General features: G+C 64.3%; 56 protein-coding genes (1 of these 56 running past the window's edge). 25 read left to right on the forward strand and 31 right to left on the reverse strand.

What is annotated here, in order from left to right:
• Window positions 1–230: 230 nt before the first annotated feature.
• Window positions 231–878: a methyltransferase family protein gene (locus LB528_RS01620; RefSeq protein WP_224514878.1), complete on the reverse strand. Its 648-nt coding sequence runs from the start codon at window positions 876–878 to the stop codon at window positions 231–233.
• 156 nt (window positions 879–1,034) lie between these two features.
• Entirely contained in the window at window positions 1,035–1,571 is a 537-nt protein-coding gene (infC, locus tag LB528_RS01625) for a translation initiation factor IF-3 (protein ID WP_140757206.1), read from the reverse strand.
• 214 nt (window positions 1,572–1,785) lie between these two features.
• Between infC and LB528_RS01630 the strand changes: the two genes are divergently transcribed.
• The 4 genes from LB528_RS01630 to LB528_RS01645 all read left to right on the forward strand — a co-directional run bounded on the left by LB528_RS01630 (window position 1,786) and on the right by LB528_RS01645 (window position 5,175).
• The gene (locus LB528_RS01630; RefSeq protein WP_224713616.1) at window positions 1,786–2,559 is read left to right on the forward strand and encodes an alpha/beta hydrolase; all 774 of its coding nucleotides are present in this window, start codon (window positions 1,786–1,788) and stop codon (window positions 2,557–2,559) included.
• A complete protein-coding gene (locus LB528_RS01635; protein WP_224514880.1) occupies window positions 2,559–3,701 on the forward strand; it encodes a benzoate/H(+) symporter BenE family transporter in 1,143 nt (380 codons plus the stop codon). Before LB528_RS01630 ends, LB528_RS01635 begins: the two co-directional genes overlap by 1 nt.
• Before the next feature lie 115 nt (window positions 3,702–3,816).
• A complete protein-coding gene (locus LB528_RS01640; protein ID WP_224514881.1) occupies window positions 3,817–4,296 on the forward strand; it encodes a DUF2852 domain-containing protein in 480 nt (159 codons plus the stop codon).
• Window positions 4,297–4,416: 120 nt separating this feature from the next.
• Window positions 4,417–5,175, forward strand: a complete 759-nt coding sequence (locus LB528_RS01645; protein WP_224514882.1) for a M48 family metallopeptidase — start codon at window positions 4,417–4,419, stop codon at window positions 5,173–5,175.
• 102 nt (window positions 5,176–5,277) lie between these two features.
• Here LB528_RS01645 and LB528_RS01650 read toward each other — a convergent pair whose 3' ends face one another.
• A complete protein-coding gene (locus LB528_RS01650; protein WP_224713617.1) occupies window positions 5,278–5,493 on the reverse strand; it encodes a hypothetical protein in 216 nt (71 codons plus the stop codon).
• A gap of 109 nt (window positions 5,494–5,602) precedes the next feature.
• Between LB528_RS01650 and LB528_RS01655 the strand changes: the two genes are divergently transcribed.
• The 6 genes from LB528_RS01655 (at window position 5,603) to LB528_RS01680 (ending at window position 11,453) form a co-directional block, all read left to right on the forward strand.
• Entirely contained in the window at window positions 5,603–6,262 is a 660-nt protein-coding gene (locus LB528_RS01655; protein ID WP_224514883.1) for a phosphoribosylanthranilate isomerase, read from the forward strand.
• 26 nt (window positions 6,263–6,288) lie between these two features.
• Entirely contained in the window at window positions 6,289–7,509 is a 1,221-nt protein-coding gene (gene trpB / locus LB528_RS01660; protein WP_224514884.1) for a tryptophan synthase subunit beta, read from the forward strand.
• 2 nt (window positions 7,510–7,511) lie between these two features.
• Window positions 7,512–8,351 (forward strand): tryptophan synthase subunit alpha, encoded by an 840-nt coding sequence (gene trpA, locus LB528_RS01665; protein WP_224514885.1) that lies wholly within the window; start codon window positions 7,512–7,514, stop codon window positions 8,349–8,351.
• Between the two features lie 96 nt (window positions 8,352–8,447).
• Entirely contained in the window at window positions 8,448–9,374 is a 927-nt protein-coding gene (accD, locus tag LB528_RS01670; protein WP_224514886.1) for an acetyl-CoA carboxylase, carboxyltransferase subunit beta, read from the forward strand.
• Between the two features lie 247 nt (window positions 9,375–9,621).
• A complete protein-coding gene (locus LB528_RS01675) occupies window positions 9,622–10,947 on the forward strand; it encodes a bifunctional folylpolyglutamate synthase/dihydrofolate synthase (RefSeq protein ID WP_224514887.1) in 1,326 nt (441 codons plus the stop codon).
• Window positions 10,948–11,000: 53 nt separating this feature from the next.
• Window positions 11,001–11,453 carry a VOC family protein gene (locus LB528_RS01680; protein ID WP_224713618.1) on the forward strand — a complete coding sequence of 151 codons (453 nt, stop codon included), beginning with the start codon at window positions 11,001–11,003 and terminating at the stop codon, window positions 11,451–11,453.
• Between the two features lie 2 nt (window positions 11,454–11,455).
• On the opposite strand, the gene LB528_RS01685 is transcribed toward LB528_RS01680, so the two are convergent.
• The 14 genes from LB528_RS01685 to LB528_RS01750 all read right to left on the reverse strand — a co-directional run bounded on the left by LB528_RS01685 (window position 11,456) and on the right by LB528_RS01750 (window position 30,262).
• Window positions 11,456–12,220 carry a TSUP family transporter gene (locus LB528_RS01685; protein WP_224713619.1) on the reverse strand — a complete coding sequence of 255 codons (765 nt, stop codon included), beginning with the start codon at window positions 12,218–12,220 and terminating at the stop codon, window positions 11,456–11,458.
• Between the two features lie 54 nt (window positions 12,221–12,274).
• Complete coding sequence (locus LB528_RS01690; protein ID WP_027166948.1) at window positions 12,275–12,556, reverse strand: cupin domain-containing protein; 282 nt, start codon at window positions 12,554–12,556, stop codon at window positions 12,275–12,277.
• 131 nt (window positions 12,557–12,687) lie between these two features.
• Window positions 12,688–13,011, reverse strand: coding sequence for a thioredoxin (trxA, locus tag LB528_RS01695; RefSeq protein WP_224514891.1), 324 nt, complete (start codon window positions 13,009–13,011; stop codon window positions 12,688–12,690).
• Window positions 13,012–13,085: 74 nt separating this feature from the next.
• The gene (addA, locus tag LB528_RS01700) at window positions 13,086–16,598 is read right to left on the reverse strand and encodes a double-strand break repair helicase AddA (RefSeq protein WP_224713620.1); all 3,513 of its coding nucleotides are present in this window, start codon (window positions 16,596–16,598) and stop codon (window positions 13,086–13,088) included.
• Window positions 16,595–19,729: a double-strand break repair protein AddB gene (gene addB, locus LB528_RS01705; protein WP_224713621.1), complete on the reverse strand. Its 3,135-nt coding sequence runs from the start codon at window positions 19,727–19,729 to the stop codon at window positions 16,595–16,597. Before addB ends, addA begins: the two co-directional genes overlap by 4 nt.
• Window positions 19,726–20,448: a nucleotidyltransferase family protein gene (locus tag LB528_RS01710; RefSeq protein WP_224713622.1), complete on the reverse strand. Its 723-nt coding sequence runs from the start codon at window positions 20,446–20,448 to the stop codon at window positions 19,726–19,728. The genes addB and LB528_RS01710 overlap by 4 nt, the downstream gene beginning before the upstream one ends.
• Window positions 20,445–21,956 (reverse strand): tRNA (adenosine(37)-N6)-threonylcarbamoyltransferase complex ATPase subunit type 1 TsaE, encoded by a 1,512-nt coding sequence (gene tsaE, locus LB528_RS01715; protein ID WP_224713623.1) that lies wholly within the window; start codon window positions 21,954–21,956, stop codon window positions 20,445–20,447. Before tsaE ends, LB528_RS01710 begins: the two co-directional genes overlap by 4 nt.
• Window positions 21,957–21,966: 10 nt before the next feature.
• The gene (locus LB528_RS01720; protein ID WP_224713624.1) at window positions 21,967–24,546 is read right to left on the reverse strand and encodes a sensor histidine kinase; all 2,580 of its coding nucleotides are present in this window, start codon (window positions 24,544–24,546) and stop codon (window positions 21,967–21,969) included.
• 189 nt (window positions 24,547–24,735) lie between these two features.
• Window positions 24,736–26,136: an adenosylhomocysteinase gene (gene ahcY / locus LB528_RS01725; protein WP_224713625.1), complete on the reverse strand. Its 1,401-nt coding sequence runs from the start codon at window positions 26,134–26,136 to the stop codon at window positions 24,736–24,738.
• Between the two features lie 167 nt (window positions 26,137–26,303).
• On the reverse strand, window positions 26,304–26,600 hold the full coding sequence (locus LB528_RS01730; protein ID WP_041000039.1) for an HPr family phosphocarrier protein: 297 nt from the start codon (window positions 26,598–26,600) through the stop codon (window positions 26,304–26,306).
• Window positions 26,597–26,998, reverse strand: a complete 402-nt coding sequence (locus LB528_RS01735; protein WP_027166957.1) for a PTS sugar transporter subunit IIA — start codon at window positions 26,996–26,998, stop codon at window positions 26,597–26,599. Before LB528_RS01735 ends, LB528_RS01730 begins: the two co-directional genes overlap by 4 nt.
• 164 nt (window positions 26,999–27,162) lie before the next feature.
• Entirely contained in the window at window positions 27,163–27,624 is a 462-nt protein-coding gene (locus LB528_RS01740) for an HPr kinase/phosphorylase (RefSeq protein WP_224713626.1), read from the reverse strand.
• Window positions 27,625–27,638: 14 nt separating this feature from the next.
• The gene (locus LB528_RS01745; RefSeq protein WP_318012260.1) at window positions 27,639–29,423 is read right to left on the reverse strand and encodes a sensor histidine kinase; all 1,785 of its coding nucleotides are present in this window, start codon (window positions 29,421–29,423) and stop codon (window positions 27,639–27,641) included.
• A gap of 137 nt (window positions 29,424–29,560) precedes the next feature.
• Window positions 29,561–30,262: a response regulator transcription factor gene (locus LB528_RS01750; protein ID WP_126063331.1), complete on the reverse strand. Its 702-nt coding sequence runs from the start codon at window positions 30,260–30,262 to the stop codon at window positions 29,561–29,563.
• A gap of 340 nt (window positions 30,263–30,602) precedes the next feature.
• Between LB528_RS01750 and LB528_RS01755 the strand changes: the two genes are divergently transcribed.
• The 4 genes from LB528_RS01755 (at window position 30,603) to LB528_RS01770 (ending at window position 34,825) form a co-directional block, all read left to right on the forward strand.
• Window positions 30,603–32,213: a phosphoenolpyruvate carboxykinase gene (locus tag LB528_RS01755; protein ID WP_224713627.1), complete on the forward strand. Its 1,611-nt coding sequence runs from the start codon at window positions 30,603–30,605 to the stop codon at window positions 32,211–32,213.
• Window positions 32,214–32,296: 83 nt separating this feature from the next.
• Window positions 32,297–32,734, forward strand: a complete 438-nt coding sequence (gene arfB, locus LB528_RS01760; RefSeq protein ID WP_224514907.1) for an alternative ribosome rescue aminoacyl-tRNA hydrolase ArfB — start codon at window positions 32,297–32,299, stop codon at window positions 32,732–32,734.
• A gap of 186 nt (window positions 32,735–32,920) precedes the next feature.
• Entirely contained in the window at window positions 32,921–33,538 is a 618-nt protein-coding gene (locus LB528_RS01765; RefSeq protein WP_224713628.1) for an alpha-ketoglutarate-dependent dioxygenase AlkB family protein, read from the forward strand.
• A gap of 111 nt (window positions 33,539–33,649) precedes the next feature.
• Window positions 33,650–34,825: a glycosyltransferase family 87 protein gene (locus tag LB528_RS01770; protein ID WP_224713787.1), complete on the forward strand. Its 1,176-nt coding sequence runs from the start codon at window positions 33,650–33,652 to the stop codon at window positions 34,823–34,825.
• Window positions 34,826–34,868: 43 nt separating this feature from the next.
• Here LB528_RS01770 and LB528_RS01775 read toward each other — a convergent pair whose 3' ends face one another.
• The 11 genes from LB528_RS01775 to hisB form a co-directional block, all read right to left on the reverse strand.
• Window positions 34,869–36,815, reverse strand: a complete 1,947-nt coding sequence (locus LB528_RS01775) for a GtrA family protein (protein ID WP_224713629.1) — start codon at window positions 36,813–36,815, stop codon at window positions 34,869–34,871.
• Window positions 36,793–37,029 (reverse strand): hypothetical protein, encoded by a 237-nt coding sequence (locus tag LB528_RS01780; protein ID WP_224713630.1) that lies wholly within the window; start codon window positions 37,027–37,029, stop codon window positions 36,793–36,795. Before LB528_RS01780 ends, LB528_RS01775 begins: the two co-directional genes overlap by 23 nt.
• 73 nt (window positions 37,030–37,102) lie before the next feature.
• Window positions 37,103–38,062 (reverse strand): type I pantothenate kinase, encoded by a 960-nt coding sequence (coaA, locus tag LB528_RS01785; protein ID WP_224713631.1) that lies wholly within the window; start codon window positions 38,060–38,062, stop codon window positions 37,103–37,105.
• Between the two features lie 66 nt (window positions 38,063–38,128).
• The gene (locus tag LB528_RS01790) at window positions 38,129–38,467 is read right to left on the reverse strand and encodes a phosphoribosyl-ATP diphosphatase (RefSeq protein WP_224713632.1); all 339 of its coding nucleotides are present in this window, start codon (window positions 38,465–38,467) and stop codon (window positions 38,129–38,131) included.
• 9 nt (window positions 38,468–38,476) lie between these two features.
• On the reverse strand, window positions 38,477–39,271 hold the full coding sequence (gene hisF, locus LB528_RS01795) for an imidazole glycerol phosphate synthase subunit HisF (protein WP_224713633.1): 795 nt from the start codon (window positions 39,269–39,271) through the stop codon (window positions 38,477–38,479).
• Window positions 39,268–40,107 carry an arginase family protein gene (locus LB528_RS01800; protein WP_224713634.1) on the reverse strand — a complete coding sequence of 280 codons (840 nt, stop codon included), beginning with the start codon at window positions 40,105–40,107 and terminating at the stop codon, window positions 39,268–39,270. Before LB528_RS01800 ends, hisF begins: the two co-directional genes overlap by 4 nt.
• On the reverse strand, window positions 40,107–40,850 hold the full coding sequence (gene hisA / locus LB528_RS01805; RefSeq protein WP_224713635.1) for a 1-(5-phosphoribosyl)-5-[(5-phosphoribosylamino)methylideneamino]imidazole-4-carboxamide isomerase: 744 nt from the start codon (window positions 40,848–40,850) through the stop codon (window positions 40,107–40,109). The genes LB528_RS01800 and hisA overlap by 1 nt, the downstream gene beginning before the upstream one ends.
• Before the next feature lie 3 nt (window positions 40,851–40,853).
• Window positions 40,854–41,144 carry a DUF1330 domain-containing protein gene (locus tag LB528_RS01810; protein WP_224713636.1) on the reverse strand — a complete coding sequence of 97 codons (291 nt, stop codon included), beginning with the start codon at window positions 41,142–41,144 and terminating at the stop codon, window positions 40,854–40,856.
• Between the two features lie 2 nt (window positions 41,145–41,146).
• Window positions 41,147–41,797, reverse strand: a complete 651-nt coding sequence (gene hisH, locus LB528_RS01815) for an imidazole glycerol phosphate synthase subunit HisH (protein ID WP_224713637.1) — start codon at window positions 41,795–41,797, stop codon at window positions 41,147–41,149.
• Between the two features lies 1 nt (window position 41,798).
• Window positions 41,799–42,272, reverse strand: coding sequence for a DUF2628 domain-containing protein (locus tag LB528_RS01820; protein ID WP_224713638.1), 474 nt, complete (start codon window positions 42,270–42,272; stop codon window positions 41,799–41,801).
• Between the two features lie 4 nt (window positions 42,273–42,276).
• Window positions 42,277–42,873 carry an imidazoleglycerol-phosphate dehydratase HisB gene (hisB, locus tag LB528_RS01825; protein ID WP_224514921.1) on the reverse strand — a complete coding sequence of 199 codons (597 nt, stop codon included), beginning with the start codon at window positions 42,871–42,873 and terminating at the stop codon, window positions 42,277–42,279.
• Between the two features lie 218 nt (window positions 42,874–43,091).
• On the opposite strand from hisB, the gene hslV reads away from it, so the two are divergent.
• The 5 genes from hslV (at window position 43,092) to LB528_RS01850 (ending at window position 47,330) form a co-directional block, all read left to right on the forward strand.
• The gene (hslV, locus tag LB528_RS01830) at window positions 43,092–43,643 is read left to right on the forward strand and encodes an ATP-dependent protease subunit HslV (RefSeq protein WP_040986886.1); all 552 of its coding nucleotides are present in this window, start codon (window positions 43,092–43,094) and stop codon (window positions 43,641–43,643) included.
• Window positions 43,644–43,709: 66 nt separating this feature from the next.
• On the forward strand, window positions 43,710–44,234 hold the full coding sequence (locus LB528_RS01835; RefSeq protein ID WP_224713639.1) for a GNAT family N-acetyltransferase: 525 nt from the start codon (window positions 43,710–43,712) through the stop codon (window positions 44,232–44,234).
• 4 nt (window positions 44,235–44,238) lie between these two features.
• Window positions 44,239–44,838: a DUF2585 domain-containing protein gene (locus tag LB528_RS01840; RefSeq protein WP_224514925.1), complete on the forward strand. Its 600-nt coding sequence runs from the start codon at window positions 44,239–44,241 to the stop codon at window positions 44,836–44,838.
• A 5-nt stretch (window positions 44,839–44,843) separates the two neighbouring features.
• Complete coding sequence (gene hslU / locus LB528_RS01845) at window positions 44,844–46,154, forward strand: ATP-dependent protease ATPase subunit HslU (RefSeq protein WP_224514928.1); 1,311 nt, start codon at window positions 44,844–44,846, stop codon at window positions 46,152–46,154.
• A 216-nt stretch (window positions 46,155–46,370) separates the two neighbouring features.
• Complete coding sequence (locus LB528_RS01850; RefSeq protein ID WP_224514930.1) at window positions 46,371–47,330, forward strand: DUF1402 family protein; 960 nt, start codon at window positions 46,371–46,373, stop codon at window positions 47,328–47,330.
• 9 nt (window positions 47,331–47,339) lie between these two features.
• Here the strand turns inward: LB528_RS01850 and LB528_RS01855 are convergent, their stop codons facing one another.
• Genes LB528_RS01855 through LB528_RS01865 form a run of 3 tightly spaced genes read right to left on the reverse strand, consistent with a single transcriptional unit; the run spans window position 47,340 to window position 50,037 of the window.
• A complete protein-coding gene (locus tag LB528_RS01855; RefSeq protein WP_224713640.1) occupies window positions 47,340–48,569 on the reverse strand; it encodes an NAD(P)/FAD-dependent oxidoreductase in 1,230 nt (409 codons plus the stop codon).
• Window positions 48,570–48,573: 4 nt separating this feature from the next.
• Window positions 48,574–48,888, reverse strand: a complete 315-nt coding sequence (locus LB528_RS01860) for a MocE family 2Fe-2S type ferredoxin (protein WP_224514935.1) — start codon at window positions 48,886–48,888, stop codon at window positions 48,574–48,576.
• Between the two features lie 42 nt (window positions 48,889–48,930).
• On the reverse strand, window positions 48,931–50,037 hold the full coding sequence (locus LB528_RS01865; RefSeq protein ID WP_224713641.1) for a fatty acid desaturase family protein: 1,107 nt from the start codon (window positions 50,035–50,037) through the stop codon (window positions 48,931–48,933).
• Window positions 50,038–50,211: 174 nt separating this feature from the next.
• On the opposite strand from LB528_RS01865, the gene LB528_RS01870 reads away from it, so the two are divergent.
• The 6 genes from LB528_RS01870 to LB528_RS01895 all read left to right on the forward strand — a co-directional run.
• The gene (locus LB528_RS01870) at window positions 50,212–51,243 is read left to right on the forward strand and encodes a LacI family DNA-binding transcriptional regulator (protein ID WP_224713642.1); all 1,032 of its coding nucleotides are present in this window, start codon (window positions 50,212–50,214) and stop codon (window positions 51,241–51,243) included.
• A gap of 356 nt (window positions 51,244–51,599) precedes the next feature.
• Entirely contained in the window at window positions 51,600–52,541 is a 942-nt protein-coding gene (locus tag LB528_RS01875) for a sugar ABC transporter substrate-binding protein (protein ID WP_224713643.1), read from the forward strand.
• A 186-nt stretch (window positions 52,542–52,727) separates the two neighbouring features.
• On the forward strand, window positions 52,728–53,804 hold the full coding sequence (locus tag LB528_RS01880; protein WP_224713644.1) for an ABC transporter permease: 1,077 nt from the start codon (window positions 52,728–52,730) through the stop codon (window positions 53,802–53,804).
• A gap of 2 nt (window positions 53,805–53,806) precedes the next feature.
• Window positions 53,807–54,577 (forward strand): ATP-binding cassette domain-containing protein, encoded by a 771-nt coding sequence (locus LB528_RS01885; protein ID WP_095768022.1) that lies wholly within the window; start codon window positions 53,807–53,809, stop codon window positions 54,575–54,577.
• 84 nt (window positions 54,578–54,661) lie between these two features.
• Window positions 54,662–55,654 carry an inositol 2-dehydrogenase gene (iolG, locus tag LB528_RS01890; RefSeq protein WP_224713645.1) on the forward strand — a complete coding sequence of 331 codons (993 nt, stop codon included), beginning with the start codon at window positions 54,662–54,664 and terminating at the stop codon, window positions 55,652–55,654.
• Window positions 55,655–55,683: 29 nt separating this feature from the next.
• Window positions 55,684–56,369, forward strand: the 5' portion of a protein-coding gene (locus LB528_RS01895) for an SDR family oxidoreductase (protein WP_224713646.1). It continues 109 nt past the right edge of the window; only the first 686 of its 795 coding nucleotides appear in the window; the start codon lies at window positions 55,684–55,686; the stop codon falls past the right edge of the window.

Genomic DNA, 56,369 nt, shown 5'->3' on the forward strand with positions numbered 1-56,369 from the left:
GCGTGAACCGCTTCGACGCAAACTGAAGCGGACAAATGATGTGCTACCAAACCGGACAACTTGATTAGCTACCGACACACCTCAAGCCATGCGACGCGCTGTCCTCGCCGTGCGCCGGCGGGAACGGTTGAGATTCCGAGGACCGGAGCGGAGCGTATTTTTCGTACGTGAGCACCGGAAGCGCAGGAAGCCGCCATTTGCAGGCCGGCCTCAACTGGCGGTCACCGTTCCTAAGGCAGCGTGAACCACACCGGCAGCATCCCCGACTGCTGCATGCTGTCGATCAGCTCGAAGGCCGGCAGCGCGACCAGGAACACCAGTCCGTCGAGCAGCGTGTTCAAGAGCAGGCGCGGCCTGAAGCTGCCGGTATCGCCTTCCTGGTAAAGCGCCAGGTTCGGGAAGAAGCGCGGCACCTTGGCGAGATAGGCCTGGTAGGGCGCATCGAGCACTTCTTTCAGATACCGCTCCTCGCGCAGGATGACGATGTGGAAGGCGCCGGCGCAGAGCAACGAGAACAGGATGATGCCGCTGAAGGAGCCGATCTGCGCCCCGACCCCGGCGGCAGCCACTGTCGAAAACAGATAGAGCGGGTTGCGGGTGATCGAATAAGGCCCGCCCGTGACCACTTCGGCGGATTTGCGTCCGCCTATATAGAGCGTCGACCACAGCCGTCCGACAATGCCGAGAAAGATCAGAAGCACGCCGAACATCTCGATCGACTCGTGCATCCAGGTCTCGGGTGGGAAGCTCGATTGGCCGAACAGCAGCGCGCAGAACAGCACCACGACCAGCACCGCCAGCACGATCCGGCGCATGTGCTGGTAGCCGCCGAGACCTTCTGTTTGCTCGGCGGACTGGGACTTCACTTCATCGGTCATGGCGAAACCCGATCGTCGATTTGCTCGCGATCGAGGAACTTGATCGTCGAGATTTGCAGGCGATCGGGGACCCGATCGCGAGTTTGAGAGCGATCGGATAGAAAACAGGCGCCCCGCCGATCGCCGGGACGCCTTGCACCATGATTTTGGCGGGATTTAGCGCGGCGCCAGAACCATCATCATCTGGCGGCCTTCGAGCTTGGGCTCCGCCTCGACCTTGGCGATCGCCGAGGTTTCCTCGCGCACCTTGTTCAGGAGCTGCATGCCGAGCTCCATATGCGCCATCTCGCGGCCGCGGAAGCGCAGCGTCAGCTTGACCTTGTCGCCTTCCTCGAAGAAGCGCCGCACGGCCTTCATCTTGGTCTCGTAGTCATGGCTGTCGATGTTCGGGCGCATCTTGATCTCCTTGATCTCGATGACCTTCTGGTTCTTGCGCGCTTCAGCCGCCTTCTTCTGGTTGGCGTATTTCAGCTTGCCGAGATCGAGGATCTTGACGACCGGCGGCACCGCATTGGGCGATATCTCGACCAGATCGAGCCCGGCCTCCTCGGCCAGCAGCAATGCGTCGTTGATGGAAACATCGCCTCGGTTCTGGCCGTCGGCGTCGATAAGCTGGACCCGGGGCACCCGGATGTCTCGGTTGGAGCGCGGCCCATCCTTGGTGGGTGCCGCTGCTTTGAAAGGTCTGCGAATGGTCGTGGTCTCCTCGGCCGTTTCGTTCAGGGGTTCTTTAGGTTCAAACAGGTGGACGCGCCTATGTGGTGAGCGCGCGGCCGGAGTCAATAGCATAGCCGCACCGGAAAATCACCTCCTGTCCGGCAATTGTCTGCACCAAGCAAAGAAACGCGCGAGCACTTTTCGTTGAACCCCGGCCTGTGCCAAAAAGACCGGCCGAAAGGACAAGCTCATGGCCGCCAGCGTTCCGGTTTTCATCGATGTGAATGGGTCGAACATCGCCGTCAGGCAGGCGCCCGGCGCGGCGCCCGGCGTGGTCTGGCTCGGCGGCTACAAGTCCGACATGCTGGGCACGAAGGCTGAGGCGCTTGCCGCCTGGGCCGCTCGCGAGCGCCACGCCTATCTGCGTCACGACTATTCCGGCCATGGCGAGTCGGGCGGCGAATTCGCCGAAGGCACGATCTCCAGATGGGTTGCCGAGAGCCTTGCCGTCTTCCGTCGGTTCAGCAAGGGCAAGCAGATCCTGGTCGGCTCCTCGATGGGGGCTTGGATCGCGCTGCGCATGGTGCAGGAACTGCGCAAGGTGGGCGACACGCGCGTTGCCGGCCTGGTGCTGCTCGCCCCGGCGCCGGACTTCACCGTCGAGCTGATCGAACCGGTGCTGACCGACGCGCAACGCCGCGATCTGGAGGAAAAGGGATTCTTCGCCGAGCCGTCGGACTATTCGGACGAGCCTTATATCTACACGCGCGCGCTGATCGAGGACGGCCGCGCCAACCGGGTGATGACCGGGCCGAGCGACACGCATTGCCCGGTGCACATCCTGCAGGGCCTTGCCGATCCGGATGTGCCGTCCGGCCATGCGCTGAAGCTGGCCGCGATGCTGCCCGCCGACGACGTGACGCTGTCGCTGATCCCCGACGGCGACCATCGCCTGTCCCGTCCCGAGGATCTCGAAATGCTCACACGGACCGTCGGCGACATGGTCAGGCGGGCCGCCGCATAATGCGCATGTCCATCCCGATATCCGCCTTCGTCGCGGCAATCGTCGGCTTCGGCGGCACGCTGGCCCTCGTCATCGCCGCCGCCAAGGCAGTCGGCGCGACCCAGATCGAGACCGCGAGCGGTGTCACCGCGATCTGCCTGGCCATGGTCATTGAATGCCTGTGGCTGTCCTGGCGCACGAAAATGCCGGTCATCACTGCCTGGTCGACGCCTGGCCTGGCGCTGATCGGGGCCTCCAGTGGTTTCACGATGCCGCAGGCCGTCGGCGCCTTCATGGTCACCGGCGTCCTTCTGGTCGCCACCGGCCTGTTCAAGCCATTGACCAGGCTGATCGCGAAAATCCCGGCCTCGGTCGCGTCCGGCATGCTGGCCGGCATCCTGGTCAGCTTCGCCGTGAATGCGGTGAAGGCCATTCCCGCCGACCCTTGGCTGATCCTGCCGCTGATCGCCACCTTCTTCGTCATCCGCCTGTTCAACCCGGCTTTATCGGTGCTGGTGGTGCTGATCGGCGGCGGCCTCGCCGCTTTCCTCACCGGCCGCGTCGGCAGCCTGCCGGCGCCGGAACTGTCGACATTGACGTTCATTGCGCCGCAATTCACCGCCTCGGCGATTATCGGCCTTGCCTTGCCGCTCTATCTCGTCACCATGGCCTCCCAGAACCTTTCCGGCCTCGCGGTGCTGCGCGCCGCGGGCTATCATCCGGAGCCTGGTCCGCTGATCGGCGTCACCGGTCTGTTTTCGTTGCTCTCGGCGCCGTTCGGCGCCGTGACCACCAATCTTGCGGCGATCTCGGCGGCAATCTGCACCGGCCCCGATGTCCATCCCGACCCGGCCGAACGCTGGAAGACCGGGCCGTTCTATGCGCTCGCCTATCTCATCTTTGCGATCTTCGGCGCCTCGCTGGTGGCGATCTTCGCCGTCCTGCCGCAAAGCCTGATCGTGCTGGTGGCGGGGCTCGCCTTGACAGCACCCTTGGCCAACGCGCTGTCGATCGCGTTGAAGGACGAGGCCGAACGCATGCCGGCCACCGTCACCTTCGCCGTGACGGCTTCGGGGCTCACGCTTTTCGGCGTCGGCGCGGCATTTTGGGGGCTGGTTGCCGGAATGGCAGTGCTTTTCCTTGAAAAGCTCAAAAAGCGATAATCATTTCAGATGCTTCGCCGGTTTTGGCCGGACTTGTCTTGAATCGCCGATTTCGCCTTCCCATTTCGATTCCACGCAGCCGGTTTGGCTGTCTCCAATGGAAGGATTGCGAGAAATGAACACAAGTGCATTGATCCGTCCGGCCTGGACGCCGGCCACGATCGCGCTGATGGTCATCGGCTTCATGGTGTTCTGGCCGCTCGGCTTCGCCATGCTCGCCTACATCATCTGGGGCGACCGGTTGGAAGGCTTCAAGCGCGACGTCAACCGCGCCACGGACGGTATCTTCGCCGGTTGCCGCCGTCGCTCCGAGAAGGCGGCCCGCTGGGGCCACGGCTCAGCCCGCACCGGCAACGTCGCCTTCGACGATTGGCGCGAGAAGGAACTCGAGCGCCTCGCCGAGGAGCGCCGCAAGCTGGACGAGATGCTCTCCGAGTTCGACGAGTACGCCCGCGAACTGCGCCGCGCCAAGGACCAGGAAGAGTTCGACCGCTTCATGGCCAACCGCAACAAGTCGACTGCGCCGACCTCGACCGGCTCGACCGACAAGGCTGGTCCGGAGGGTGGCAAAGGTACCAACCTGCTCGACGACTGAGATCCCGCGACACGTCTCGGTATGATATGCGGCGTCGCGTTTAGCGGCGCCGTTTCTTTTTTGTTCTCTGTGTACCTTCCCTCCACTGGCCGTTTTTTTCGAATCGCGTATCGTCCAGCCATGACCCTCGGCTTCTTTCGCAACCTGACCAAGCCAAAGCCCACGCCTGTCGTGGAGCGAGAACATTGCGTCGCCGGCCGCACGCTGCCGCTGAAAATCGTCGAAAGCGCCAGGGCCAGGCGGCTCACGCTGCGCATCGATTCCGGCGGCCAGGGCCTGCGCGTCACCGTGCCGCCCGGCTTGCGCCGGGGCGAGGTGGAGAAATTCCTCGACCGCCACCAGGATTGGCTGGAACAGCGGCTGGCCAAGGTGCCGACGAGGCCGCAGGTCCGCCCCGGCATCAGGATCCCGATCCGCGGCGTGCCGCACCGCATCGTGCATGAGCCTTCCAAGCGCGGCACCATTACCGTCTCGCGCGACGAGCGCGGTCCGCTCTTGATCGTCCACGGCGAGCGCATCCATCTGCCGCGCCGCATCGCCGACCACCTCAAGCGCGAGGCCAAGAAGGAGATCGAGCGACTGGTGGTCAAGCACACCGAGGCGATCGGCAAGCGCGCCAAGGCGATAAGGTACAAGGATACCTCCAGCCGCTGGGGGTCATGCACCTCGGAGGGCAATCTCTCCTTCTCGTGGCGCATCATGATGGCGCCGCCGGCGGTCATAAACTACCTGGTGGCGCATGAGGTGGCGCATCTGAAAGAGATGAACCACGGCCCGAAATTCTGGAGACTATGCGAGAAGCTTTGCCCGGATACCGACCGCTGCAAGGACTGGCTGAAGCGCAACGGCGGCGCCTTGCAGGCGATCATGTTTGAGTAGCTTAAACGGCTAGGCCGCGTTCCTTCACCCCCTCTGCCCGGCAGGGCAGAGGGGGTGCTGTCCCGCCGACCTTTCTGCTATCCGCCTGAACCCATCAGACCATCAATCGTCATTCGCCGCGTTCAGCTCTTCCGGCCGCAGCCCTTCCTCGGTATGCGGCCACGGCAAAAAATCCCGGTGGAACGTATCGCTGCCGAAATAATCCAGCGCGCGGTGCGCCTCGGCGCCGTTGAAGGCGGCCTTGTCCATCAGATGCGCGATCACCTCGCGCGCCTGCGCGATCTTCTGCTTCAGTTCGGCGACGGTCCTGTCGGCCATGATTATCCTGCTCCCGCTGTGGTTCCTATATGAAGGTAGTGTTTTCCGCCGAACCGGCAACATTATGCTTTTTCTCGACTCTTTTCCCGTTTCGTGCCAAGCCCGCGCCATGACGCTCGACATCAAGATCTGCGGATTGAAGACCGACGCCGCGATGGCTGCTGCCCTCGCCGGCGGCGCCAGCCATGTCGGCTTTATTTTCTTCGCCAAAAGCCCGCGCTACGTCGAGCCCGCCGCGGCCGGGCGCCTGCGCGAAGCGGCGCGCGGCAAGGCCAAGGCGGTCGCCGTCACCGTCGATGCCGATGATGCTTTCCTCGACGAGATCGTCGCCAAGATGCAGCCGGACATGCTGCAGCTGCATGGCTCGGAAACGCCCGCGCGGGTGGCGGAACTGAAGGCCCGCTATGGCCTCCCGGTCATGAAGGCGCTGCCGGTCGGCGAGGCGGCGGATATGGAGCGGGTAAAACCCTTTGTCGGCGTGGCCGACTGTTTTCTCTTCGACGCCAAGCCGCCGAAGGGATCGCAATTGCCGGGCGGCAACGGCGTCGCCTTCGACTGGCGCGTCCTTGCCGGCCTTGACGCCGGCGTCGAATACATGCTTTCCGGAGGGCTCAACGCCGCCAATATCGGCGATGCCCTGAGACAGGCAAACCCGCTCGGAATAGACGTTTCGTCCGGCGTGGAAAGCGCTCCGGGCGTCAAGGATCCGGCGCTGATCGAGCAGTTTTTCCGGGCCGCCAGGGCCGCGCGCGACGACCGCGCCGCCTGAATACAATTCACATCAGGAGATCGGCGATGAACAAGCCGGCAATGCCCAATTCCTTCCGCACCGGGCCCGACGAGCAGGGCATGTTCGGCATTTTCGGCGGCCGCTTCGTCGCCGAGACGCTGATGCCGCTGATCCTCGATCTGGAAGAGCAGTGGAACAAGGCCAAGACCGATCCCGAGTTCAAGGCCGAGCTGCAGAACCTGTCGACCCATTATGCGGGGCGGCCTTCAAAACTCTATTTCGCTGAGGGCCTGACGAAACATCTCGGCGGCGCCAAGGTCTATTTCAAGCGAGAGGACCTCAACCACACCGGCTCGCACAAGATCAACAATTGCCTCGGTCAGATCCTGCTCGCCAAGCGCATGGGCAAGAAGCGCATCATCGCCGAGACCGGCGCCGGCCAGCATGGCGTCGCCTCAGCCACCGTCGCCGCGCGCTTCGGCTATCCCTGCGTCGTCTACATGGGCGCCACCGACGTCGCCCGCCAGAGCCCGAACGTATTCCGCATGAAGCTGCTCGGCGCCGAAGTGCGGCCGGTCACCGCCGGCCATGGCACGCTGAAGGATGCCATGAACGAGGCCCTGCGCGACTGGGTCACCAATGTCGAGGACACCTATTACCTGATCGGCACCGCCGCCGGCCCGCATCCCTATCCGGAGCTGGTGCGCGACTTCCAGTCGGTGATCGGCACGGAAGCCCGCGCCCAGATGCTGGAGCAGGAAGGCCGGCTGCCCGATGTCATCATCGCCGCCGTCGGCGGCGGCTCCAACGCCATCGGCCTGTTCCATCCCTTCCTCGACGACAAGGATGTGCGCATCATCGGCATCGAAGCCGGCGGCCGCGGCCTTGACGGCATCGAGCATTGCGCCTCGATGAGTGCCGGCAAGCCCGGCGTGCTGCACGGCAACCGCACCTATCTGCTGCAGAACTCGGACGGCCAGATCCTCGACGGCCATTCGATCTCGGCCGGCCTCGATTATCCCGGCGTCGGCCCCGAGCATTCCTGGCTGCGCGATTCCGGCCGCGTCCAATACGAACCGATCCTCGACGACGAGGCGCTGGAGGCCTTCCAGCTCACCACCCGGGTCGAAGGCATCATCCCGGCGCTGGAATCGGCGCATGCCATCGCGCATGCGATGAAGATCGTGCCCAAGATGGACAAGGATCAGCTCGTCATCGTCAACCTGTCCGGCCGCGGCGACAAGGACGTGCATACGGTGGCCAACATGCTGGGCATGGAGATCTGACAATGACCACCCGCATCGACCGCCGCATGGCGAAGCTCAAAGCCGAAGGCCGCCCGGCTTTGGTCACCTACTTCATGGGCGGCGACCCGGACTACGACACCGCCTTGGCCATCATGAAGGCGCTGCCGGGCGCAGGCTCCGACATCATCGAGCTCGGCATGCCTTTTTCCGACCCGATGGCCGACGGTCCGGCGATCCAGGCGGCGGGTCTTCGGGCGCTGAAGGGCGGCCAGACCCTCGCCAAGACGCTTAAGATGGCGTCCGAATTCCGCGCCGGCGACGACGAGACGCCGATCGTTCTGATGGGTTACTACAATCCGATCTACATCTACGGCGTCGACCGGTTCCTCGCCGACGCAAAGGCCAGCGGCATCGACGGCCTGATCGTCGTCGACCTGCCGCCGGAGATGGATGAGGAGCTCTGCATTCCGGCGCTGAAGGCCGGTGTCAACTTCATCCGCCTGGCGACCCCGACCACCGACGACAAGCGCTTGCCCAAGGTTTTGGAAAACACCTCCGGCTTCGTCTATTACGTCTCTATGACCGGTATCACCGGCTCGGCGCTGGCCGACACGACGAAGGTCTCGGCTGCGGTCACGCGCATCAAGGGTCACACGGCGCTGCCGGTCTGCGTCGGCTTCGGCGTCAAAACCGCCGAGCAGGCGCGTGTCATCGGCGCCTCGGCCGACGGCGTGGTCGTCGGCACGGCGATCGTCAACGCGATCGCCAATGTGCTCGGGCCCAAGGGCGAAAAGACCGCCGACCCGGCCGAAGCCGTCGCCACTTTGGTCAGCGGGCTCGCCCAGGGCGTCCGTTCGGCTCGCCTTGCCGCCGCCGAATAGCCTGACTAATTCTTCGCCGCGCGATTCCGACCGGAAAACCGCCACAGACTTTTCCTGGACTAGCTTGAAGTCCTTTCCAGGACAGGAGCCGAAACCATGAACTGGATCACCAATTACGTCCGCCCGAAGATCAATTCGATGCTCGGCCGGCGCACCGACATGCCTGAAAACCTCTGGATCAAGGATCCCGAGACCGGCGAGATGATCTTCCACAAGGATCTCGAATCCAACCAGTTCGTCATCCCGGCTTCCGGCCATCACATGAAGATATCGGCCAAGGAGCGGCTGAAATACTTCTTCGACGACGGCAAATACGAGACGCTGGAAAATCCCAAGGTCTTCCAGGACCCGCTGAAATTCCGCGACGAAAAGCGCTACACCGACCGCCTCAAAGAGGCCAAGGCAAAGACCGGCCTGGAAGACGCTATCCTCAACGCGGTTGGCACCATCGAAGGCCTGCCGGTGGTGGTCACCGTGCAGGACTTCGCCTTCATGGGCGGCTCGCTCGGCATGGCTGCCGGCGAGGCCATTGTGCATGCCTTCGAGGTGGCGCTGCAGCGCAGGCGGCCGCTGATCCTGTTCGCCGCCTCCGGCGGCGCCCGCATGCAGGAAGGTATTCTGTCGCTGATGCAATTGCCGCGCACCACGGTCGGCGTCGACCGGCTGAAGGAAGCCGGCCTGCCCTACATCGTCGTGCTCACCAACCCGACCACCGGCGGCGTCACCGCCTCCTACGCCATGCTGGGCGATGTCCACATCGCCGAGCCGGGCGCGCTGATCGGCTTTGCCGGCCCACGCGTCATCGAGCAGACCATCCGCGAAAAACTGCCCGACGGCTTCCAGCGCGCCGAATATCTGATGGAGCACGGCATGGTCGACATGGTCGTGTCGCGGCTGGAGATGCGCCAGACCATCGCGCGGTTGCTGAAAATGCTGCTCAAGATGCCGCCGGCCGAGAAGCCACTCGAGCCGGAGATTCTGCCGCCGGCGGTGGTCAACGCGGAGGCGCGGCCGCAAGCCTGAGGCGAGGTCGGCCTGAAGCGATATCGGCTGGCGCGACATCGTTCGCCGCGAACCGCGATTGCGCCGCTTGTTGCGTGCTGTAGCCTCGGATTTGCGCATGGCCGTCGCGAAACCGATTCACGGTTTGGGGCCGTGCGCCAAAGCAATTCCAGGAAATGTGACACGGTTTCCGTTCGGAATTGCGTCAACAAAAAAGAAAGAGCGGTTCTGCATTCCGTGAGATGATGAACCGCTCTAGGATTCCATCATGACAACGCTCGCCGCCGAACGCGAAATCGAACATCTGATGACGCTGCATCCGAAAGGCTTCGACCTTTCGCTGGACCGTGTCACGCGGCTTCTCGAACGCCTCGGCAATCCACAGGACCGGCTGCCGCCGGTCATCCACATCGCCGGCACCAACGGCAAAGGCTCCTGCGCCGCCTTTTCGCGCGCGCTGCTGGAGGCTGCCGGCCACCTCGTCCACGTCCATACCTCGCCGCATCTGGTGAACTGGCACGAGCGCTACCGGCTGGCGGCCGAAGGCGGCGGCAAGCTCGTCGACGACGAGGTTTTCGCCGAGGCCATCGCGCGCGTCGCCGAAGCCAATCAAGGCCAGACGATCACCGTCTTCGAGATACTCACCGCCGTCACCTTCATTCTGTTTTCGGAGCATCCGGCGGAAGTGGCGATCATCGAGGTCGGCCTTGGTGGCCGCTTCGACGCCACCAATGTCATCAAGCGGCCGGCCGTTTCGGTGATCATGCCGATCTCCATGGACCATGAGGCCTATCTCGGCGATCGCGTCGAGCTGATCGCCGCCGAGAAGGCCGGCATCATGAAGCGCGGCTGTCCGGTGGTGATCGGCGCCCAGGAAAGCGAAACCGCGCTTCAGGTGCTGATCGAGACGGCCGAGCGGCTGGATTGCCCCACCGTGGTCTATGGCCAGGATTTCCTCGCCTTCGAGGAAAACGGCCGCATGGTCTATCAGGACGAGGACGGGCTTATGGACCTGCCCTCGCCCCGCCTGCCGGGGCGCCATCAATACGCCAACGCCGCGGCGGCGATCGCCGCCGTCAAGGCGGCCGGCTTCGAGATCGGCCACCGCGCCGCCGAGCGGGCGATGACCCATGTCGCCTGGCCGGCACGCATGCAGAAGCTGACGCAGGGCAAGCTCGTCGATCTGGCCCCGAAGGGCGCGGAGATCTGGCTGGACGGCGGCCACAATCCCGGCGCCGGCATCGTCATCGCCGAAGCGTTGGCCGAGCAAGAGGAAAAGAATCCGAGACCGCTGGTCCTGATCTCCGGCATGATCAACACCAAGGACCAGACCGGCTATTTCAGCGCCTTCAAGGGCCTCGCCCGCCATGTCTACACTGTGCCGGTGACCAGCAGCGACGCCGGCGTTCCCAACGACGAGCTGGCATTGCGTGCCGAAGAGGCCGGCCTGTCGGCGGAGCCGGTGAGCTCGGTCGCCAACGCGCTGATGCTATTGCGCGATTCTTGGGACGGCCCGGCGCCGCGCATCCTGATCGGCGGCTCGCTCTATTTCGCCGGGGCCGTGCTGGCCGAAAACGGCACGCCGCCGACCTGAGGCGAAACCGGGACAGCGTTGCGGATTTCGGCCGGGGCCGAAAGGAACCGGCCATGATCAAGGTGAAGCAGCTCGCCCATCTCTGCATCTTCGCGCATGATTTGGAGGCGACGCGCAGCTTCTACCGCGATGCGCTCGGCATGGACACCCGTTTCAATTTCCTGCGCGACGGCAGGATTTTCGGCTTCTACCTCGACTGTGGCGGCCGCAGCCATGTCGAGGTGTTCGAGAAACGCGAAGCCAGCTACAGCGAGGCAAACCAGATCAACCACTTCTGCCTTGAGGTGGAAGACATCGAGGCGGCCATCGCTCATATCCGATCGAAGGGCGTCGCGGTCACGCCCAAAAAGCTCGCCTGCGACGACACATACCAGGCCTGGATCGCCGATCCCAACGGCGTGAAGATCGAGCTGTTCGAATACACCGCCAAAAGCGCGCAATTCACGGCGGCGACCGTGTCGCCGACTGGTAGATTGGAGCGACACGTCGCCCGCATGAGCAGTTGAAGTTAGACGGCAACATGCATCGCGGCGGGCAGCGCCAGCGAGAGCCCCGACAGGAAAAGCAGAACAAAGACGATCTTTCGCATCGTCCCTTGCGATAGTGTCGGTGGCCAGCGCCGCGCCGCATAGGTCATCAGCATTACGGCCGGTATGGCGAGGACGAGCGCGACAGGCGACATGGTCGGCAGGTTGCCGCTCGCCGCCACCAGGATAAGCCGCACCACCTGCGCGGCGCCGAAAGCGGTCACCAGCGTTTCGCGGACGCGTTCATGCGGCATTGGCTGGCGAAAGAGATGATAAACGAGCGGCGGGCCGCCGGTCGCAAACAGTCCACTCATTAGGCCCGAAATGACGCCGAAGCCGGCGAAACTCGCGTCCGATGACCGTTTTGCCAAGCCGGCAGGCCTGATGGCCAGTTGCAGGCTGGACAGCATTATGACCAGGCCGAGCCCGATTTTCAGCAGGTCGGCCCGCGTATCCGCCAGCCATTCCAACAGGGCATACCCCAAGAGCAGCGAAGGCAGGCTTGCGATCAGGATAAGCCGCAGCTCCCGGCGCGCAATCTCGCGCCAGCCGCCCTGGATCAGCATCTGCGTGGCGTTGACCAGGGTCAGCATGCCGACCATCGCGGCTGCGTCGGGCAGCGGCAGCAAGCCGACAAGCGCAATCGCGCCCATCATCACCAGGCCGAAGGCGAAGCCCGACAGGGTCTGGACATAGGCGGCCACGGCCGCAAAACCGGCAAAGGCGAAGAGAGGCGTTAGACCCACGATATCCCGCTCGGGGCCGGAAAGGAACGCTGCGAGCCGGCAATCACGGCCGGCCTACTTCAGCTCGATCTCGATGAAAGCATACTCGCCGTCATTGGCGTTGATGACGTCGTGCTCGACGCCTTCCCGGCGGAAATAGGGTGCGCCCTGCTTCATCTCGGCGAAGGATTCGCCGTCCTTCGTCACCAGCTTCACCTTGCCGTCCATCAGCGGCACCACGACATAGTCGTGGCCATGGCGGTGCCAGCCGGTGTTGGCGCCGGGCGCGAAGCGATACTCGGTGACGATGACGCGCTCATTGTCGACGTGAACTGTGGCCTTGGCTGTCCCGGTCATAGCGCTCTCCTTTTTCTGAAGCAGAGAGTATGACGTGCCCGCCTGCGAGGGCCAGAACGCGTCGAGCGATGACGCCAAAGAAAAAGCCCGGCGCGATTGGCCGGGCTCGTTCCTTAGATATCCAGATTGGCTCAGGCGATGGCGCCGTTGATCCAGTGCGACAGCGCCGTCTTCGGCGCGGCGCCGACCTTCATGTCGGCCACTTCGCCGCCCTTGAAGATCATCAGCGTCGGGATCGAGCGCACGCCAAACTGCGCGGCAAGCTCGGGATTCTCGTCGATGTTGAGCTTGGCGACCTTCACCTTCGAGCCGAGCTCCTTGGCGATGTCTTCCAGCGCCGGGGCGATCATCTTGCACGGGCCGCACCACTCTGCCCAGAAATCCACCACGACCGGCTCCTTGGCGTTGAGCACATCGGCCTGGAAATTGCCCTTGTCGACCTTGACGGTGGCCATGCTGAAATCCTTTCGAAAACGCGGGTTGCACCAAATGTGGTGGTTGTGGCGGCGATCTTCAAGCAGTTCTTGTGTCACGCTCCCGTGAGTCGGGCAAGGGCATCGTCCATGGCCTTGCCCGGCAGCTCGATCAGGCGCGGCGTCTCGGTGAAGAGCAGCGCCGCCATCACCTCGCGCCGCGGATAGAGCGGCTGAAGCAGCGCGCGGTAGAGCGCAAGCTGCAGCACATAGGCCGGGGGCACTTCCGTCAGGTCTTTGGGCGCCGGCCGGTTGGTCTTGTAGTCGACGATCGACACCTTTTCCGGTGTGACAGCCAGCCGGTCGATCTTGCCGGAGATCGAGCGCAGCCTGCCCTTCACCTCAAGGCTGCCCATGACGGCGACCTCAGCTCGGGAGGATGGCGAGAACAGCGCGCCGAAGCGGCCGTCGGACAGGATCGCAAGCACGGCGTCCAGCGCCCTGTCGCGCTCACCATCCGGCCAGCCCGCGCCGGCGCGCGCCAGGTAGCGCTCGGCCGCGCCTTGCCTCTCCGCCTCCGCGATCCCGGGCAGCATCTGCAGCAATTTGTGCAGCGCCAGCCCGCGCATGATCGCAAAGCCGGGCTCGGCCTGGGCGTCGAGCACCGGCGAGCGTGTATCGGGCGCAGCGTCTTTCGCTTCCTCGATCAGCGCCGATGCGCCGGAAGGCGAAAGCGGCCGCGGCAGCTCCTCATAGGGCGGGAGCTGCCGGAACAGGTTTTCAGGCAGCGGTGCTGTGTGCTCGAAGGGCCCTGCCTCGTTGACGCTGGTCAGTGCCACCGGCGGCAATTTCGTCATGTGGAACCGGTGCACGGCCACCTCGGCCGTCGCCGGATGCCGCCGCTCCGAACTCTCCGGCGCACCAAGAAGCGCCCGGCTCACGATCGAATGCCAGGTGCCGGTGCTGGGCTGACGCTTGCCGTGATAGCCGCAGAGGATCAGCCGGTCCTCGGCGCGCGTCATGCCGACATAGAGCAGCCGCCGGTATTCGTCATCGGCCAGTTCGCGCGCCCGGACCGAGGCCGCCTTCGAGACGCCATTGGCGACATCGCTGGCCGAGCGCCACAGATAGCCCTTGCCCTTCCATTGCGCGCCGGAGCTCTCGAACGGCATCAGCCGCGGCAGATGCTGGTCGCTGAACGGCGCCGAGCCGCCATCGACCAGGAAGACCACCGGGGCTTCGAGGCCCTTGGCGGCATGCACGGTCATGACCCGCACCTCGTCGCGCGTCTGGTCCATCTCGCGCTTGATCTCGGGGCCGGCATTTTCCAGCGTCGACAGGAAGGACTCCAGCCCCGGCAGGCCGGTGCGTTCCTCGGCCAGGCAAAAGCTCAGGAACTCGTCGAGGATATCGCCGGCCTCCGGCCCGAGCCGCGCCGTCATCTTGCGGCGCAGGCCGTCGCGTGCCAGCGCGGCGGCGTAGAATTCGAACACCGGCTTGAAGGCCACTTCGGTTGCCCAGCCGTCAAGCCGGCTAACGACAGCGGCGAGTCCCACATCCTCGGCCACATGTTGCCGGAGCGAGGCAATCAGCGACTGGCCTTTCGGCCTCCCGCCGGCCAGCGCCAGCAAAGTCTCTTCGGAGACCTCGAAGATCGGGCTGCGCAGCACTGCAGCTAAAGAAAGATCGTCTTCCGGCTGGATCAGGAAATGTCCAAGCGCGATCAGGTCCTGCACGGCGATATGGCCGGGCAGGCTCAGCCTGTCGGCGCCGGCGACCGGGATCTGCCGGTTCTTGAGGCTGCGCGACAGCGCATGTACGAAGCGATCGCGCTTTCGGACCAGGACGAGGATGTCGCCCGCGGTCAGCTTCCTGCCCTTGCCTTCGATGACCTCGCCGCTGCGCAGCCAGGTCTGGATGGTCGTGGCGACATGCTCAGCCACCCGCACCGCCGGCGCGCTGGCATGGTTGACCGGCAAGGTCCAGTCGTCCGGCTCCTCGACCATCTCGGCGCCGATCGAAGGCCACACCTCGACATAGCCCGGCGCGTCATTGCGGATCGCCTTGTGGCTCAAAGGGTCTGGATCGTGGCTGATACCGCGCCTGACGCCAGGCTCGGCGAAGACGCGGTCGACGGCGGCCAGCACGTCGTCGCTCGACCGGAACGACCAGGTGAGCTTGAGATTGGCGAAGGCGGCTTCCGCATCGCGCACGCGCCCGGCAAACAACTGCCGGCTTTCAGCGAAGGAATCAGGCGCGGCGCCTTGAAAGGAATAGATCGACTGCTTCTCGTCGCCGACGGCAAAGATCGTGCGCCTGATCGCCTCGCGCTGGCCAAGCCCGGCAAAGAATTCCTCGGTCAGCTTCTTCACCACTTCCCACTGATCCGGGCTGGTGTCCTGCGCCTCGTCGAGCAGGATATGATCGATGCCCTGGTCGAGCTTGAACTGCACCCATGGTCCGGCATCGGGCCGCGACAGCAGGCTCACGGTGCGGGTGATGAGATCGTTGAAGTCGAGGAAGCCCCGCCCGCGCTTCAACTGCTCATAGCGCGCGATCAGCCAGCCGGCGACGGCGAGCGCTGCCGCTGTCCCTTCCAGCATGCGGAACAGCGCCAGCCGATCCGACACGTCGAGGATGGCCTTGGCTGCCGCGAGGTAGCGTTCCGGCAGATCCGGCAGCCGGTCGACAAGCGCCTTCTTGAAGATCTTTGGCGGCTCATAGGGGTCGCCGTCGGCCTTGAGAAAGGCCTTTGCCAGAAGCCGTAGCCGGCGGATCGGATCGGCTTCGGCGAATGCGCCTTGTGCATAGGGAATGACATTGTTCAGCACCTGCCGCGCGTCGGCGGCTTCGGCGACATGTGCGAATTCCGCGAACTGGCCGGGGTCGAAGCCGGGCAGCGGCCAGAGCGAAGCGGCGATGCCCTCGGCCGTCTGACCGGGCCTGAAGCCGAGTTCGGCGAAGAGCGGCCGGAAGTCCCGATTCTTGCCGAGCTTGGCGATGAAGTCGCGCAATTCGTCTCGCTTGCCGACGATCTCGGCAAGCAGCGTATCGAGCCCGAACTCGCCGCCGCGCTCCAGCACGGTGGCGAAGGCTTCCGCCAAGCCTTCGACACCAGCGCCCGCGCCGGAGATCATGTCGCGGCGGGCATCGGCGAACAGCGAGGCCTCCATCTGCGGATCGAGCATCTCGAAATGCGCCGGGATGTTGGCTTCGAGCGGGAATTGGTGCAGCACGGATTCGCAGAAGGCGTGGATGGTCTGGATCTTCAGCCCGCCGGGCGTCTCGAGCGCCTCGGCGAACAGCCGGCGCGCGCGCCGCATCATGTCGCGGTCGGCGCCGCGGCCGTCCAGCGCCGCGATCCTGAGCGCCAGCTCCGCATCGGGCAGCGCCGTCCATTCCGACAGGGTCGAGAACACGCGGTTCGACATGTTGGCGGCGGCCGCCCGCGTATAGGTGAGGCAGAGGATCTTCGACGGATCGGTGCCGTTGAGCAGCAGCCGGATGACGCGCTGCGCCAAGACATGCGTCTTGCCCGACCCGGCATTGGCCGACACCCAGGCGGAATAGGCGGGATCTGAGGCGCGCGCCTGGCTGGCGGCGGTATCGGAAGGGATGGGGTATTTCATCCTTCCGCCTCGTCTTCGCTGGCGCCGCCGGCCGACCATTCCAGCACGCGCGCCAGATGATCGTAGTCGCCGTCCGCTTCGCCCTCGCGGAATGGCAGGGCGCGCGACAGATAGCCGGTGGTCGGGTAGGCATAGTGGAAAAGCAGCCGTTCCAGCCGCGCCCAGGCTTCCTCGGAGAGATCGTTGGCGGTGCGCGGCTTGCGGTTGTATTCGAGGATCGATTCCTCGAACACCTCGCCATTCGGCTTCAGCCGCACGAAGGCAAGCTGCGACGGTTCACGAATGCCGAGCTCCTTGAAGGCGCCGCGCCTGAGCAGCGCGCCTTCCAGCGCAAGCTGGGGCGACAGCAGCGTGTGCGCCTGCGCTTTCGAGGGCGAGGAGCCGGTCTTGTAGTCGAGGATGTCGGCCATGCCGCCGGCAAGCAGGTCGACGCGGTCGGCATAGCCGGAAAGCGTCACCCCGGTGCGGCCGACCACCGTCTTCTCGGCGCGCTCCTCGGCGTAGCGCCTGGCAACGGCATCGGCGCGGGTATGCTCCCATTCGATGATATTTTCAGCGAGCTTTTCGAAACGCGGCCACCAGATGGCCTCGATATCAGGCGGAAGCTTTGCCTCGGCAAAGCAGAGACGGCCGGCCTCGATGAGATTTGGCAGCGCGCTCGACGCCCTTGGATCCTCCACCCGCCGGGAGAACAAATGCAGGATTTCGTGGAACAAAGTGCCGCGTTCGGCCGCGCCCGGATCGCGGATCAATGGCTCAAGCCGCATCAGGCCGAGGATACGCCGCGCATAGATCGCATAGGGGTCGCGGCGCAGCGTCTCGATCTCGGTGACCGAGAAATGCTGCGGGCGCATGCTGAGCGGCGGCTTGGGCTGCGGGCGGGAGGCAAAATCCTTCTTCTCGCCGGCATCGAGCGCGCGCCCCCAGGCAAGCAGCGCGTCGCCGCGGCCGCGAAGTGCTGCCGCCGGCTCCTTGCCGATGAAGGTCAGGATTCGCTGCAGCCAGCGCGACGGCACCGCCGGTGCGTCGCCGGAGCGTGCCGACCGCGTCAGAACCACTTCGCCGGCGCCCATCGCCATCTGGAAATCATGCGCGGCAAGGCCGATGCGCCGCTCCGGCGGCTCGAGGTCGATGCCTGTCTTCATCAGCCGCGACATGAAGCGGTCGCTCTCGGGCTTGCGCGGCCAAACCCCTTCATTGAGCCCGCCGACGACGAGCGTGTCGACATTCTGCAGTCGGGCTTCCAGCGCGCCCCAGATGGCAATGTTGCGGTCGGTGCCTTGCGCCGGCTTCACCGTCTCGGGCGCGATCAGCGCCTCCATCACGTCGGGCCACTCCGAAGCGGCGAAAGTAAAGGGCGAGGACGCGGCCACCAGTCCACGCAGCAGCTCGGCGAGTTTTTCGCCGGCGTCGCCGGCATAGAGCTCCGCCAGACTGCCATCGGCAGCGCGGCCAAGATCCTCCAGCGCAACCACGCTGGCGCTGGTCAGCGTCGCGATGTCGGCATCTTTCTCGTCGCGCATCGCGGTGAGCGGCAGGAGCGCGTCGGTAAGGCGGCTAAGCATACCTCGCGCCTGCTCGATGCCGCGCACCGTCAGGCGCGAAAACCAGAAAGGCTGCCTTGTGTCGCCGCTCAGCTCCGCCAGCCGTGCCTCGAAAAGCGCGCCGAGCGATGCGACATCGGGCCGGCCGGTGCCGCCGCGCAGCGCCACCAGCTCGATAAGCTCCGCCGCCTTGCGCACGGTCGGGCGTTCGAGACCGAGCCCGAGCAGCGGATGCTTGAGCAAGGCAAGCAGGCCGACCGGATCGCCCGGCCGGAAGGCGGCGCTCAGCGCGAGCCTGAGCAAGCTGGCGGCCGGTGTGTTGATGAGCGGCGCGCCGCCGGAATCGTCGGCAACGACGCCGAAACGCAGGAGCTCGGCCGAGACCCGCCGTGCCAGCGCGCGGTCGCCGGTGACGAGCGCCGCGCGCTTGCCCGGTGCCTCTACGGCGCGCTTCAGCGCGATGGCGATTGCAACCGCCTCGTCGCGTTCGTTGGCCGCTTCCACCAGCGTCACGCCGGCCAGCGCCTGTTCGATGTTGTATGCCGCGAAGCGCGGCCGCGTCTCGGTCCAGTATTCGGTTGTTTCGGCCGGCCGCAGCGCCTCGCCGACAAGGGCCGCGCGCAACGCGAGCGGCGGTGGAGCGGCAACGATGTCCTCGACGTCTCGGCGCGGAATGCCGATGCCGCCGATCAGCTTGGCGAGGCCATATTGCGGGTGGCCGAGCGTTGCCGGACGCGCGCCGGGCGCGGTGATCGCCGCAAAGGATGCATCGTCCAGCTCGCGGTCGAGCCCGGGCAGCACGACGGCGCCGTTGGGCAGGCCGGCGATCACGGCAAGCAGTTCGGCGGTGGCGGGAATGGAACCGGTCGAGCCGGCGGCGATGACCGGTCCGGCCGGCGGATTGCGCTTCAGCCGCGCCGCTTCCAGGCGGATCAGCGCGCCGCGATGCGCGGCCGGATTGGAACGGTTGCGCTCCTTGAGCAGTTCCGGCCAATTGTCGGTGACGATGCCGAGGAAATCGAGCGTCACCTGCCACCAGCCGGCGAGGTTGCCGGTGACCAGCGTCGCGAGCTTCGCCCAATCCGTGCCTTCGGTCTCGATCTCATCCATCAGCCGGGCAAGGTCGCGCGCCAGCCAGATGGCGTCGGCGGCCGAGGTCGGCACGACGAATTCCTCGTTGAACCGGGCTCTGACATGCGCCGGGAGGCTTTCCTTCCAGGCGCGCACGAGCGGCGCCAGCAACAACAATCGCTCCTGCGCCGCGATCGGCGGCGCCAGATCTATTGCCGGCGCCGCTTCCGCGTCGAAGGCTGTCTCATCCTCGTCGAACTCGCCGAGCGGCCGCACCGTCGGCAGGATGGCGGAGCGCCTGCCCCCTCCCAATCCGGAAAGCATGTCGACGAAGGCGCCGCGCAGCGCCCGCGCGGCGCGCCGCGTCGGCACATAGATGGTGGCATCGGCCAGCGCCAGCGGCTCACCATCGAAGCGGAAGCCGGGGATCAGGCGTCCCTCGAGCAACGCCCCCGCCAGCGTCGGCAGGAACGGCGCTCCGGGTGGGATGGAAAAGACGCGGCGCGTGCCGCTCATACCGCCTTCGCGAGCGCGCCGGCGACGGCCGCTTCGGCGGCAGGGATCGCGTCCGGCGTGCCGACGGTGATCCAGCGTCCGTTCATCTTCATGCCGAACAGGCGCCCTACGGCGATCGCCTTGTCGAAATAGATATTGAGCGAATGCGAGCCTGTGGGCGCGTCCTTGAAGATGCGCGGATGGATGATGGCGGCGCCGGCATAGATCAACCCCGCCGGATCACCCTTCGAGCGCCGTAGGGCTCCATCGGGGGCAACCAGGAAATCCGTGCCGACGCAATGCCCGGTCGCTGAGTCGAGATCGGTAAGCATCAGCAGAATATCCATTCTCGCGGCGTCCCATGCAAGGGCAAGACGCTCGAGGCTAGGCTGACCGCTGTCGATCCAGAAGGTATCGGCATTGATGATATAGAAAGACTCAGTGCCCAGAAGCGGCAGTGCCTTGACGATGCCGCCCGCCGATTCCAGCAGCGCCTCGCGCTCATCGGAGATGACGATCCTCGGTGCGCGCCTATTGGCGACATGCTTGACGATCTGCTCCGGCAGATAGTGCACGTTGACAACTGCCTTGGTGACGCCAGCGGCTGTCAGGCTGTCCAGCCCCCAGTCGAGCAAAGTCTTGCCGGCGATCGTCACCAGCGGCTTGGGCATCGTGTCGGTGATCGGCCGCATGCGCTTGCCGAGCCCGGCCGCCAGCACCATCGCGGTCGTCGGCTTCATGGGACCCGTTCCTCGAGCAGGCCGTGGGCCATGTAGAATTCCTTCAGGCCGGCCAGCGCCGGATGCGCCAGCGCCCGCCTCAGATAATCGCGGATGCGCGGCAGGTGCTTCAGATAGTAAGGCTTGCCGTCCCGCTTTTCGAGCCGCACGAAGATGCCGAGGATCTTCGAATTGCGCTGCGCCGCCATGATCGCATAGGCCTCGGCGAACCCGGCCTCGTCGAAAGCGCCGGCGGCGCGCCTGGCCGCGCCATAGGCGGCAACCGTCCGCCGCTCGATCTCGGGCGGGACGGTGACGCGCGCATCCATAGCCAAGGAGGCGACGTCATAGGCGGCAGGGCCGATCAGCGCGTCCTGCACGTCGATGATGCCGAGCCGGTCGAGGCCGGAACGCTCCGCCCGCCAGATGATGTTGGGCGAATGGAAGTCGCGCAGCATCAGCGTGTATTCGCTGCCGGCGAGGCGGTCGAGCACCGCATTCCATACCTGGTGATAGCCGTCTCGCAATTCATCGTTAGCCGGTCCGCCGGTGATCCAAGGCACATACCAGTCGACCAGAAGATCGGCCTCGATCAACATGGCTTCCCGATCGAAAGGCGGCACCTCGTGGAACACGCCGGGTGCCGCTTCCATGCGCGTGGACCAGGCCTTGCCATGCATCATGGCCAGCAGCTCGGCCGCCGCTTCGTAGCGTTCGGCGATGGGCAGGCCGTCCTCGCCGAGAAAACCTTCCGAGCCGAGATGTTCGATCAACAGAAAACCCTGGTCGAGGTCCTGGGCATGGATCGCCGGCACGCTGACGCCTGCTGCATAGATCGCCCGGTCGATGGCGACGAAGGCGGTCACGGATTGCGCCGTGTGGGCGATCACCGCATAGGGCTTGCCGTCGCGCACCGGCGGCCCGAGCACCAGGCGCGGCGAGTTCATCAGCACGCGCGGCGCTTGGCCTGGCAGCGAGACGATCTCGTAGGAGCGGGCGGAGGCGTCGCCGACGAAATAGCGGCGGGCAGCTTCGCCCCAGCCGGCGGCGGCCAGGAAATCGCGCATCGCCAATGATCGCGCCACGCGCTCGAAAACCGGCCCCTGCCCGGAAAGCCGCGCCACGCGGCCTTCGCCCTGCTCGGCAAGATCGACCCACAGCGCCGTTTCCGGCAAGCGGTCTGCGGCCCGTTCCGGCCATTCGATGAGCGCCGCGCCTTGGCTGAGCGCGTCGTCGAGCCCGAGCTCATCGATCTCGTCCGGCGCGGACAGCCGATAGAGGTCGAAATGATGCACCGGAACGCGCGTCTCGTAGCTCTGTACCAGCGTGAAGGTCGGGCTCGGCACTTCGAGGCCGGTATCGTCGGCAAGCGCCCGGATCAGCGCGCGCGCCAGCGTCGACTTGCCGGCGCCGAGATCGCCTTTCAGCGCGATCGCGTCGCCCGCGCGCAACGCCATGGCGAGGTCCTCGCCAAGCCTTGCCGTTGCCGCCTCGTCGGCGAGAAAACGCTCCAACACCGTTCCTGCCATGTAGTCCGCGCTACTCGGCCGCGTCGCGGATGCCCGCCGGCGTATCGGGGATCCCGGAAGGCTTGTCCGGGAAGGTGCAGATCACCGTGGTGCCCTTGTCCTTACCGGTCTCGATGCGCACGGTTCCACCATGCAGTTCGACGAAGCTCTTGACAATCGAGAGCCCGAGCCCCGCGCCGCGCCGCCGCCCGCCATTGGTGCGCGGCTCGAAGCGGCGGAAGACCGATTCCAGCACATCCGGCGGCATGCCGGGGCCGTCGTCATGCACGGAGAACTCGACGCCGTCGGCCAGCCGGCGGCAGGTGAGCCGGATCGTGCTTGCCTCCGGCGCATAATTAGCCGCGTTGCTGAGCAGGTTGTAGAGGATCTGGCGGATGCGGGTCTCATCGCCATGGAAGCTCGCCGGCGCCTCCGCCGCATCGATCTCGAGCTTGATTTGATGCTCGTCCAGCCGGTCGGCGACCAGCTCGGCGGCCGCGGCGATCGTCCTGTCGACGCTCATTTCGGAGATGTCGAGCTGCATGATGCCGGCATCGACGGTCGCCAGGTCGAGGATATCGTTGACGATGGTGAGCAGCACCGATGAGGACGAGCCGACATGCTCGACATATTCGCGCTGCTTGGGCGTCAGCGGCCCGGTCGCGGGCAGCGACAGAAGCTCGGTGAAGCCGATGATGTTGGTCAACGGCGAGCGCAGCTCATAGGACACGTGCTGCACGAATTCATTCTTCAACTGGTCGGATTTCTCCAACGCCTCGTTCCTGTCCTTCAGCGCCCGTTCGACATTGACGGTGTCGGTGACGTCGACGAAGGTTATCATCACCTGGCCATTGGGCAGGTGGATCACCGCATAGCTCAGCACGTCGCCGTTCATCAGCTCGATCTGGCCGCGGCGGTCGCGGCGCTCGTCGTCGAAGCCGGTGACCGCGGCGACGAAGCCGCCCCACGGGCTGTTCGCCGCACGCTGGTCGCACAGGTCGCGGATCACCGAAACATGGATGTTCGGCTTGACCGCTTCCGCCGTCAACCCCCACAGCGCGACGAAGGCCGGATTGGACAGCCGCAGCCGCCCGTCCGGACCGAACACGACCACGCCCTCGGCGAGATTGTCCAGCGTCTCGCCCTGCACCCGCACGGCGGTCTGGTAGCGGCTTTCGAGGTCCATCTTCTCGGTCAGGTTCTCGAACACCCAGGTGACGCCGCCCTTCGGCTGTGGGTTCGCCACGACGCGGATCGTCTTGCCGTCCGGCAGGTGCCACCAATGCTCCTGCGATTCGACGGCGCGATAGGCGCTGAGCAGGTTTTCCTTCCAGCGCCGCCATTCCGGCTGCTCGGCGATCCTGCCTTCTGAGCGCAGCCGGTCGAGCAGCAGCGTGTTGGAAGGAGCGCTGAGCAGGAAGCCCGAGTCGAGGCCCCAGAGCTTCTGGAAGGCCTGGTTGAAGAAGCGCAGCTTTTCCTCGGTATCGAAGATCGCCACCGCGGTGTTCAACTGGTCGAGCGTGTCGGCATGGCTGCGCACGGTCCGCTCATATTCGGCGCGGATCGTCTCGGCCGCGCTGGTGTCGCAGGCAAGCCCCGCCGAGCCCTCGGCGCCGGCGAAGTCGGTGACCGCGAACATGCGGCGGTCGCCTTCGATCACGGTGGAAAGCGTCTGTTCGAAGACGGGTCGCGTCTTGTGCTGCTCGGCGATCTGATCGCGCGCCTGGCCGCCAAGGAATTCCTTCGCGTCGCGCACCGCCGCGGCCGGGCTTTCGGCCTCCACCGCCTCGGCATAGGCGCGGTTGACCCATTGCAATCGCCCGTCCGCGGCTCGCAGCCATGTCGGCATCTTCAACGCGTCGAGCAGGCCGATCAGGGTGTCGTATTCTGCGTTGAGCCGCTGGTTCTCGATCTTCAGCCTGGCCTGGTTGCGCAGCGTCTCCGACAGCGACACGAAGCGCACCAGCACATGCGCCGCGCTCTTGCGGCCATGCACCTCCAGCGGCACGCCGGCCTGCGTTTCGATGACGAGGTCAAAGGCCTTCGCCTGTTCGCGCAGCGCGGCGACCGCGTGCTCCAGCGCCGCCGCCGAGCGCGGCATGAGCCAACGGCCGAAGGCGAGGAAGGCTGACCTGTCGTAGGGCGCGCCGCTTTCCAGCGGCAGGCTGCCGATGAGCTCGGGCTTCTTGTTGTCCATTGTCCAGACGATCAGTCGCTGGTCGCGCAGGTTGAGCAGCGCTTCGGAACGCTGCAGCGCCGCGTTGATGTCCGCGACGCGGGCCCTGAGCTGGACATTCTGCGAGGCGGTGCGGGCACGCTCGCGGATCAGGAAGATCGCCGAGACCATGGCGGCGCCCATGACGCCGACGAACATGGCGAGCTGCATGACCTCAACGGTGCCGACCGGTGCAGCGACCTTTCCCGGAATGCCCGCATCGGCGTGGGCCGCAAAGACAAGCAGCGGGCCGGCAAGCGCCGAGGTGCCAAGAAGCGAGGCCAGCCGCAAGCCGGCGCGAAAACCGCCGCCGCTCACGGCCGGGCCGATCTCGTTCGAATCCCTATGGCCGCCGGAAACGGCCTTTCCCGCGCGTGGCGGGTAATCCCCCGGCATGTCTTGGTCCTCTTCGCCGCTTGAATGCAAGACCGCCCTGAATGCGTCCCGGCCCAACATGTCCCCGGACCGCGAATCACAACAATAACGCCTGCCGGAATCGGCGTGAAGAATCATTGGCGCAAAAAATAAAGCCGGGCGGAAAGTCAACCACCCGGCTTCAATATCTGGTAGATAATTTAGCTTTGGTTAATAGCGGTAGTGTTCCGGCTTGTACGGACCCTGCGGCGTCACGCCGATATAGGCGGCCTGCTCGCCCGAAAGCTCCGTCAGCTTGGCGCCGAGCTTGTCGAGATGCAGCCGCGCCACCTTCTCGTCGAGGTGCTTGGGCAGCACATAGACCTGGTTCTGATACTGGCCGTGCTTGGTGAAGAGCTCGATCTGCGCCAGCACCTGGTTGGTGAACGAAGCCGACATGACGAAGCTCGGATGTCCGGTGGCGTTGCCGAGGTTGAGCAGGCGTCCTTCGGACAGAAGGATCATCCGCTTGCCGTCCGGGAAGGTGATCAGGTCGACCTGCGGCTTGACGTTGGTCCATTTCAAATTGCGCAGCGCCGCGACCTGGATCTCGTTGTCGAAGTGGCCGATATTGCCGACGATCACCATGTCCTTCATCGCCCGCATATGGTCGAGCGTGACGACGTCCTTGTTGCCGGTTGTGGTGATGACGATGTCGGCGGTGGGGGCGGCGTCTTCCAGCGTCACCACCTCATAGCCGTCCATGGCCGCCTGCAGCGCGCAGATCGGGTCGACCTCGGTGACCTTGACGCGGGCACCGGCGCCGCGCAGCGAGGCCGACGAGCCCTTGCCGACGTCGCCATAGCCGCAGACCACTGCGACCTTGCCGGCCATCATCGTGTCGGTGCCGCGGCGGATGCCGTCGACCAGCGATTCCTTGCAGCCATATTTGTTGTCGAATTTCGACTTGGTGACGGAATCGTTGACGTTGATTGCCGGGAAGGGCAGCAGGCCCTTCTTCTGCAGCTGGTAGAGGCGGTTGACGCCGGTGGTGGTCTCCTCGGTGACGCCGCGGATCGCTTCGCGCTGCTTGGTGAAGAAGCCCGGCGAGGCCTTCAGGCGCTTCTTGATCTGGGCGAACAGGAGCTCTTCCTCCTCGCTGCCGGGATTGGACAGCACGTCCTCGCCGGCCTCGGCGCGCGCGCCGAGCAGAATGTACATGGTGGCGTCGCCGCCATCGTCCAGGATCATGTTGGAGGTGCCGCCGTCGGTCCACTGGAAGATGCGGTCGGTGTAGTCCCAATAGTCTTCCAGCGACTCGCCCTTGACGGCGAAGACCGGGACGCCGGCCTCGGCGATGGCCGCCGCGGCATGATCCTGCGTCGAGAAGATGTTGCAGGAGGCCCAGCGGATGTCGGCGCCCAGCGCCTTCAGCGTCTCGATCAGAACCGCCGTCTGGATGGTCATGTGCAGCGAGCCGGTGATGCGCGCGCCCTTGAGCGGCTGCTTGGCGCCGAACTCCTCGCGGCAGGCCATCAGGCCCGGCATTTCGGTTTCGGCGATCTCGATCTCCTTGCGGCCCCAGCCGGCAAGCGAGATGTCGGCGACCACATAGTCCTTGCTACCCGTCATGGCAGTGCTCCGGTGTGATTTTTCTCAAAGGCGCGCCGGCGCCGGGAGGCGCGTGGAAGGGGCGCGGTTGCCGCCTGACTAGCAGATCGGCCGCCATACGACAATGGGACATAAAGAAATCTTTATGCGCGCATGTCTTGAGAGCGCAACACACGAGCGTTGCGCGATCAGATTTCCTCGCCGAAACGCGAGGCGACCAGCTGCTCCAGCGCGTCCATGGCCGGCACGGCCTCAGGGCCGCTGGCGATGACGCGGATCGAATAGCCCGGGCTCGCCGCCAGCATCATCAGGCCCATGATCGACGTGCCACCGACCTTCACGCCGTCCTTCTCGACATGGATGGTGGCGTCGAAGCCGCTGGCGACCTGGACGAACTTGGCCGAAGCGCGCGCATGCAGGCCGCGCTGATTGATGATCGGGAACTCCCGCACAACCTCGTCCGTCTGCGGCGCCGATGCGTTCATTTGCTGCTCAGGAGCTGGCTGGCGACGTTGATGTATTTGCGGCCCGCCGCCTGCGCTTCGTCGAGCGCGGCAGCCATGTTGTCACCCTTGCGGATCGAGGAGAGCTTGATCAGCATCGGCAGGTTCATGCCGGCGATGACCTCGGTGCGGCCGGATTCCATCACCGAGATGGCGAGATTGGAGGGTGTGCCGCCGAACATGTCGGTGAGCACGATGACGCCGGCTCCAGTGTCGACGCGCGCCACCGCGTCGACGATGTCGGCCCGGCGCTGCTCCATGTCGTCGTCGGCGCCGATCGCCACGGTTTCGAAATTGTCTTGCGGCCCGACGACATGCTCCACGGCATGCCGGAACTCGGTGGCGAGTTGACCGTGCGTCACGAGCACGAGTCCGATCATTCTCTGGTGGCTCCCGTCATCGCCGCTTCACAGGCGTATCTTATGTTCGCCAGCCATTCCAGGCGGCGGGAGCGCTATCTTGTCGACGCACGGCCGGTTGACAAGCCCAAAATTGCGGCGGTCCGGGCCATTTTGACGCATCGCAACAAAAAACCCCTAGCGGATCACGAAAAAGGCCGGATCGACAGCCGCGCCATCAGCATGGGCAGAGCGGCGGTGACATTTTGCCGGACGACGTCGATGCGGGGCAGCCGGCATCCGCCGATCGTCTCTGCGGCTTCGTCCTGCAGACGCGCCATGTCGGCCGGTTCGACTAGCCGAACCACCAGATCGACCACAGCGGCCGGCTCGAAGGCCAGCGGCCGCGGTCCGATGCCGTGCACCTCGCAGAGCCCGGCGATGGTGGGCGGCGCGCGGCACACCAGCCGGCCGCCATGCGCGGTCGCAAACAACTGGTCGTCGCCGACCAGCCGGGAAAACACGCCGCGGGTTCGGCAATGATCGATAAGCGCCAGCGCCAGCGTCGTCTTGCCGAAGCCGGACGGGCCGGTGATCAGCACGCCATGCTCGCCGATCAGGAGGGCCGTACCATGGATGTTGCGGGGTTTCGTGGCGCTGTCCGGCATGTTCGGTTCGGCGATCAGCCTTCCGCGGGCAGCGTCACCACGAAACGCGCGCCCTTGATCTCGCCGGGCTTGGTGCCGGGGATGTTCTCGGCCGTCAGCGTGCCGCCATGCGCCTCGACGATCTGCCGGCTGATCGATAGGCCGAGGCCGGAGTTCTGGCCGAATGCCTCGCCGGCTGGCCGGTCGGTGTAGAAGCGCTCGAAGATGCGGTCGATCGTCTCGGCCCGGATCCCCGGGCCGTTGTCGTCGACGGTGATGATGTTGAACTTGCCCGCGCGAGCCAATGAGATCGCGATGTGCCCATGCTCGTCGGGCACGAAGGAGCGCGCGTTCTCGATTAGGTTGGTGATGACCTGGCCGATCCTGAGGTCGTGGCCGACGACGAAATAGCCTCGAGCGCCGGCCGGCAGCTTGGCCACCTTGAGCTCGATCTCGACCGCCTTTTTGTTGCGCGTCGTCTCGCGCGAGACCGCGATGAGATCGGTGATGAACTTCTTCAGGTCGACCGTCGCCGCGTCGTCGCGCGCAAGCTCGGCGTCGAGCCGCGATGCGTCGGAGATGTCGGTGATCAGCCGGTCGAGCCGCTTCACGTCGTGCTGAATGATCTCCATCAGACGCGCGCGAGACGTATCATTTTTCGCCAAAGGCAGCGTCTCGACCGCGCTGCGCAGCGACGTCAGCGGGTTCTTCAGTTCATGCGACACGTCGGCCGCGAAGCTTTCGATTGCCTCGATGCGCGCATAAAGCGCGTTGGTCATGTCCCGCACGGCAATGGACAAATTGCCGATCTCGTCCTGACGATCGGAAAAATCGGGGATTTCCTCGCGGCTCTTGACGCCGCGTCGCACCCTGACGGCCGCGGCAGAAAGCCGGCGCAGCGGATTGGCGATGGTGGATGCCAGGAGCAACGACAGGATCGCGGTGACGAGGGCCGCCACCCCGAACACGCGCAGGATCGCCTTGCGCTCGGCCGCGACGATCTTGTCGATATCGCCGCCCTCGGTGGACAGCATCAGCACTCCGAGCACGGCGCGGAAGCGCTGGATCGGCACCGCGACGGAGACGATCTGCTCGCCCTGCTCGCTCACCCGCACGATGGTCGAGGGGCTGCCGGTCAGCGCCTTGACCACTTCCGGGAAGGCCGCGCCATTGCCGCCGGGCTGCTCGTGATAGACCGGCAGGTCTTTGTTGCGGAAGAAGTCGAAGATGAATTTCTCGACCCGTTCCAGGAGGTCCGGCTGCTCGTCCTCGACCGGCGGCAGGTCGTAGCGCAGGATCTGGCCGCGCGAATAGAGATGCCGCGAATCGAGCAGCAGATTGGCGTCGCGGTCATAGATGCGGGCGCGTGTGCGCGTCGGCGAGATCAAGCGCCTGAGCACCGGCGCGACGCGTTCCGGATTGATCGGGAAATCGAGATTGTCGAGCTGGTCGGAGCCCGGCCCAAGGCTCTCGCCGGCCTGCAACTCCAGCAGCTTTTCCGGGTCGATGCTGATCGAGTCGGTCTCGACGGTCGCCGAAGCCGCGATCGCGCCGGCGATGATCTCGCCCTGCGTCATCAGGCTTTCGACGCGCGCGTCGATCAGCCCGTCGCGGAAGGTGTTGAGATAGAGGATGCCGGTGACCAGCACGGCGAGGCCGGCCATGTTGAGGAACAGGATGCGCCGCGTCAGGCTGGAGAAGATATGATGGCCGAGAAACCGGCGCATCGGCACCGTGAATTTCGACACGAAGGCGGGCACGATCCGCGGCGGGCGCCTCGCCGCGCCCGCCCGTCTGCCTCGCTCTACTTCCACTGCCATCGAATAGCAGGCCCTGCTTAATTGGTGAGTAGGCAGAAGGCGGTAGGGAATAGAGAAATGGTTGCGACTATGGGGCCGTTAGCACCATTCAAAACTGACTGCCGACTGTTCCCTGCTGCCTACTCACTACTGCCTATTCATGCCTCGCGGAACCGGTATCCGACTCCGTAAAGAGTTTCAATCATCTCGAAGTCGTCGTCGACGGCCTTGAACTTCTTGCGCAGCCGCTTGATGTGGCTGTCGATGGTGCGGTCGTCGACATAGACCTGTTCATCATAGGCCGAATCCATAAGCGCATCACGGCTTTTTACCACGCCGGGGCGCTGCGCCAGCGAATGCAGGATGAGGAACTCGGTCACCGTCAGCGTCACCGGCTCGCCCTTCCAGGTGCAGGTGTGCCGCTCCTGGTCCATCACGAGCTGGCCGCGTTCGAGGGAGCGGGCCTGCTGGGTGGGCGCCTTGGCCGCCGCCTCGCGGGCGCTGGTGCGGCGCAGCACCGCGCGCACGCGCTCGACAAGGAGGCGCTGCGAGAACGGTTTGCGGATGAAGTCGTCGGCACCCATCTTGAGGCCGAACAATTCGTCGATCTCGTCGTCCTTCGACGTCAGGAAGATGACCGGCAGGTCCGACTTCTGGCGCATGCGGCGCAACAGCTCCATGCCGTCCATGCGCGGCATCTTGATGTCGAGGATGGCAAGGTTAGGCGGCCGCGCCGCCAGGCCTTCCAGCGCCGACGCGCCATCGGTGTAGGTTTCGACCCGATAGCCCTCGGACTCGAGCGCGATCGACACCGAAGTCAGAATGTTGCGGTCGTCGTCGACAAGCGCGATTGTTGCCATTTCAAGCGGCTCCCTCATGAGCTGTCCCTTCTGTCGTCGAGAAGGGGCTTTTGCAGGACAAATTGGGTACAAAATGTGGCACGGGCCGTGGCCGAAGTCACGGGCGGCCTGCCGCTACACACGATTGCACCCATAGTGGGATTGGACGAACGAGCCTGCCAATCCTTTGGGCAACCTCTATGGTTTTTTGCACATATAAACGATTTAAACAACTTTCAAATTTTTTAAATCGATTAATGATTTGATATCATTCGGCTTTTCTGGTTCTGAACCTGGGCAGCCCTGTGCCGGCTCCGGGAAACCTCCCGTCACATGCGGCCAAATCCAGAGAGGAAATTTGATGTCGGAAGCCGGCAAACGCAACCCCGACTGCGCCATCGACGCGATCGGCCTGACGACCACGGGCATGGTGCGCTATAATCTCGGCGCGGCCGAACTCTATGAGGAAGCGATCCGGCTCGGCGAGGCACGGCTGACCGCGCGGGGCGCGCTGGTCGCCGAGACCGGCCAGCATACCGGCCGCTCGCCGAAGGACAAGTTCGTCGTGCGCGATGACAGCACCGGTCCGCATGTCTGGTGGGACAACAACAAGGCGATATCGGCAGGTGAGTTCGAAGCGCTGCTTGCGGACTTCAAAGCCCATGCAGCCGGCAAGGATCTCTACGTGCAGGACCTCGTCGGCGGTGCCGACGCCGATCTCAAGCTGCCGACCCGGGTCGTCACTGAATTCGCCTGGCATTCGCTGTTCATCCGCAATCTCCTGATCCGTCCCGAAGCCGCGGAGCTCGAGCGTTTCGTGCCGCAGATGACGATCATCGACCTGCCCTCCTTCCGCGCCGATCCGGCGCGTCACGGCACCCGTACCGAAACGGTGATCGCGGTCGATCTCACCCGCCAGATCGTGTTGATCGGCGGCACCTCCTATGCCGGCGAGATGAAGAAGTCGGTTTTCACCATGCTGAACTATCTGCTGCCGGCAAAGGGCGTGATGCCGATGCACTGCTCGGCCAGTGAGGGGCCGGATGGCGACGCGGCGGTGTTCTTCGGCCTGTCCGGCACCGGCAAGACCACCCTCTCCGCGAATCCGTCGCGCACGCTGATCGGCGACGACGAGCATGGCTGGGGTCCGCACGGCATCTTCAATTTCGAGGGCGGCTGCTACGCCAAGACGATCAGGCTCTCGGCCGAAGCCGAGCCGGAAATCTTCGCCACCACGCAGCGCTTCGGCACGGTGCTTGAAAACGTCGTGCTCGACGCCGGCCGCGTTCCGGACTTCAATGACGGCAGCCTTACCGAAAACACGCGCTGCGCCTATCCGCTGGATTTCATCCCCAACGCCTCGAAGACCGGCCGCGCCGGTCACCCGAAGAACATCATCATGCTGACCGCCGACGCCTTCGGCGTCATGCCGCCGATCGCCAGGCTGACGCCGGCGCAGGCGATGTACCATTTCCTGTCGGGCTATACCGCCAAGGTTGCCGGCACGGAAAAGGGCGTCACCGAGCCGGAGGCGACCTTTTCGACCTGTTTCGGCGCCCCGTTCATGCCGCGCCATCCGTCCGAATACGGCAACCTGCTACGCGAGCTCATCGCCAGCCATGGCGTCGACTGCTGGCTGGTCAACACCGGCTGGACCGGGGGCGCCTATGGCACCGGCCGCCGGATGCCGATCAAGGTGACGCGCGCCTTGCTGAGCGCCGCGCTCGACGGTTCGTTGAAGTCGGCCGAGTTCCGCACCGACGCCAATTTCGGCTTCGAGGTGCCGGTGGCGGTGCCTGGCGTCGACAGCGCCATTCTCGACCCGCGCTCGACCTGGGCCGACAAGGCTGCCTATGACCGCCAGGCCGCGAAGCTGGTCAACATGTTCGCGACCAATTTCGAGAAGTTCGAACGTCACGTCGACGCCACTATCCTGGGCGCCGCGCCGCGCCTGCAGGAAGCGGCTGAATAGCGATCACTGCTAATACCTTTCCTCCAGGGCCCGTCTTGCGTCGGGCCTTTTCTTTTTGCCGCCGCCACGCCATGACTGCGTGCATGGCGAGCGACGACGACATCATCATCACCGGCGAAGCGGTCATCCGTCCTGGCGACCTGCATGAGGACTTCATCCGTTCCTCCGGCCCAGGCGGCCAGAACGTCAACAAGGTGGCGACCGCCGTACAGCTGCGCTTCGACGTGGCGAACGCATCCGGCCTGTCCGAGCGCGTGCGCGAGCGCGCCCTCAAGCTAGCCGGTCAGCGCGCCACCAAGGACGGCGTCATCGTCATCGAGGCCGGCCGCTTCCGCACGCAGGAGCAGAACCGCGCCGACGCGCGGTCGCGGCTGACGGCGTTGATCGCCAAGGCGGCCGAGCCGCCGCCGCCGCCGCGCAAGAAGACCAGGCCGTCCAAAGGCGCCGTGGAGCGCCGCCTCAAGAGCAAGGCAGGCCGGTCGACGGTGAAAAAGCTGCGCGGTCGGGTGGAAAGCGACTGATCCGGCAAAGCCGCAGTTTTCGGGTCGCCGTCTTTTTTGAAGGATGGCAGGCTCAGAGCATGATGCGGAAAAGCGTGAAGCGGTTTTCGGACGAAATCATGCTCTATCTCTTTGATTTGGAGTCGGATGATTTCAGGTCGATTCGACCTGAAATAACCCGACTCTGCGGATAAAACGGATCGACCCATGCTCGTTCTGCCCAAAGGCGTCCGCCATATGCCGGGTTACCTCGCGCGCCCGGCGCAGGAAGCGCTGGTCGAGGAAATCAGGCGCGTCGTGCAGGCAGCACCGCTCTACGTGCCGGCAATGCCGCGCACCGGCAAGGAGATGAGCGTGCGCATGACCAATTGCGGCGCGCTTGGCTGGGTCACCGACAAGGAGCGCGGCTATCGCTACCAGCCGACACATCCGGTGACGGGCGAGCCGTGGCCGCCAATCCCGGACGCCTTGCTGAAAGTGTGGCGCGAGGTTTCGGCCTATCCGCATCCGCCCGAGGCCTGCCTGGTCAACTTTTATGCGGCGGATGCCAAAATGGGCCTGCATCAGGACCGCGACGAGCAGGATTTCAACGCGCCGGTGGTGTCGGTCTCGCTGGGCGATAACTGCCTCTTCCGGGTCGGCCAGGACAGGCGCGAGGGCGGCACCAAGTCGTTCAGGCTGAAGAGCGGCGACGTCGTCGTGCTTGGCGGCGAAGGGCGCCTCGCCTTCCACGGCGTCGACCGCATCTATCCCGCGACATCGGCGCTGCTGAAGAATGGCGGCCGCATCAATCTGACGTTGCGGCGGGTGACGGTGCCTGCCTGAGCATGCCTGGCGCCGGGGCAACACGATCTTAAGGACAAAAGCCTAAGAAAAGCTCGGACAGCCGGGATTGCCATGGAACCGAGCCGAATCAGGATCCGACGCCTCTTGGACGTGGCCACCGTGACCATCGTGACGGTGATCGGCTTCTGGATGGCCGAGTTTTACCTGCGCACATTGTGGGCCTATCGTCCCGATGGCTTGTCGCTGCTCTCGCGCAAGCTCCCCTACTGGGATTTCACAAATCTCTGGGCCGGCTCCCGCATGGCCATGGAAGGCCACGTTGCCGTCCTTTTCGACGTGGATGCCTACCGCACCGCGCTGCGCGCCATGTTCTCGCCCGATCTTCCAAATCAGGAATGGAGCTACCCGCCGAGCATTCTCTTGCTCGGCGTTCCGCTTGCAACCTTGCCGATCCTGCCCGCCTATCTGATCTGGACGGTTGGAACCGTTCTGTGTCTGTGGCTCGCAATCCGACCGCTGAAGCTTGGGATTGCGGTGGAACTGGCGATCGTCTTGAGTCCCGCGGTCATCTGGAACTCGGTGTTCGGCCAGAACGGCGCGTTGACCACCGCGCTGTTGATCGGAGGCCTCGCGGTAGCGCCCAGGCGTCCGCTGCTGGCCGGTACCCTGTTCGGCCTGCTGACGATCAAGCCGCATCTCGGCATCCTGGTGCCCTTCTGCCTGCTCGCCAGCGGCAACTGGCGGGCTATGTTCGCCGCCATCGGGACCACGGTCATGATCGCTATCGCCACCGGCCTGTTCTTCGGCTTCGATGTCTGGCGCCTGTTCCTGACCGAAACCCGTCCCTTTATGACGGCGATCATGGAGGCACCTTTTCCGCAGCCCTACCACTACAATGCGGTCACGGTGTTCTTCACGGCGAGGGTAAGCGGCTTTGGGCTGGCCGCGGCCTATGGTGCGCAGGCGATCGCGACGATCGCTTCCATCGCCGCGGCGGTCTGGCTCTGGTGGCCGGGGCGCCGGGTCCCGCATCAGGAACGCGTGGCGCTTACCGCTGTCCTTGCAATTCTTGCCACGCCCTACGGCTACACCTACGACATGATCGGTATCGCGGTCGCGGTTGCCATGCTGTTCACAATGGCGTCAAGACCGCCCCGGCTTCTTCTCGCGCTATGTTGGCTCTATCCCTTTCTCGCGCATATCTTGAACAATGCCGGGTTTTTCGTTGGTGTTCTGGTGCCGCTCTCGCTCGGCGCCTGGATGCTGATTTCGATACTGGCCCGAAACCGCAGGGCTGAAATGGGCAGGGAGCCTGCCGTGACATAGAACGATGGCCAAGGCTGGAGCAGCGTCCTGCAGCGGTTCGGTGTTATTTCGCCGCTTCACCGCCGGCAGCAAAATGCTTGCGGAAATACACTCTTATCCCCGGCTCCTGGTGCAGGATGCTGTATTGATGCAATTCGAGTGCGATCCTTGGATCGCGCAGCATGAGATTGCCCCAGTCTGGTCCGGTCTCGTCGCCGTAGAGCACGATATCCGGTCTCTTGGTTGCGATCTCGTCGGCCAGTTGTCCAATCATGCGATCGCGTATATCGGCGAGCCGGCGTCTGATCTGCGGATCGTCGCCTGTTTCGGCAAGCTTGTCGGCATCGAAAACCATCGATGCCGACGGATATCGCGAGACGAAATGGCCGCCGACCCGTCGCGAGAGCGGATGTGCCACTTGCAGCCTTGCTGCGAGCGAGACGATCGTCGGGTTGCGGTCGACCTGTTGAATTGAAGCGATGGAGCGTTCCAGCGGGCTATAGTCATTGGTCAGTGTAAACCATTGAATTTTGGCCGTCAGCTGCAGCACCAGAAAGCAGCCGAAAATGGCGGCCGTTTTGCCGATGAGCTTCAATCTGCCCGGACTCTCGCCGTGCAGCAGCTGCATGCCAAACGCAAGGGTGCCGAGAACAATCATGGGCATGGCATGGTTAGGCCAGCCCTTGCCCATGATCAGGAAGGCGGGAAGCAGTCCAAATGCGGCGAGAAGCGGAATTTTTGCGTCCCAATGCATACGCTGGAAGCCGTCAGCCAGAAGCACCGTCGCAATTGCCAGAAGGATGAGTTCCCTGGGCCAGTCCAGCAGCGCCAGAAGCGGCTCCCGCGCGGGCAGGTACACGTCTCTCGCCAAAGGCAGGATCTCGGTAATGAATTGTGTCTGGAACACAACGATATAGGCAACATAGAACGCGACGATTGCCGCGCCAGTGATGTTTTCCGGGACAAGCAATGGCTTGAGGGAACGACGCTGGATGGCCAACAAGGCCGCCGGCAGGACAAAGGCGAGGGCGAAATGCGGCGGCTTGACCATGACCACGATGGCGGCGCACACGCCCGCAAGCATTTGTTCCAGTCTCGAGCCCGCCGCGAAGTCAGACGCGCGCTGGCGGGCGCATTGCAACGCAATCCAAGGCAGGATCGCTATGATGGAGAAATGCTCTCGCTGCCCGAATTCATGGGGCTGGAAACAGACGATCAGCAGAAACGCCGCAGGCAAGACCCAAATGAAACGAGGTTGAAAATAGATCGGGTCGGCACGCGCCAGGATGCGGGCTGAAAACGCAAGGCTTGCCAGCGCGAGCCCGATCACGCCCAGGATCAACCAGAGTTCGGCGCGGCCACCGGTCAGCCGCTCCAGGAACATGAACGGCATGTACATCCAGACGGAGAACGGCGGATTGATCTCCACGATGTCGGTATGCAGATGCTCGCCGTTCAGCAGCCGATCGCACACGACCAGCAACCATGAAACGTCGACATTGGTCGGCACGATGGCAACGGCCAGCCAGGCTGCGTAGACGGCCACAAGCAAGGTCAGGAGTACTGGTATCGCCGGCAGGCGCTCCTGCAACACGTTCATTCGGGGGACACTCCCCGGTTCGGCGAGAGCCTTTCCGAAGGCCCAGTGGCGAAGCACCACATAATTGATGAGCGCGACGAGCAGGCAGGTCAGCGCGATGGGGATCCACGCCGGCAGGGCGAGCCTTTCCGACAACGTGAGCGGGAGCACGAAGGACATCGCCAGGCCGACCAGCGTCAGCACCGCGAAGCGCGGTACTTCAAGGCGGTGCGCACCGTTGAAGTATGTGTGCCCGGCATAGGAGAAGGTCGCGGCCAGGGCGTAGGCGAATAGCGAAGCCAAGACCGGGCTCATTGCTGTCGAAAATGCCGCGGCAAGCAGGGCATAGAGCAGCGTCGCGCCAATGCCGGTCACCAGAAACCGGATCGATCGAGGGCTTGCTAACGGGTCAGACGCGGCCGCTGCAAACACAGTGCGCTCCCAATGACAGGTGCGAGACCCAGCTTTCGGCCCTGCGTGCGACAGCGTTGGCGAAAGGAAGCAACAGGAAGTGCCGGCCTTCGATTTCGCTAAGCCCGGCGGCCTTCAACAATCGGCCCGCTTTCTGCCTGCCGATCAGCACGGCCGCCTCGTCGAAGGCACAACAAAGGGCCTTGCGGCCGGCGGCATTGCCCGCGTTGATCACCGGTTGCCTCCCGACACCCGCTGGAGTTTGGCTGCCAACGCTAGTCGCGATTGCCTAAGGCGCCGTTAAGGGGTCACAATTTCCTTAACGCCACTTCCTCGACCAGGTGGTTGGTGCCCTTGCGCAGGATGAGATCGGCCCGCGCCCTCGTCGGCAGGATGTTCTCGCGCAGGTTCTTCAGGTTGATATTGGCCCAGAGCCCCTCCGCGATGGCGCGCGCGGCATCCTGCGAAAGCTGCGAATAGCGGTGGAAGAAGGAATCCGGATTGCGGAAGGCGGTTTCGCGCAGCCGCATGAAGCGCTGGATGTACCATTGATGGATCAGCTTCTCGTCGGCATCGATATAGATGGCGAAATCGAAGAAATCGGACAGGAACGGCACGATCTTGCCGTCCTTCGGCAGCTTGCCCGGCTGCAAGACGTTGATGCCTTCGAAGATCAGGATGTCCGGCCGGTCGATGGTGACGAACTCGCCCGGAATGACGTCATAGGTCAGGTGCGAATAGACCGGCGCCCGGACGCTGCCTTGCGCCGATTTGATGCCGGACAGGAACCTGAGCAGCGCGCCGACATCGTAGCTTTCCGGGAAACCCTTGCGCTCCATGAGGTTTTCGCGGCGCAGGATCTCGTTTGGCAAGAGGAAGCCGTCGGTGGTGATGAGGTCGACCTTCGGGCTCGATGGCCAGCGCGCCAGGAGCTCCTTCAGCACGCGCGCCGTGGTCGACTTGCCGACCGCGACCGAGCCCGCAATGCCGATGATGAAGGGTGTCTTGGTGACGTCCTGCGCCTTGAAGAAGGCCTGGCGCTGCCTGAACAGCAGCTGGCTCGCCTCGACATGCGCCGAAAGCAGCCGGGAAAGCGAGAGGTAGATGCGCTTGACCTCTTCGAGGTCGACCGGGTCGTTGAGCGAGCGCAGCCGGTCGATCTCGTCCCCGCTGAGCGTCAGCGGCGTGTCGGCGCGGAACTGCGACCATTGCTCGGCGGAGAAGAATCGAAACGGGGAGTACTTCTCGGTCGGAGCCAGCTGGTCCATCGGGTTTCCTGCCTCCTAGAGCATGATGCCGAAAAGTGTGAAGCGGTTTTCGGGCGACATCATGCTCTATCCCGTTTCTTTCAATCCTTTTGATCGGGCTGCCTTTTCGGCGATGCCCGAGCGGCTGGTGCGGCCCTCGAGCTCCTTCAGCACGTCGTCGAGCGGGACGCCCGCAATGCCGAGGACGACCAGCCAATGATACAGAAGATCGGCACTTTCCGAAACGAGCGCCTGCCTGTCGCCGCGGATGGCGGCGATCACGGTCTCGACCGCTTCCTCGCCGAGCTTCTGCGCCGCCTTGTCGATGCCCTTGGCGAACAGCTTCGCCGTCCACGATTCCACGTCGCCGGAATGGGCGCGCTGGTGGATGATCGTTTCCAGATCGGCGAGCGAAAAGTCTGCCATAACAGTCGTTTAAGCCCGCTGGACGGCCGAGTCCAGCCGCATCGGCAGGCCGGCCCTGGCCATATGCGCCTTGGCTTCGGCGATTGTGTAGGTGCCGAAATGGAAGATTGAGGCGGCAAGCACGGCGGCCGCATGGCCGTCGTGGATGCCTTCGACCAGGTGATCGAGCGTTCCGACGCCGCCCGATGCGATCACCGGCACGCGCACCGCGTCGGCAATCGCCCGGGTGAGCGCAAGGTCGTAGCCCTCCTTGGTGCCGTCGCGGTCCATCGAGGTCAAAAGGATCTCGCCGGCGCCGCGCTCGACCATGCGCCGTGCGAAGTCGACGGCGTCGATGCCCGTCTTTTCGCGCCCGCCATGGGTGAAGATCTCCCAGCGGTCGGCCTCGCCTTGCGCCGATACCTTCTTGGCGTCGATCGCCACGACGACGCACTGGTTGCCGAACTTATCGGCCGCTTCCGCGACGAAATCCGGGTTCTTCACCGCCGCCGTGTTGATCGATACCTTGTCGGCGCCGGCCAGGAGCAGCTTGCGGATATCGGCCACCTGGCGCACGCCGCCGCCTACGGTGAGCGGCATGAAGCACTGCTCGGCCGTACGGGCGACCACATCGAAGATCGTCTCGCGGTTGTCGGACGATGCGGTAATGTCGAGGAAGCAGAGCTCGTCGGCGCCGGCAGCGTCATACGCCTTGGCGGCCTCGACGGGGTCGCCGGCATCGACGAGATCGACGAAATTGACCCCTTTGACCACGCGGCCGTTCTTGACGTCGAGGCAGGGGATGACGCGGGCCTTGAGCATCACTTGCCCTCCAGCGTCGAGAGCAGATCGACCACCAGCGCGCCGACCAGCGGCGGCACGTCGCCCCTGGGATCGAAGGCCGGATCGTAGGCGGAGATGGTGAGCCCGGCGATGGCGAGCGGCCCGGCGAGGCCGCACATAGCGGTACGTATCTGCTCCGGCGCCGGACCGCCGGGCGTGGTGTAGCGATTGGCCTGCAGCTTCTCGGGGTCGTGCACGTCGAGATCGACATGCATGTGGACCTGGCGTGCACCGTCGGCCTTCAGCCTTTGCGCCGCGCTCTTCCAGTCCGGGCATTCGGTCCGGATGATCGGCAGCTTCTCCAGCAGTTCCTTTTCCGCGCTGTCGAGGTCGCGCGCATTGACCAGAACGCAACGCGCCGGATCGACCGGCCTGAAACCCGGGATCTGCGCCGCCATCGATCGCCAGCACAGGCCCAGCACGGTGGCCAGCGCCATGCCGTCGAGAAAGCCCGTTGTGGTGGTTTCCGGCGTGTTGAGGTCGCCATGCTGGTCGGCCCAGATGATGGCGTCGGCGCCGGCACCGGCCACGGCGCCGGCGGCGGTCAGGCAGTTTCCGGCCAGCACGATCGGAAACCGTTTCCTGTCCAGCGCCATGCGGACTTCGCCGGAAACGGCGTTGCAGACGGCAAATCCGGTGCCGATCTCGCGCTCGGCTTCGTCCTCGACCACCTTGCCGATGTCGCTCACCTCGACATCGTGGCCGGCGAGCTTCAGCGCCTCGGCCAGCCCGCCCGAAATCAGCGCGTCTGGGCCCTGGCCGCAGCCGCCGTGGAAATGGCCGCTGTCATAGGAGGCCAGGATGATCGAAATGTTCACTATTCTGCCTCCGCCCGCTCGCCGCGCAGGATCGCCAGCGCCCCGGCCGGGTCGATACGTCCGTCATATAGGGCCCGTCCGGAGATCGCGCCTTCGAGTTTTTGCGCATCCGGCATGGTCATGCGCACGATGTCGGCGATCGAGGCGAGGCCGCCGGAGGCGATCACCGGAATCGACACGGCCTCGGCGAGGTCGATGGTCGAATCCCAGTTGATGCCGGTCAGCACGCCGTCGCGGTCGATGTCGGTGTAGATGATGGCGGCCACGCCCGCGCCCTCGAATTTCTTGGCGAGCTCGATGACGCCGAGCTCGGAGGCCTCGGCCCAGCCTTCGACCGCGACCTTGCCGCCCTTGGCGTCGATGCCGACCGCTATTTTCCCGGGAAATGCCTTGCAGGCCTCCTTGACCAGGTCGGGTTCGCGCACCGCCACGGTGCCGAGGATAACGCGCGTCAGGCCGCGATCCAGCCAGTCTTCGATCTGCGGCAGGGTGCGGATGCCGCCGCCGAGCTGCACCGGGTTCTTCGTCGCCTTCAGGATGGCGCCGACCGCTGCGCTATTGACGCTCTGGCCCTCGAAGGCGCCGTTGAGGTCGACGACATGCAGCCATTCGAAGCCCTGGTCCTCGAAGGCCTTGGCCTGCGCGGCGGGATCGTCGTTGTAGATGGTGGCGGTGGCCATGTCGCCGTGCTTCAGGCGCACGCATTGGCCGTCCTTGAGGTCTATCGCCGGAAACAGGATCATGGATCAGACGCCCTCGACGATGACGAAATGGCCTGTCGAAGCGGCGAGCCGGAACTTCGAGGCGTGCTGATATTCAGGCGAATGATAGCATTCGACCGCCTTGTCGTAGGACTCGAACTCCACCAGCACGTGACGGTTGCCGGTCGCTCCTTCCGGACTCTCGTAGCGTCCCGCGCGGACCGCGAACTTCGCGCCGTATTTCGCGAAGGCGACGGCATTCGCTTCGATATACTGCTTGTAGACGTCCGGATCGCGGATATCGATCATCGCCATCCAATAGCCCTTGTTGCTCAATTTCAGGGCCTCCATTTCAGGAAATTGGTGATCAGCGCCAGGCCGAGCGCCTGGCTCTTCTCGGGATGGAACTGCGTACCGGCAAGGTTGTCGCGCGCCACCGCCGCCGTCACCGCGCCGCCGTAGTCGGTCGTCGCCAGCACTTCGCCGGAATTCTTCGCGTCCAGATGATAGGAATGGACGAAATAGGCGTGCAGCCCTTTCGGACCGGTCTCAATGCCTGAAAACAGCGGGTGCTTGCGTTGGAGTTCGATCGTATTCCAGCCGATCTGCGGGATCTTCAGCGCCGGATCGGAAGGTTGGATCTCCTTGACGTCGCCGGCGATCCAGCCAAAGCCTTTGGTGATGGTCTTCTCCAACCCGCGTTGCGACATCAGTTGCATGCCGACGCAGATACCGAGGAAAGGCCGGCCCTTGGCGATTGCCGCCTCCTCCACTGCCTCCCACATGCCTGACACGGCATGCAGGCCGGCGGCGCAGTCGGCAAAGGCGCCGACGCCCGGCAGCACGATGCGGTCGGCGGAACGCACGCGCTCGGCCTCGGCCGTCAGCTCGATCGTCGCGGCAAGGCCCGCCTCATGCGCGGCGCGCTCGAAAGCCTTGGTGGCCGAGCGCAGATTGCCCGAGCCGTAATCGATGATGGCCACCCGCATGTCAGGGCCTTCCAGGTGTATGGGTCAGGCCGAGCGCCATGCCTGTCTGCGGCGGACGTGCCTGCGATGCATCCGGCACGATGCGCGGCAGGACTGGCGGCGCCTCGCTCACCTCGCCGGTTTCCAACGCATGGCGCGTCTCGGCATCGGCGAGATTGCCGGCCTCGATCACGCCCCATTCGCGCCAGCCGCGCCGCCGCAGCGAGGCGATCCGCAAGCCCTGGCCTTCGAAGCCGACATAGAGCGAGACCAGCAGCGACAGCAGCGATCCGGTCCCTTCGAGTCCGAGCCTCTCGCCGGCCACCGACAGGAGCGCAATGATGATGAAGGTCAGGGCCGCCTCGATCCACATCCGGTGCCAGGCAAGCCAGAGCGGCGCGACCAGGAAACCCAGCCAGGTGAAGCTGTCGCGCACGAAACTTGCGTCCTCGGCTTTGTTGCCGGCCGGCGGCGCCATCACGACATAGATCGCCATAGGGCTATCCTTTCAGCGATCCCTTGGTGGACGGCACGGCATCCGGCTGGCGCGGATCGGGTTCCAGTGCCGCGCGCAAGCTGCGCGCCACCGCCTTGAAGCAGGTTTCGGCAATGTGATGATTGTTGGCGCCGTAGTGGTTGGTCACATGCAGCGTGATGCCGGCATTCTGCGCCAGCGCCTGGAAGAACTCCCGCACCAGCTCGGTGTCGAACGTGCCGATCTTCGGCGACGAGAAGCCGACATTCCAGACCAGGAAAGGCCGGCCGGAGACATCGATCGCCGCCCTAGTGAGCGTCTCGTCCATGGCAAGGTCGATCGAAGCATAGCGCATGATGCCGCGCCGTTCGCCCAGCGCCTTGCTCAGCGCCTGGCCGATCGCGATGCCGGTGTCCTCGACCGTGTGGTGATCGTCGATATGCAGGTCGCCCTTGGCCTTGACCGTCATGTCGATCAGCGAATGCCGCGACAGCTGGTCGAGCATATGGTCGAAGAAGCCGACGCCGGTCGAAATGTCGGATTTCCCCTTGCCGTCGACATCGACGGAGACCGAAATCTCGGTTTCCTTGGTCTTGCGGCTGACTTCCGCCGAACGCGTCATCGCTTTGTCCTTGTTGCCCTGCTCGGAGGCGCCAGGGCTTGAAAACGAAAGCCTTCTACCAGCATGATCCGGCGATTGCCAGTTGCCATTCCGGCCGCTATCGGCGCTCGGGCGAGGGGCGGTTTGCAATCGTTGGCCTTGTGCATACATATGGCCGATCAAACTCACTCGTACCGCGCCAATCGCCTTTTCAAGGGATAGCGCGCATCGGAGCTCAAATGTCGAATGAACTCACCATGCACGCCACGACCATCATCAGCGTGCGCAAGGGCAACAAGGTCGTGATCGCCGGCGACGGCCAGGTCAGCCTCGGTCAGACGATCATGAAGGGCAATGCCCGCAAGGTGCGCCGCATCGGCAAGGGCGGCAGCGTCATTGCCGGCTTCGCGGGCGCTACCGCCGACGCCTTCACCCTGCTCGAGCGGCTCGAAGCCAAGCTCGAACAATATCCGGACCAGCTGACGCGCGCCTGCGTCGAGCTCGCCAAGGACTGGCGCACCGACCGCTATCTGCGCCGGCTGGAAGCCATGATGCTGGTCGCCGACAAGTCGGTCTCGCTGGCGCTGACCGGCAATGGCGACGTCCTGGAGCCCGAACATGGCGTCATGGCCATTGGTTCCGGCGGCAATTACGCGCTGGCCGCGGCCCGTGCGCTGATCGACACCGACAAGGATGCCGAGGAGATCGCCCGCAAGGCCATGCAGATCGCGTCCGACATCTGCGTCTACACCAACAACAATTTTGTTGTCGAAACGCTCGATGCCGCCTGAACGACCATGATCCTGAACCGAAGGATCGCGAAAGCGAAAGGTGGCCGCCGGTTTTCAGACAAGATCATGGTCGAACCAGCAGATACATATGATTTTCGGCCGGTTACGGAAAAAGACCTGCCGATGATCGCCGGTTGGCTGCGCGAGCCGCATGTCGCTCAATGGTGGGACGATCCGGAAAAGGAAATCGCCGAGATCCGCGAGCATATCGATTCGGTCTCGGTGGAGCCGCTGATCGTCGAGCTCGACGGCAGGCCGATCGCCTATCTGCAGAGCTATGATCCGCATATGGAGGACGATCATCCTTATGCTGACCAGCCCTTCGGCACGCTGGGTATCGATCTCACGATCGGCCCACCGGAACTGGTCGGCATCGGTCATGGCTCGGCCATCGTGCGCCAGTTCGTCGAGGAGCTGTTCGAGGAAGGCGCGCCGCGCGTCATCATCGATCCGCATCCCGACAATGGCCGCGCCATCCGCGCCTATGAGAAGGCCGGCTTCAGGCCGATCGGGCGCAGGCATTCGCAATATGGGGACGCCGTGCTGATGGCCGTCGATGCGGCCGACGACGATGAAAATCTGGGGGACTGAGGCAATGACCGCATCTGGAGAGGACAAGACGCTTTCGGCCTACGAAGACAGCTGGCGCATGGGCCTGCTGCTCGTGCTCGCTTTGATCGTCTTCCAGGCAGGCACCCTGTACGGCATGGGCCATCCGCCGATCTGCACCTGCGGCTATGTCAAGCTCTGGCACGGCGTGGTCAACAGCTCGGAGAATTCCCAGCACATCGCCGACTGGTACACCTTCTCGCACATCATCCACGGCTTCCTGTTCTATGCGCTGACCTGGGCGCTGTTCCCGCGCTCGCCGATCGGGCTGAGGCTCGCCTTCGCCGTCCTCATCGAAGGCGGCTGGGAGATCCTGGAAAACAGCCCCTTCATCATCGAGCGCTACCGCGCCGGCACCATCTCGCTGAACTATTACGGCGATTCGATCATCAACTCGGTGTCCGACACGCTGTTCATGGCGCTGGGATTTGTGATGGCGCGAAAGCTACCTATATGGGTGATCGTGGCCCTGGCGCTCATCTTCGAGCTCGGCACGGGTTACATCATCCGGGACAATCTGACGCTCAACGTGATCATGCTGCTGCATCCGTTCGAGTTTATCAGGCAGTGGCAAAGTGGAATTTGAGTAATATGAGCACCTTTTCTCCCCGCGAAATCGTTTCGGAACTCGACCGCTTCATCATCGGCCAGAAGGACGCAAAGCGCGCCGTGGCCATCGCCTTGCGCAACCGCTGGCGCCGCCAGCAGCTGGAAGGCCAGATGCGCGAAGAGGTGATGCCGAAGAACATCCTGATGATCGGCCCGACCGGCGTCGGCAAGACCGAGATCTCGCGCCGTCTGGCTCGGCTCGCCGGCGCCCCCTTCGTCAAGGTCGAGGCCACGAAATTCACCGAGGTCGGCTATGTCGGCCGCGATGTCGAGCAGATCGTGCGCGACCTTGTCGAGGTCGCCATCGGCCTGACGCGCGAGAAGATGCGCGAGGATGTCGCCGCGCGCGCCCAGATCAACGCCGAGGAGCGCGTGCTGGAAGCGCTGGTCGGCAAGACGGCGAGCCCGGCGACCCGCGACTCCTTCCGCAAGAAGCTGCGCGACGGCGAGCTCGACGACAAGGAGATCGAGATCGAGGTGGCCGACACCGGCAATGGCGGCATGCCCGGCTTCGAGATTCCCGGCATGCCGGGCGCCAATGTCGGCGTGCTCAACATCAACGACATGCTGTCGAAGGCGATGGGTGGCCGCAGGACCAAGACCCGCAAGACCACGGTGCGCGATTCCTATGCGCTGCTGGTCAATGACGAGTCCGACAAGCTGCTCGACCAGGACGAGGTGGTGCGCAGGGCGCTGGAATCGGCCGAGAATGACGGCATCGTCTTCCTCGACGAGATCGACAAGATCGCCGCCAGGAGCGACATTTCGGGCGGCCCGTCGCGTGAGGGCGTGCAGCGCGACCTGCTGCCGCTGGTCGAAGGCACCACTGTCGCGACTAAATATGGGCCGATCAAAACCGACCATATATTGTTCATCGCGTCGGGCGCCTTCCACGTCTCCAAGCCTTCGGACCTGTTGCCCGAGCTGCAGGGCCGCCTGCCGATCCGTGTCGAGCTGCGCGCGCTGGAGAAGGCGGATTTCATCCGTATCCTAACCGAGACGGAGGCAAGCCTCATCAAGCAGTATATCGCGTTGATGAAGACAGAAGGCGTTGAGCTGACCTTCACCGACGACGCCATCGATTCGCTCGCCGGCATCGCCGTCGATCTCAACGCCAGCGTCGAGAATATCGGCGCCCGGCGCCTGCAGACGGTGATGGAGCGTGTGCTGGATGAGATTTCCTACGACGCGCCCGACCGCCACGGCACGGCCGTCACCATCGACGCCGCCTATGTCGAGAAGCATGTCGGCGACCTGTCGCGCAACACCGACCTGTCGCGGTTCATCCTTTAAGCTCTATCTGGGTTTCGGGCTGGCCTTCGCGCCGGCCTGAAACGCCCTTCCAATGCCCGGATTTCGGGCCGGCTCAGGCCGGCCTGAAACCCCTTCCAATGCAAAGTGTGGCCAAATGGAAGCATCTGGCCACGATTTTTGACGGGAGCTCGAAGCCTTCTCTCGACTCTGCCATGCGCTTTACCTAGTTTGCCGCGCACTCGAAAGCGGCGGCGTATGAAGAAACTTATCCTGCTTTTTCTCGGCATGGCCTTGGCGGCGGCGGTGGCAACCGCCGACGCCGCGACCATCGTGCCTCCAGGCAACCGCAACAGCGTGCAGCCGGATATTCCAGGCGCCTCCAGCCGGCGCACCCAGGCCACCAACACCACTTTCCAGGCCAAGTACCGCAAGGTCTACGCGCTCTTGCAGAACGATGCCGAATTGCGCGGCAAGATCAGGAAGGTGGCGGCTGCCTACGGCATCGACCCGATGCATATCGTCGGCGCCATCGTCGGCGAGCATACCTACAATGTCGACGCCTACGACCGTCTGCAGACTTATTACGTCAAGGCGATCTCGTACCTGTCGAGCAAGCTCTCCTTCGCCTATCACGGCGAGGACATCTCGGATTTCATCCAGCGGTCGGAATTCAAGAAATGCGCCGGCGCGGACGACAGCTACGACCTTTGGGAGTGCCGCGAGCAGGTCTGGAACCATTCCTTCCGCGGCAAGACGGTGGGCGGCGAGGATTTCCCCAACGACCGCTTCGGCGCCACCTTCTTCCAGCCTTATTACGCCGGCCAGACCTTCGGCCTCGGCCAGTTGAACCCGTTGACCGCGCTGCAGATGAGCGACCTCGTGCACAAGGTCTCGGGCCTGCCGAAGCTTGACGTCGATGACCCCAACACCGTCTACAAGACCATCATGGATCCCGACCTGACGCTGCCTTACGTCGCCGCGACCATCAAGAAGTCGATCGACGCGTATCGCAGCATCGCCGGCTTCGACATCTCAAAGAATCCCGGCCTGACCGCCACGCTCTACAATGTCGGCAACCCCGAACAGCGTGCCTATGCGCTGAAGGCCGAGAACGAAAAGCGCCGCGCCGAAGGCCAAGCCGAAAAGCTGCCGGAGGAAAACTATTACGGCTGGCTGGTCAACGACAAGCTGGATGAGCTGAAGGCGCTGTTTTAGCCGGGTCCATCATGCCGCCAGCAGCGACTTCAGCTTGACCGCTTGCGCGCCGAGCGCTTCCGGCGCCGGGCTCGCCCGCTTGGCGATCAGCATTTCCGCCAGCCGGATGTCGCGCGCCACCGCATTGCCGGGGCCGATGCCGCTGGCGGCGACCAGCCTGCCGTCCTCGGCCAGATGGAACAGGATGAAGGCGCCGTCGTCGAGGTCGCGCCGCACGATGCTCTTGCCTTCGTCGGACAGCCCGGCGATCTGCAGGGTCAGCCCATATTGATCCGACCAGAACCACGGCACGGCGGCATGCGCCTCGCCGGCCCCTAGCATGTTCTTGGCGGCTAAGGCGCCCTGTTCCTGCGCGTTGCGCCAGGCTTCGAGACGCACGCGCCGGCCGCCATAGACGGCGAGCGGGAACGAGCAGCAATCGCCGGCGGCGAAGATGTCCGGATCGGCGGTGCGCAAATGCTCGTCCACGGCGATGCCGTTGTCGATTGCGAGCCCGGCTTCGGCGGCAAGCGCCGTCACCGGGACGGCGCCGATGCCGATCACCACGAGATCCGCAACGATCCGCTGCCCGTCGGCCAGTGTGATGGCGACTTCCTTGCCGTCGTCGGCGATCGCCGCGATCCCCTGGCCGGTGCGGATCGTAACGCCCTCGGCCTCATGCGCCTTATGGATGATCTCGGCGATCTCGGCCGGCACGCCGCGCATCAGGATGCGCGGCTGCGCCTCGATGACGGTGACCGTTGCGCCGAGCTTGCGTGCCGAGGCGGCAAGCTCCAGGCCGATGAAGCCGCCGCCGATGATGGCGACACGGTTGCCGGCGCTGAGATGGGCGCGGATGGCCAAGGCGTCGTTGAAGGTCCTGAGATAGACACAACGGCCTCCAAGGCCCGGCATCGGCAGCTGGCGCGGCACCGAGCCTGTCGCCAGCAGCAGCTTATCGTAGGAAAGGGAGGATCCGTCCGACAGCTGCACGACATGCCCGGCACGATCGATCGCGACCGCCCGGGCGGAGTGTATGTGGCGGATCGAGCGTTCGGCGAACAGCGCGTCGGTGGCGATCGCCTTGATGGCCGGCGCCGTCCCGGTCATCGCTTCCTTCGACAGCGGCGGCCGCTCGTAAGGCAAATGCGGCTCGTCGCCGACCAGCGTCACCGGCCCTTCGAAACCCAGATCGCGCAGGGCGAGCGCGGCGCGCCCGCCGCATTCGCCTGCTCCGATGATCAGCATCCCCGCCTGCATGGTCTCATCCGATCTGGATCAGGATTTTTCCGGCATCGACCTTGACCGGATAGGTCTTGAGGTTGACGCAGACCGGCGCGCCGCGCGCGTCACCGGTCTTGTAGTTGAAGCGGCCATTGTGCTTCGGGCATTCGATGATGTCATCCATCACCAGCCCGTCGGCCAGATGCACCTTTTCATGCGTGCACAGGCCGTCGGTCGCGAAATATTCGTCGTCGGGGCTGCGGTAGATGGCGAAGGTGCGGCCGCTATGGTCGAACCGCATCACGTCCTCCTCGTCGATGTCTCCGGCCGCGCAGGCCTCGACCCAGTCGCTCATCTCGTCCTCCGCGAAAATCGGTTGGTTAAGCTCTTCGGCAGATCATTCGGCCGCGGCTGCCACCGGATTGTCGTTGTGCAGCTCTTCCCGGTAGGGCTTCGCCGTCGGCGGCAGTGCACGCTTGAGGAAATAATCCTCGTTGCGCAGCTGGCGCAGGAAGGCCGGGATCATCTCGCGATAGCCGGCCAGGATCGATGGCGTCGGCGCCGGCAGATCGTGCTTGATCATCTCGTGCAGCTTCGGCAGCGCGTGATAGGGCACCATCGGGAACATGTGATGCTCCACATGGTAGTTCATGTTCCAGTAGATGAAGCGGCTGACCGGGTTCATGTAGACGGTGCGGCTGTTGAGCCGATGGTCGATGACATTGTCGGCGAGGCCGCCATGCTGCAGCAGGCCGGTCATCACGTGATGCCAGGCGCCATAGAGGCGGGGCAGGCCGACCAGCATCAGCGGCAGCCACGAATGCAGATAGAGCGCCAAAGCGATGGTCGCGAGATAGATGGCGAGCCAGATGCGGGCCACGCGGATCGCCTTCGGCTGTTCCTGCAGGGGAATGAAGGTCTTTTCCGCCGCGCTGATGACGCCCGCGGCGTTGCGGACCATGCCGACCATGGCATGCCAGGCGTCGAGAATGCCGAAGAAGTTGAGCACCACGCGCAAAAGGTCCGGCGGGCGCATGACGGCGATCTCCGGGTCGCGGCCGACGATGATCGTGTCGGTATGGTGGCGCGTATGGCTCCAGCGCCAGGTCACCGGGTTGCGCATGATCATGAAACAGGCGAGCTGGTAGACGGCATCGTTCATCCACTGCGTGCGGAAGGCCGTGCCGTGGCCGCATTCGTGCCAGCGGGAATCGGTCGAGGAGCCGTAGAGCGTGCCGTAGACGAAGAAGAACGGCACGCACCACCAGCTGCCCCAGAACCAGATGCCGCCCGCGGCGCTGACGATGAACGCGGTCAGCCAGATGATGGTGTCGCGGATCGCCGGTTGGTCCGAGCGCTGCATCAGCTCCTTCATCTGCTTGCGCGGGATCTCGGTGTGGTACCACTCGGCCGCAGCCAGCCCGTTCTCGACCGCGAGCCTAGCGTCTCGCCCGGTCAGGCTGTAATCGCGCGGCGACGCCGCCGAAGACGTGATTGCCGTCATTGGGATTCCTCCGCCAGCGCCTTGGCGGCCGCCCCGACCGTGCAGGGCTCGCGCATCGCTGACTATCGGCTTCAGCATAGCCGGAAGGTCTGATAGTCTCAACATCAAGAAGATAGTTTCTATCATTTCCTATCAGAATGAGATATCCTTAATCGGACAAGCGAGGAACCATTCATGGCAAAGCGGCCGACCATCACCGATCTCGCGCGGGTCTCCGGCGTCAGCGTCGCCACTGTCGACCGGGTGCTGAACAGCCGTCTGCCGGTGCGCGAGGAGACGGCGCGCCGGGTCTATGACGCCGCCACCGAGATCGGTTATCATGCGGCCGGGCTGATCAAGCAGCGCATGCGCCAGGAATTGCCGGAATACCGGCTTGGCTTCCTGCTGCTCAGGGGCAATGATGTCTTCTACGGCGATTTCGCCAGGGAGCTTGAGCTGGCAGTCGCGCAATCGCAACGCTTTCGCGGCGTTGCGACGGTCGATTTCGCCGCCTCGCTGGCGCCCGACGAGATCGCCGCCCAGATGCGCAGCCTGGCGGCGAAGTCGAGAGCCATCGCCGTCGTCGGCCCTGATCATCCGACGCTGACGGCGGTCGTGGAGGCGCTGAAGGGGAGGGGCCAGCCGGTCTTCTCGCTGCTGTCGGATTTTGCCGCCGGCATCCGCGAAGGCTATGTCGGGCTCGACAACCGCAAGGTCGGGCGAAGCGCGGCCTGGATGATCGCCAAGGCCGCCAGGAAGCCCGGCAAGGTCGCGCTCTTCGTCGGCAGCCACCGCTTCCACGGCCATGAGCTGCGCGAGATCGGCTTCCGCTCCTATTTTCGCGAGCATGCGCCGGACTTCACCGTGATGGAGACGCTGGTCAACCTCGAGGCCAACGACGTGACGCATGACGCCATGCTCGATCTACTGGCGCGCCATCCCGATCTTGCCGGCTGCTACGTCGCCGGCGGCGGCATGGAAGGCGCGGTCTCGGCGCTGCGGACGGCGCGCCCGGCCGAGATGCCGGTCGTCATCTGCAACGAGATCAATGCCGTCTCGCGCGCCGCGCTTGCCGACAACATCCTCACCATGGTGATCTCAACGCCGCTCGCGGCGCTCTGCCGGGAACTCGTCGGGCTGATGGCCCATGCCATCGAAAGCGGCGCTGCCAATGCGCCGGGGCAGACCTTCCTGCCTTTCGACATCTATCTGCCGGAAAACATCTAGGCGCCTATAGCGAAGTAACCCGTGTGATAGAATCTATCAGGCTGATGGATTCTTTCATCGCGGTTCATGCGGATTCGGGCACAAGTTTCGACGATTTTTGGTCTTCGTCACGTCGATAGTGATCGAAAACCGGCCGCCTCGGTCGGAATCGCCCTTGACGTTTCCAAAACGAAATGGAATGAATATTTCACTAACTAGGCTTTTTGGTTCTTTCGTTCCGGAACGTCTGTTCGAACGGAAGAAGAGGCGTTCCAATCAATTTGGCGACGCCGCATGGTCGCAGGGAGAGATTCCCCGGGCAAACCGGGGATTCCGGTTCAATGGGTGCAGCCGGACACCAAGTGGAGGAGAATAAAATGAAGAAACTTCTTTTGGGCGTCGCGCTTTCGGCGCTGATGTGTTCATCCGCCTTCGCCGCCAAGATCGGCGTTTCGATGGCTCTTTTCGACGACAACTTCCTCACCGTGCTGCGCAACGGCATGATCGCGCAGGCCAAGGGCATGAGCGGCGTCGAGCTGCAGGTCGAGGACGCGCAGAACGACGTCGCCAAGCAGCTCGACCAGATCAAGAACTTCGCCGCCTCGGGCGTCGACGCCATCATCGTCAACCCGGTCGACACCTCGGCCACGCAGGCCATGTCGGACGCGGCCGCCGCTGCCAAGATCCCGCTGGTCTATGTCAACCGCCAGCCGGTCAATGTCGACACGCTGCCCGACAATCAGGCCTTTGTCGCCTCGAACGAAGCCGAATCCGGCACGCTCGAGACCAAGGAAGTCTGCCGCCTATTCAAGGAAGCCGGCAAGAAGGAAGCCAATGTCTATGTGATCATGGGTGAGCTCTCCAACCAGGCCGCGGTGCAGCGCACCAAGGACATCGAGGAAGTGATCGCCACGCCGGACTGCAGCTTCATCAAGATCATCGACAAGCAGACCTCGAACTGGAAGCGCGACGAAGCGCAGAACCTGATGACCAACTGGCTGTCGTCGGGCAAGCCGTTCGACGGCGTCATCGCCAATAATGACGAAAGCGCCATCGGCGCCATCCAGGCGATGAAGGCCGCCAACATCGACATGAAGTCGGTCGTCGTCGGCGGCGTCGACGCCACCCAGGATGCGCTGGCCGCGATGCAGGCGGGCGATCTCGACGTGACCGTCTTCCAGGACGCGGCCGGCCAGGGCGCCGGCGCGCTCGACGCCGCGCTGAAGCTCGCCAAGGGCGAAAAGGTGGAACACAAGGTCTACATCCCGTTCCAGCTCGTCACCCCCGCGAACATCGACAAGTTCTTGAAGAAGAACTGAGCCGCGCCCGCGCAATTCCGGGAAATCACGCAGCGATTTTCCGTATGGGATTGCGAGAACGGACGCGGAGTGGTGCCGCGACGCATCGGACTGGCTGAAATCGGCTGCTGACGAAGCGGCGCCGCTCTGTTCCTCTCCCGCCCGACCGGGCGGGAGAACGGGCGCGGTCACTCGGAGGAAGAAGACGTGTCACAGACATCGCATGGCATTGGCGGGCTGAGCTATGACGCCAAGAAGCGCCCATGGCCGGCCGAGTTCAACGTGTTCCTGGCGCTGGTCATCTTGGTCGGCGCCTTCGAACTGATCGGCCGCGTCTTCCTCGGCGACAGCTTCCTGTTCAACACCCGCGAGAACGTCTCCGGGCTTTTCAACGAGCAGCGCCTGCAGATCATCATCCTGCAGGTTTCGATCGTCGGCATCATCGCCATCGGCGTCACCCAGGTCATCATCTGCGGCGGCATCGACCTCTCCTCGGGCTCGATCGTCGGCGCCACCGCCATGATCGCCATGAGCTTCGCCCAGGTTGCGACCGTCAACGGCAATCCCAATCCCAAGGCGATGTTCATCAATTTTGGCTGGACCGACCTGCCGGTCATCGTGCCGCTCCTGGTCGCGATCGGCTGCGGCCTGATCGCCGGCCTGATCAATGGCTTCCTCATCGCCTACACGCGCATTCCACCTTTCATCGCCACGCTCGGCATGATGGTCACGGCGCGCGGCATCGCCAAATGGTGGTCGAAGGGCCAGCCGATCTCGTTCCCGACCGATAGTTTCGCGGCCATTGGCAAGGGCCTGATGCCTGTCGTCATCTTCATCTCGCTGGCGATCCTGTTCCAGCTGATTTTGACCTACACGAAATACGGCAAGCACTGCTACGCCATCGGCTCCAACGAGGATGCCGCGCGCATGTCCGGCATCAAGATCGCCAATCATAAGGTGCTGGTCTATGCCATCGCCGGTATCCTGGCCGCGATCGCAGCGGTGGTGCTGTCCTCCAAGAACCTTACCGCCCAGGCCGGCATGGGCGTCATGTACGAGCTCGACGCCATCGCCATGGCGGTCATTGGCGGCGTTTCGCTGTCGGGCGGCCGCGGCTCCATCATCGGCACCGTCATCGGTTCGCTGATCTTCGGCGTCATCATTTCCGGCTTCACCTTCCTGCGCCTCGACGCCTATTATCAGGAGATGGTCAAGGGCGTGATCATCGTCGGCGCTGTCGTTCTCGATCAATGGCGCCAGCGCCGCCGCGCGATAGGAGCATGACCATGTCGGACATCGTTCTGAAGACCGAAAACCTCACCAAGCATTATGGCGGCGTGCACGCGCTGCAGGAGGCGAATTTCGAGCTGCGCAAGGGCGAGCATGTCGCCATCATGGGCGACAACGGCGCCGGCAAGTCGACCTTCGTGCGCCAGATCACCGGCGTCGAGCAGCGCACCGACGGGAAGATCTGGTTCGACGGCAAGGAAGTGAACTTCGCCGGCCCGATCGAGGCGCGCGAGGCGGGCATCGAGACGGTGTTCCAGAACCTTGCGCTGGCCGATGATCTCGATGTGCCGTCGAACCTGTTCCTCGGCCGCGAGAAGGTGCTTTTCAATCTCGGGCCTTTCTCCATTCTCGACCGAAAGGCGATGCGCAAGGCGACGGAGGCAGCGCTTGTCCGCACCGCGGTGAAGATCCCGAACCTGTCCAGCACCATCCGCCACATGTCGGGCGGCCAGCGCCAGTGCGTGGCGATCGCCAGGACCGCGACTTTCGCCTCCAAGCTGATCATCATGGACGAGCCGACGGCGGCGCTTGGCGTGCAGGAGACCGCGCAGGTCGAAAACATCATCCGCACATTGAAGGAGAACGGCGAACCGCTGATCCTGGTCAGCCACAACATGCGCCAGGTCTTCGACCTGGTCGACCGTATCGTCGTCTTCCGCCGCGGCCGCATCGTCGCCAACCTGCGCAAGCAGGACACCGACGGCAACGACATCGTCGCCTACATAACCGGCGCCAAGACCGGACAGGCGGAACTGCAGGCCGCCTGACGGCGCGTCGCGACAGGACCAACCAATCTTCCGCGCCGGAAGGCGCGGATATGCCTACAAACCCACCCCTTCGAAGGACATTCCATGACACTCCGTTTCGCTCTTCTCGGCGCCGGCCGTATCGGCAAGGTGCATGCCCGCGCCGTCGCCTCCAATCCGCAGGCCAAACTGGTGGCCGTGGCCGACGCCTTCGAGAAAGCGGCGACGGAACTGGCCTCCGCCTACGGCGCCGAAGTCCGCACGATCGATGTTGTCGAGCAGGCCAAGGACATCGACGCCGTCATCATCTGCACCCCGACGGACACCCATGCCGATCTGATCGAGCGCTTCGCCAAGGCCGGCAAGGCGATCTTCTGCGAGAAGCCGATCGACCTCGACGTCAAACGGGTCGAGCAGTGCCTTGCCGTGGTCGAGAAGACCGGAGCCACGCTGATGGTTGGCTTCAACCGCCGCTTCGATCCGCATTTCGCCGCCGTGCGCAAGGCGATCGACGAGGGCGCCATCGGCACGGTCGAGATGGTCACCATCACCTCGCGCGACCCGGGCGCTCCGCCGCTCGATTACATCGCCCGCTCCGGCGGTATTTTTCGCGACATGACCATCCATGATTTCGACATGGCGCGCTTCCTGCTCGGCGAGGAACCCGTCGCGGTGAGCGCCCACGCTTCCGTGCTGGTTGACAAGAAGATCGGCGAAGCCGGCGATTTCGACTCGGTCAGCGTCATCCTCGAAACCGCCTCCGGTAAGCAGGCCGTCATCTCCAACTCGCGCCGCGCCACCTATGGCTACGACCAGCGCATCGAGGTGCATGGCTCCAAGGGCATGGTCGCGGCCGAGAACCAGCGGCCGGTGTCAATCGAGCTCGCCAACGACAAGGGCTATACACGTCCGCCGCTGCACGACTTCTTCATGACCCGTTACATCGACGCCTACGCCAACGAGATCGCGGCCTTTATTGCCGCGGCAACTGCCGGAAAGAAGGCGGCGCCGAGCGGCAAGGACGGGCTGATCGCGCTGAAGCTGGCCGACGCGGCCTTGCAGTCGGCCAAGACGGGCAAGACCATCCGCGTCGATTGAAATTTGAATACGGATTGAGGAGCACAGCGATGAACGGTTTGGCCGGTCGCAATTCAGAAACGCGCGCCATCGTCACCGGCGGCGCGCAGGGCATCGGCTTCGCGGTTGCGGAAGCCTTGGCGGATGAGGGTTGCCGCGCGCTGGCGCTGATCGGCCGCTCCCAGGAAAAGGGCGACAGGGCGGTCGCGGCGCTGAAGAAGAACGGCGTCGACGCCATCTTCATCAGCGCCGATGTCGCCAAGGTTGCGGACTGCAAGCGCGCCGTCGAGACCGCGATCGAGCATTTCGGAACACTGAACGCGCTGGTCAACGCCGCCGCCACTTCCGCGCGAGGCTCGCTGGTCGAGACATCGGAAGAACTCTTCGACCAGATCTTCGACACCAATGTCCGCGGCCCCTTCTTCCTGATGCAGGGCCTCGTCGCGCATCTCCTGGAGCGCAAGGCGCCGGGCTCGATCGTCAACGTGCTGTCAATGTCGGCGCATGCCGGCCAGTCTTTCCTCACGCCCTATTCGACCAGCAAGGGCGCGCTGATGACGCTGACCAAGAATGTCGCGAGCTCCTATCGCAAGGACCGCATCCGCTGCAACGCGGTGCTGCCGGGATGGATGGACACCGAGGGCGAGGACATCGTGCAGAAAAAGTGGCACGACGCGCCCGACGACTGGCTGGCAAAGGCCGAGGCCGCGCAGCCGATGGGCCAGTTGGTCAAGCC

This window comes from Mesorhizobium sp. CA4, assembly GCF_020165075.1.
Taxonomy (GTDB): Bacteria; Pseudomonadota; Alphaproteobacteria; order Rhizobiales; family Rhizobiaceae; genus Mesorhizobium.

Bases quoted from the DNA above. Each gene is read 5' to 3' on its own strand.
- LB528_RS01620 (WP_224514878.1), bottom strand. From the start codon at position 878: ATGACCGATGAAGTGAAGTCCCAGTCCGCCGAGCAAACAGAAGGTCTC.
- LB528_RS01630 (WP_224713616.1), top strand. From the start codon at position 1,786: ATGGCCGCCAGCGTTCCGGTTTTCATCGATGTGAATGGGTCGAACATC.
- LB528_RS01635 (WP_224514880.1), top strand. From the start codon at position 2,559: ATGCGCATGTCCATCCCGATATCCGCCTTCGTCGCGGCAATCGTCGGC.
- LB528_RS01640 (WP_224514881.1), top strand. From the start codon at position 3,817: ATGAACACAAGTGCATTGATCCGTCCGGCCTGGACGCCGGCCACGATC.
- LB528_RS01645 (WP_224514882.1), top strand. From the start codon at position 4,417: ATGACCCTCGGCTTCTTTCGCAACCTGACCAAGCCAAAGCCCACGCCT.
- LB528_RS01650 (WP_224713617.1), bottom strand. From the start codon at position 5,493: ATGGCCGACAGGACCGTCGCCGAACTGAAGCAGAAGATCGCGCAGGCG.
- LB528_RS01655 (WP_224514883.1), top strand. From the start codon at position 5,603: ATGACGCTCGACATCAAGATCTGCGGATTGAAGACCGACGCCGCGATG.
- trpB (WP_224514884.1), top strand. From the start codon at position 6,289: ATGAACAAGCCGGCAATGCCCAATTCCTTCCGCACCGGGCCCGACGAG.
- trpA (WP_224514885.1), top strand. From the start codon at position 7,512: ATGACCACCCGCATCGACCGCCGCATGGCGAAGCTCAAAGCCGAAGGC.
- accD (WP_224514886.1), top strand. From the start codon at position 8,448: ATGAACTGGATCACCAATTACGTCCGCCCGAAGATCAATTCGATGCTC.
- LB528_RS01675 (WP_224514887.1), top strand. From the start codon at position 9,622: ATGACAACGCTCGCCGCCGAACGCGAAATCGAACATCTGATGACGCTG.
- LB528_RS01680 (WP_224713618.1), top strand. From the start codon at position 11,001: ATGATCAAGGTGAAGCAGCTCGCCCATCTCTGCATCTTCGCGCATGAT.
- LB528_RS01690 (WP_027166948.1), bottom strand. From the start codon at position 12,556: ATGACCGGGACAGCCAAGGCCACAGTTCACGTCGACAATGAGCGCGTC.
- trxA (WP_224514891.1), bottom strand. From the start codon at position 13,011: ATGGCCACCGTCAAGGTCGACAAGGGCAATTTCCAGGCCGATGTGCTC.
- addA (WP_224713620.1), bottom strand. From the start codon at position 16,598: ATGAAATACCCCATCCCTTCCGATACCGCCGCCAGCCAGGCGCGCGCC.
- addB (WP_224713621.1), bottom strand. From the start codon at position 19,729: ATGAGCGGCACGCGCCGCGTCTTTTCCATCCCACCCGGAGCGCCGTTC.
- LB528_RS01710 (WP_224713622.1), bottom strand. From the start codon at position 20,448: ATGAAGCCGACGACCGCGATGGTGCTGGCGGCCGGGCTCGGCAAGCGC.
- tsaE (WP_224713623.1), bottom strand. From the start codon at position 21,956: ATGGCAGGAACGGTGTTGGAGCGTTTTCTCGCCGACGAGGCGGCAACG.
- LB528_RS01720 (WP_224713624.1), bottom strand. From the start codon at position 24,546: ATGCCGGGGGATTACCCGCCACGCGCGGGAAAGGCCGTTTCCGGCGGC.
- ahcY (WP_224713625.1), bottom strand. From the start codon at position 26,136: ATGACGGGTAGCAAGGACTATGTGGTCGCCGACATCTCGCTTGCCGGC.
- LB528_RS01730 (WP_041000039.1), bottom strand. From the start codon at position 26,600: ATGAACGCATCGGCGCCGCAGACGGACGAGGTTGTGCGGGAGTTCCCG.
- LB528_RS01735 (WP_027166957.1), bottom strand. From the start codon at position 26,998: ATGATCGGACTCGTGCTCGTGACGCACGGTCAACTCGCCACCGAGTTC.
- LB528_RS01740 (WP_224713626.1), bottom strand. From the start codon at position 27,624: ATGCCGGACAGCGCCACGAAACCCCGCAACATCCATGGTACGGCCCTC.
- LB528_RS01745 (WP_318012260.1), bottom strand. From the start codon at position 29,423: ATGGCAGTGGAAGTAGAGCGAGGCAGACGGGCGGGCGCGGCGAGGCGC.
- LB528_RS01750 (WP_126063331.1), bottom strand. From the start codon at position 30,262: ATGGCAACAATCGCGCTTGTCGACGACGACCGCAACATTCTGACTTCG.
- LB528_RS01755 (WP_224713627.1), top strand. From the start codon at position 30,603: ATGTCGGAAGCCGGCAAACGCAACCCCGACTGCGCCATCGACGCGATC.
- arfB (WP_224514907.1), top strand. From the start codon at position 32,297: ATGGCGAGCGACGACGACATCATCATCACCGGCGAAGCGGTCATCCGT.
- LB528_RS01765 (WP_224713628.1), top strand. From the start codon at position 32,921: ATGCTCGTTCTGCCCAAAGGCGTCCGCCATATGCCGGGTTACCTCGCG.
- coaA (WP_224713631.1), bottom strand. From the start codon at position 38,062: ATGGACCAGCTGGCTCCGACCGAGAAGTACTCCCCGTTTCGATTCTTC.
- LB528_RS01790 (WP_224713632.1), bottom strand. From the start codon at position 38,467: ATGGCAGACTTTTCGCTCGCCGATCTGGAAACGATCATCCACCAGCGC.
- hisA (WP_224713635.1), bottom strand. From the start codon at position 40,850: ATGATCCTGTTTCCGGCGATAGACCTCAAGGACGGCCAATGCGTGCGC.
- hisH (WP_224713637.1), bottom strand. From the start codon at position 41,797: ATGCGGGTGGCCATCATCGATTACGGCTCGGGCAATCTGCGCTCGGCC.
- LB528_RS01820 (WP_224713638.1), bottom strand. From the start codon at position 42,272: ATGGCGATCTATGTCGTGATGGCGCCGCCGGCCGGCAACAAAGCCGAG.
- hisB (WP_224514921.1), bottom strand. From the start codon at position 42,873: ATGACGCGTTCGGCGGAAGTCAGCCGCAAGACCAAGGAAACCGAGATT.
- hslV (WP_040986886.1), top strand. From the start codon at position 43,092: ATGTCGAATGAACTCACCATGCACGCCACGACCATCATCAGCGTGCGC.
- LB528_RS01835 (WP_224713639.1), top strand. From the start codon at position 43,710: ATGGTCGAACCAGCAGATACATATGATTTTCGGCCGGTTACGGAAAAA.
- LB528_RS01840 (WP_224514925.1), top strand. From the start codon at position 44,239: ATGACCGCATCTGGAGAGGACAAGACGCTTTCGGCCTACGAAGACAGC.
- hslU (WP_224514928.1), top strand. From the start codon at position 44,844: ATGAGCACCTTTTCTCCCCGCGAAATCGTTTCGGAACTCGACCGCTTC.
- LB528_RS01850 (WP_224514930.1), top strand. From the start codon at position 46,371: ATGAAGAAACTTATCCTGCTTTTTCTCGGCATGGCCTTGGCGGCGGCG.
- LB528_RS01855 (WP_224713640.1), bottom strand. From the start codon at position 48,569: ATGCAGGCGGGGATGCTGATCATCGGAGCAGGCGAATGCGGCGGGCGC.
- LB528_RS01860 (WP_224514935.1), bottom strand. From the start codon at position 48,888: ATGAGCGACTGGGTCGAGGCCTGCGCGGCCGGAGACATCGACGAGGAG.
- LB528_RS01865 (WP_224713641.1), bottom strand. From the start codon at position 50,037: ATGACGGCAATCACGTCTTCGGCGGCGTCGCCGCGCGATTACAGCCTG.
- LB528_RS01870 (WP_224713642.1), top strand. From the start codon at position 50,212: ATGGCAAAGCGGCCGACCATCACCGATCTCGCGCGGGTCTCCGGCGTC.
- LB528_RS01875 (WP_224713643.1), top strand. From the start codon at position 51,600: ATGAAGAAACTTCTTTTGGGCGTCGCGCTTTCGGCGCTGATGTGTTCA.
- LB528_RS01885 (WP_095768022.1), top strand. From the start codon at position 53,807: ATGTCGGACATCGTTCTGAAGACCGAAAACCTCACCAAGCATTATGGC.
- iolG (WP_224713645.1), top strand. From the start codon at position 54,662: ATGACACTCCGTTTCGCTCTTCTCGGCGCCGGCCGTATCGGCAAGGTG.